Origin of the sequence: Paraglaciecola sp. (assembly GCF_039964565.1) — a bacterium.
Classification (GTDB): domain Bacteria; phylum Pseudomonadota; class Gammaproteobacteria; order Enterobacterales; family Alteromonadaceae; genus Paraglaciecola.
On record NZ_JBDVXF010000005.1, the window covers coordinates 288,356 to 346,026 of the forward strand.

Sequence of the window (57,671 nt, forward strand, 5' to 3'; positions counted from 1 at the left end):
CTGGTCCGATATTTACTCTCTTGAGTGACAGTTTCTGACGAATACAAGATAATAATATCCACTCCAATTTGTAAGCAAAATTTGTTGAGAGTCTGAAGGTCTGGGGTCACAGTAAGTATGGACTCAAGTCCAGCTATAGGGACAATAAGAGTCTCAAGCCCTCCGTTTACAATTTGGATTGGTAGTAATTGGTCAATGTCATTAATGTGACAATTAAATGCTGAAACAATTTCAGTTATGCTAATATTTTTTGAGGAGAACCGAGCGGGTGGTGCAGATATATAAACGCTTTTCTCACTTTTGTAACGGTTTTCAACCATTAAATTGTCAGTCATTGTCGAGATAGACAGTATTGGCTTTTCTTGCATTGTCTTACTATTGGCGACGATGTCGTTTAGGATAGCAATTGTTGCATGCCCGCAGAAGGCGACCTCTCCTTCAGAAGAAAAATATCGAAGGTGGTAATCAGTATCAGTCCCTGGACTGACATAACCAACCTCACTGACAAACCCTTTCAGTTCTTTTGCTAGTTGTAACATTTCCGCACTGGAAAGCTTTTCTGCTGAGTCAAGATATACTACAGCAGCTGGATTCCCTGTTGAATATTGGGAGGCAAAAGCATCTATCTTTTTGAATCTTAATGTATGCATGAATTTCCCTTGCGCTTAACGCTTAGGCTAAGCAGAAAACACGAACGCATTGACGAAGCCAGTGAGTGGTTTTCTGATTGAGCTTTTTGTTAGACATTAGTGTACAAAGGTTCATCATCTTTCCAATAGTGACCAAAGCAAATGTTTGTAACGATACCGTATTCTGATTGAATCTCCAGTTCATGTTCGGGAAAGGAATAACTTTCCATTGATCCATAATCTTCAAATTCATGAGAATACCCAAATACTGAAGCAAGCTTAGAGAGGATATCTATTACTTCCATGCCAATAACTTTCGTATTTTGCAAAAACAGCAATGGATTGGAGCTTTGAATCCAATGTACTCTGTCGTTTTCATCCATCCAAAATGTACACATTAGTTTATTGTATTTGAGTAGAGGAAACTCATCATTATCTAAGTCAATCTTGTCTGGTTCCCCAATCAGCTCTTTTAAGTAATCTTGAGAAACGCCAAAACTAATTCCATCTAATCCTATGCCTAGTTTTATTTCCATGCTAATCCAAAGCGTTAGCGCGTCCAGCCCGAAGGCGGATGCTGACTGTATTTGTTAGCATTAGAAGCCTTGGAACATTAACTGAATTTGATCATCAGTGTTGAATGTATTTAATACCCAGCCATCACTAGGTTTATAAAAGTAGAACTTCCAACGCATCATGTGCTTTTCAAATTTTTGAATGTACATAACCAGCATCAGAGATTCGCCAACTTCCTGTATTTGAGAGAACTCCATGCCTAATGTCTTGCCGAACCGCTGCTCTATTGCTGGGGCCTGCATTCTTAAAGAATTTAGGACGCCTTCAAATTCGTGATCAGGAATAATCAAATATGGCTTGGCTAATTTAAGGCCATCTTCCGTCTTTCCTTTACCTACAAGTTCCATTATTGATAAAGCAAGAGCCATGGCCTCTTCTTTATCTTTCAGCGTATCGGCAGTAGAAACGCTCGAGTAAAATATAGCCAGAAAAATTAGAATACATTTCATTAAATACTCCTTTTTGGATGTGATGCTAACGCTTAACATGACCAGAAAATACGAAACGCTTTGGGCGTAGTCTAGCGAGTAATTTTCTGGTTGATGTTTTTGTTAGCAGCGGCATCGCGTGCTGCTGTTTGAATTGATTGATGAACTAACAAACTGCGACAGCCCTGTTTAAATTTGCGTGATGCATTGTCCGTTGCCTTACCTTTGTCAGTGTTTGATGATTGATATTGCCAGAACTTACTAGCTACGTGAACCTTTTTTACCGACTGTGACGAGCTAAAAAGCTAACCGCTTTGCTCACCACTTTTAGGTAACCCGCGAAGAATAAGCTTTGGCATGCTAACAATATTAATAAGACGCAAAAGCCCGTGCTCTTGCATATATACGTGTTTAAAACTAAAGCGGTGAATAAACACAGCATATAACGAGTAAAAATTATAACGAACTCACCTTTTTTAAACTCATATCTCAGAGTATATTTGTCAACGGCATTACGCCCAAAAAACTATTGGTAGTTACATTCAGTGGGTTTATCGATTTATTTGTTTTCATCAAAAACGACATCCTGCACAAATGGCCGATCATCAAGTGATTCATCTACCTTTTTTGAGGTGGCATTGAGTTACATTATTAAATGTATGTTCCCTTAGGAAAATACCTTTAGATTAAACTATTCACTTGCTCTACCGGCCGTTTGAACTATTTTATATCAAGCTCCATTACAACACCGTGTTCATCGTCTTCTTCGGTCACGACAAAGCCAAACTGTGAATAGAATTTGCGCATCACATGATGACCAGGCATATAGAGTATGGTGATTTTCTTACATTCTGGAATTGCACTCATCTCTTTAATCACCAGCTCCGTAGCAATTTTCCCAATACCTTGCCCCTGATATTTTACATCAACCATGAATTGGGCGATGTAAAATTCATCAGGTAAATCTTCTTCAAGTTCTTGGTAATATTGGATAAAGCCGACAACGTCATCGCCGAGATATATTGCCCTATTAACATAATGAGGATAAAAACATGATTCGGCGATAGACTCTGAATTTAACGCGACGTAATCCTCTTGCTGTTTAGTAATTTCTAAGTGAATGACATCCACCCAATTACCCTTAGTAACATTACGCAAACTAACTTTCACAGAATTTCCTTTCATTTATGGTAAGTAGAAATATGTGTGGGGGAAACGAATAAAAACAATATTAAAACGAAGCTTGCTCACCTTGTGCTTCAGTATTTACGTCATAATCACTTGGTACTTATACCGTCAATATCCCTTGGCAATCACACTAATTCAGTTTGAGTAGCCGTGGCGGTCGCCAGACTGAAAAAGCAGACGGGAGGAAGTCACCGCCTGCAATCAGCATCTATACAATTTAAGATTAAACCCTAACGATTGCGCGTTTAAATGACAACACCAAGCCACTTTGTCGAATCTTATTACCGCGTCATTCGAGGAATTATGTCGTTTCGCAGTAACACCAACCCGTAATACGGATTGGTATAAAGCTATTCAACCCGTAAACTGGCTTGTTGGGCTTTTGCAAGCTCTGGCCTATAAAACCCGTTTTTTTCTACTGAACGTTGATGTAGCTCGACTAACAACCTTCCTCTATGGGCGTAATCAATGGCTTTGGTTCGCCAGTTTGCTTTGAAGTATTCAACCGCGCTCGAATAGTAAAATTCAGCGCGCTCTAAACGCAGCACACTGTTTCTATCTGTTTTTCCGCGATCAGCATTTTCCAATGCGATTTTTAACTGGTCAATGCTGGCTGGCATCAACTCTACTTGTTTAGATTCAACAGTTTGTGACACAGCCATTGCAGAACTGACAATGGTTAATATGATAGCGGCAACAAGAGTTAAAAATTTCACGGTAAAGCTCCTAAGTGCAAAAAATTATAATGAGTTGTCGTAGCTATTGCAGAAACGATACCAATCTAGGAGCAAAATCGTACCACCAGCATTAAATTCCTAGACAGCCCGAATTTACTGGGATAGGCCAAATTTCGAAGTATTGATACGGCTAGTTAATGAGGATGTTTCGTGAAGAAGAATGTTCACAGGTAACTATTTACAGTAATTTTTTCAGAGGCCTTGAGTAAATCCTACACAAGCTAGCATTCAAAAATTCACACCAAGAAAAAAGCTCAACTCTGGAAAAGAAACTCCTAGAAAAGGAGCGCCAGAGCTGAGCCAAAGCTAAGTGAATCTTAACTCGGGTTAATACGGGTTCAGTCACTTATTGCTGCGCTACAAATATTACGCTAGAACAACTTGAGAAACATTGACAGAAATATCGATGCAGGCGGTTTAGGTACCTCAGCAGTGGCACCTTTAATTGCCCCCGCTACAAACATACTGGTGATGCCAGTTGGGGATGAGATAAACGACTCACTTTGGGTTCTGGCTTTTACAAGTTGTCGTTTCGAATACTTATTCGCAAGTTCAGCATTCGTCTTAGCTTGCTGCAATTTCGCTTTGTGTTTATTCAACGGATCAAACATATTATTTTCTCCTAGCTACTCGCTTTTGGAATCAAACAACAGGTCAGCGGATGCGGTCATCTTGACCGAGTTGAGGGCATTACGGAGCATTCGCTGGGTGACAAGCCACGCCACTAAGTTTGTTGCAAGTACGAACAGTAAGCTCCATGACCAATGGAGACCGAACGCCATCAAAGCATAGGCTATACCCGCCAGTAAACTGACCCAAATGACAACCCCGAAAGCAACTAACAATAGGATACAGATCAAAGTGACAACCAGCGCTTTGATAGACAACCTAAAATCCGCCGCTACCACTGATGCGTTAGTTCTCATCCGGGCCTTAACTCCCTGAAATACTTTATCCCAGGCAGATATAACATCACTAACGCTAGCGTCAGCATTAGATGCTGACGCTTGCTCATTGGCTATGTTTTGCTGTGTTGTGGTCATAATAGGTAAACTATTTTCTTCTAAGGAAAGTGGTCAGTAACATACCTGCAGCAAACGCGATACCTGCAGTGGCAACCGGGTTTTCTTTGGTGTATTTACCCACAGCAGATTGATCCCAATACTGCTTCACCTGTTGCTGTTTCTCACCCATGGTTTCAGCCGATGCTGATGCACTGTGACGTAGTTTTTCTTCTGCAGTCGCAGCGTGCTCAGACAAGGTATCAACTGATTGATGCAGTGTTTCAGTGACTTTATCTGCAATAGGGGTACCTGAGTTGGTTGCTGCGGCTTTTGTTTTTGTTGACGTGCTCATAATTCGCTCCTGTTAAATTAAGTGAATCTAGTGCGATGTATTGCGCATTAGTACTTCAGTAGGAGCAACCTCTATGCCAGACATCCACGCACAACATACTTCAATAAAATCAAACACTTAAAAAACAAAATCGAAACCCCGCTATTGATTACCGTTTGAAAAATGTAAATAATTCCTGGTTATCTGAAAAAATTACGTCATCTCAACAACACTCACTACAAAATATTATCGCCTTCTTCGGGATCTCTGGCTTGAGCAGCCTGTTCCCGTATTTCATCATGATCGCTGCTAGTATCATCATTGGTTGACTCGTTCGGCACTTTATTATCCTTTTGTACTGAATGAACTTGGCTTGGTTTCATGTTAGAAACCACGGGATTCGCCAATGTTTCAGGGTTCAAAATAATCCGTTCTCGCGCATCATCAGGCATAGTAATATTTTCGGCCAAATACGTTTCAACCACTCGTTTCATTAATACTGACGATACCTTTAACGGACTATTCACTTCGCTATTAACCCAAAAGTACAAGCGCACGTTACAGGTCGATGCGCCTAACGAGTCCACTAACGCTTGAGGCGCTGGATCATCTAATACTGCTGGATGAGAAAGCATAATATCCATGGCTAAAGATTGAGCCTGATCAAAATCGGCATCGTACCCTACCCCAATATCAATAGTGCTGCGCATAAAGGGATTGGCAGTTAGGTTACGAATCGCATTTTTATATATTGTAGCGTTAGGAAGTTGCACATGGTCACCATTAAAATCAACCAATGTGGTCGCTCTGGACGTCATTTTTTTCACGACACCTAAATAGCCTTCCACCTCTATAATGTCGCCTAATTTAAAAGGACGTTGCACGCTTAACAGTAAACTAGATAAAAAGTTCTCAGCTATGTCTTTAAAGGCAAACCCTATAATTAAACCAAGCACTCCCGTGCCGCTTAGCAGTGCTACAGCAAATTGGGTGAGTCCAACTAAGCGTAACAAAATATACAGCCCCACAAGGATGACTAACATACTCATAATTCTGCGCACCACCATTTGAATCAGTTTACTGGTGGTCGCTTTTGCTAACGGTTTGGTTAATAAATTAGCAATAGGCCTCGATAGCCAAAAACATATGGCGAATATTAAGACCCCTAGAAAAATTGAAGGTAACTTTTCTACAGCGAGTTGGGTAAACTGACTCAAATCATCGAGTACCAATTGGGTTTGCATAGTGTTGACCTTTTAAATGTATAAGCGGTGTGTTTTATTGAATGACTTACTTAAGCCTTATGTTTACAGTAAAAGAAAAGCAAAATTAATGCCGTAAATGGCTCTAAATGACTGCCCGCTTGTCAAAGCTAAGCAGACACATTGGTCGTAGTTAAACTCACAAAGGGTAAAAATATTGGAAGCTTTGATAATAATTCTCACCATAACCATGCTAGGTGTAACATTGCTACCTTTACTGCCATCAAACCACTGGCTTTGCAGAGTATGGGAGTTTCCTAGAGTACAAATAGCCGTTATTACAATTTGTTTATTGGTAGCAAGTTTTTACGTTACTTCACCTATTATCCAAATAGTCTTAGTGATAACAAATGGCTTAATCACTATTTATCAACTTGTTTGGATATTCCCTTACACTCGGCTTTACCCTATACAGGTGCCTAAAGCACAAAAATCGAGTCAGACTCATTCGATTAAGATATTAACCAGTAATGTATTGATGCCAAATCATAGTGCTGAAAAATTAATTACCTTGGTTTCGCTGCATCAACCTGACGTTATTGTCACACTCGAAACAGATGATTGGTGGCAAGGGGCCATGCAACCAATCCACGCCGATTACCCCCACAGAGTTAATCAGCCTTTGGACAACTTGTATGGCATGCACCTATACAGTAAATATGCATTGGAAGACGTTGAGGTAAGAAATCTAATTGAAGATGACGTGCCATCGATTCATTGTTACTTATTATTGAGAAATGAACTTAAGATAAAATGCCATTTCTTGCACCCAGCTCCACCGAGCCCAACTGAAAATACACGTTCGACACCCAGAGATAGAGAATTACTATTGATAGCGCGAGAAGTGGCGGATAAAACCGAGCCCACTATTGTCACTGGAGATTTAAACGATGTCGCTTGGTCACCCACTACCCGAGCTTTTAGGCGCATCAGTGGTTTAAAGGATCCTAGAATAGGCCGAGGCATGTTTAATACTTTCCATGCGGATTATCCTTTTTTACGTTGGCCACTAGATCATATTTTCCATAGTGAGCATTTCACGTTAGAAACAATTCAGAGAATGCCTTCTATTAATTCTGACCATTTTCCGTTGCTGAGTGAGCTCGTCTACGAAGAAAACTAACCTTATGAGTCGACCTCATCCTTGGCCTCAGAAGTATTGCTACGTGCGCTATCAGACTCATCCAAGCCACTAACAGAGTTTTCTACTTTGAGGCTATATGCCTCAATAAATGCATTCCTGAGTATTCCTGAAAGCGCATCAAAGGTAGAGACATCAGGATCATCCAGTGCCCCTTCAATCGGCACGCGTGTTGCGACTAAGTCTTTATCATCATTTGCAAACAATGTAGCTAATGCCCCGCCAATCATCTCAACGATTAATAGGGCGGGATTATCACCGTCTTCAACCACATCTTCGTGCCACGAAAAAACATCGAGTTCATAAATACCAGCCTTTAGGTAGCCGGTGACTTGTCCCTCTACAGACTTTAATTCACTAGCTAAATCAAGCTGCCCAGCTTCAAAATCAAAAGGAGCATAGAATTTAATTAAAGAATCAATATAAGAAACCGGCAGTTTTTCCATCTCAAGATTAATATCAAAAGTGGGTTTGGCGGTGTTGGGGTCGAAACTTGCGTTTACCAAAATCTTGGCGTGATCCTGAATATCTCCCGTTAATTTAGCATTCGCAATAGTTGTAGCGCTTTTAGAATTGGAAATATCGGTAGCAGTCAGTTGGATGTTTTGCACGGTAAATTTTGAGCGTTTCAACTGTGATTGAGCATCCATACTAAATGTACCGTTTTCTACAGTCAGTTTATCAATAGCAAATGGACTCAAATTTCGCGCTAATCCCAACCAAGTTTTTTCATCGGTTACCGCTTCAGATTCAAATACCTTGTCTTGAGGTCTGTCATACAAACTAAATACTGGCCTAATAATGTTTACTTCTACAACCCATTCCCCCTTTAACAAAGCCTGCCACAAAATGGATATATCTATTCTTTCAACAACAAATAAAGGAAGATCTTGGCTATCCCCAGTCTGGCGAATATTGGCTTGAAAAATACTGTATGAACCTGCAATCATGTGCAAATCCACATTCGCTACAGAACCACTCATACCATCAGTTTGTTGGATTGCGCGGTTTGCATACCAAGTGATGATACTCGGCGCTGCAACCCTCAACAGGATCACAGTAAGCAATACACAGACCGTTGTATTGGTCGATACCTTAAAAGACTTCAGCCAACTCATTTCTATCTACCTTTGTTAATAAAAATTAATGGCTACTTTTTAGTGATTACCCAAATAGCGTGAATGATACCTGGCAGGTAACCTAACAAAGTAAGAATAATGTTTAGTAACAAAGTCATAGATAAACCAACCCGCAAAAAGACTCCGATAGGGGGTACCAAAATAGCAATGATAATACGTAGCAGATCCATGATTTTCTCCTTGGGAATAATGTTTATGGATGTAAGTAGTAACAACAAAAAAAGATTGAGTTGTTCATCCTACCTACACAGCTACAGCAGTTCCTGTACCAGTGCGTACAATCTCATTCAAAATCAAAACTAACCATATGATATAAAAGAATTTTGTTATAATTTAACTAGTAGCATTAGCTCTCATCCGAAAAAAATGACAACCTAGAAACCGCTACAAATTTTCAAACATTTTGTAATTTTTACTTAAGATCAATACCGTCTTAATCAAATAATCACAGCCACATTGTGGGTCTTTCCACTGCTTTCAATTCCGCTGCACTTAAGTTCTCAATCACTCGATAACGTCCAAAGTGAAAAACTAACATTTAACACTGTAAATCTTACACATCGGTCAACCCAAGCAACCACTCAAAAAAACCTTTCTCGTTTATTTTCAATAACTTAATTCATTGGCATAGGGTTTGATTGTAGATTACCTGTAAATCAATGATTCACTTAAAACCTGAGTCACCTTTTAATTAATTGTTGATGAATGAACGATTTAAATGAACAGGAGAAGAAAATGAATACAGACACAGTAAAAGGTAAGTGGAAACAAGCTTCAGGCTCTCTTAAAGCAAATTGGGGCAAACTCACAGACGATGACCTACAGGAAATCGACGGCAACTTAGAGAAGTTTCAAGGCAAGATGCAAGAGAAGTATGGAATGGCCAAAGAAGAAGCAGAGAAAGTATTCAACAAGAGTCACGCTTAATCAAAATGCAATACAGTGCTAAGCCTGCTTAGCACTGCCCCCTCAATCAATTATCTGGAAAGTGTTATGGAATTGCTAAAAATCGAAAAGTTTTGGAGTCTAATAAACGACAAATTAGAACGATGGCTCGAAGCGGGTATAAAACACCTTCCTAATTTTGTGGTTGCTATATTAATCGCCATTATTTTTTCGGTTATAGCCAATATCGCCGGCAAGACGTTAAAAAAGGTCTTGTTGAAAACCCTCGAATCGCCGCAAATCGCTGGCTTATTGGCTTCTATTTTTAAGATGTGTGTCTTAATTGCCGGGGTGTTTGTTGCCTTAGACTTCTTAGGCTTAACCGGTACAGTGACATCTTTGTTAGCGGGTGCTGGTATTGTTGGTTTGGCCATAGGTTTTGCTTTCCAAGATATGACTGAAAATCTAATTGCAGGTATCGCGATGGGGATCCGCAAACCCTTCCAAATTGGTGATGTAGTTGCTGCAGACAAAGTATTTGGCACAGTCAAAACCATTAATTTACGTAACACCCTAGTAGAAACATTTTTTGGTCAACTAGAAGTCATTCCCAATAAAATCCTATTTAGAAACATTCTTACCAACTACTCAATTAATGGGGTAAGAAGAATTGAAGTGCCTGTGGGGATTTCCTATGCGGATGATCCTGAACAAGCAGCAGAAGTGATAAGAGAATTTATTAATCAGTATGATTTTGTCATTAGGAAGGAAGAAACCGCAGTATTTGCTAAAGACTTTGGTGACAGTAGCGTCAATTTACTATTGTGGTTTTGGATTGATTATCCTGGTGAAGTTGGTTTTATGCAGGCGCGTCATCAAGCCGTAGTAGGCATTAAGAAGGCACTTGAGAAAGCCGATATCCTAATCCCATTCCCCATCCGCACCTTAGATTTTGGAGCGAAAGGCGGAGTCAATTTAGACACAATGCTTCAATCCGACGTTACTGCTGTGAGCAGTAATAAAAGCAACAATGACAACCCAAGCGTTAGTGACTCGAATTGAATTCAAAGTAATCGTTTTACGACTGCAGCACGTATTCATTAAATAGACTAAGTACAGGGCAGCAAGATTGCCAACACTATGGGTCACAATATCAAATAACGGAGTAAAAGATGGATTACAGCCGCGGTACATGTTCGCCCCTAGTGTTGCTTGTTATATTAAGTTGCTTGGCAGGTTGCGCATCTAAAAACGCACTTGAGCAGGGGTCAGGCCAAAGCCAATTGTTTCAAAGTGGATTAGGCCAACCCCAAGCCTCGGTTGAACGTAACGATATGATTGAGGTTGAAACTTCAAATGGTGTAGTTGCCATTACTCCTACCGTAGTGGGTTATGCTGACTCACAGTTTGATGACCCTTTTGAATCCATTAATCGCCCAGTGTTTGCTGTAAATCATGTGGTTTATACGTGGGTCCTCAATCCGCTAGCCAAAGGTTACACCGCTATCATGCCGGATCCTGTAGAGGCGGCAGTTAGTCAATTTTTCAGTAATTTACGCGAACCCTTAAACGCTGTGAATCACCTGTTACAAGCTAACGGTAGTGATATGAGTAGTAGTTTAGGGCGCTTCTTAATCAACAGCACGATAGGTATATTTGGACTGTTTGATCCGGCCCAAGCTTGGTTTGAAATTGAACCGCGAAAAGCCACCCTAAACGATACGTTAACATCCTGGGATCTAGGTTATGGCGCTTATGTGGTGTTACCTATACTGGGGCAAAGTGATGTAAGAAATGGTTTATCAACGTTAACTGAATCGGCATTTGCTCCCGTCACTTTTGTATCTGAGCCACCGCAAACTCAATACATCCAAGCCTATGATGGTTTTCATGAGTTTGCTCCAAGAGCAAGCAGCTACGAAACCTTATATCAAGAAAGCGACGATCCTTACGTTTTTTTCCGTAATATGTATATGCAAACCCTGTTGAGAGACAAAGAATATCAAGATACCCAAAAGCTAAAACCAGCGACAACAGTTGCGCCAGTTAAGGCCAATACCCATGACTGAACAACGCAACCTTTGGCTTACAAAAAAACCACTGCTAACAGTCGTCGCTGTGTTACTGATAACCTTATGCCTTGGTTGGTTTGTACAATATTTTAAAATAGATGCGTCTGCCGAAACATTGCTCGTAAAAGACAACAGGCTTTATATACAAAGTCAGGTAATGAATGAAAGGTTCTCACCTGACGAATTTATATTATTGGCTTACGAACCTAAAAATCATGACCTATTTAGTGACCAAACCTTTGAAGACATCCAACTCCTGTCTGCGAAGTTAAAAACCTTACCTAGGGTTCAAAGTGTCACTCACATACTCAATGTCCCTTTATTGTCACAAATGAATGAACTTGATCCCAATCTTGTCGCATCAGATTGGACTTGGCTAAGTAAACAGTTTAGCCACCAGACAATGCGTCAGACCTTCGACCAACATCCAATTTTTACCGACTTGTTGGTGAATCAAAAAATGTCGGCTACATCGATTCAAGTAATATTTAAAAAACACCCCGAACTATCTGAAATCGAAAGCGACATAATTAACCTTAATAAAAAACGTTTAACCCAAGAATTTACCCCTGAAGACGAAGAAAAAGTTCAACAGCTAAAGGCGCAAGCCGACCCCATTCGACAAGAGGTCAATATTCAACGAGAGCAAGAAATACAACAAATATATGCCTTTGCCGATACTGTCAAAAACAATGCTAGGGTTTATTTAGGTGGCTCTTACGTTTTGGGTCATCAGTTAATTAACATTATCCGCGCCGACCTAAAATTATTTGGTAGCGCTATTGGTCTCGCCATTTGTATGATGTTGTTCATTTTATTTAGAAGTTGGCGCTGGGTTGTTATTCCAATTGCATGCTGTGCCACCAGCGTGGTTATGACCATGGGCTTGTTTGGCATTTTTGACTTGCGAACGACTGTCATTTCTTCGAATTTTATCGCATTACAACTGATTCTTACTCTGGCGATATGTGTGCATTTAATCGTGCAGTATCGGCAACTTGCTAGTGATGATGCTAAAGCCACCCAAGCACAATTAGTGTCTCAAACCCTAAGACAAAAAATTAAACCCTGTTTTTATGCTGGCATTACCACTTCGGTAGGCTTTGGGTCGCTGATTTTTAGCGGCATTCAGCCCGTAGTGAGTTTTGGTTGGATGATGATCATTGCCATGTTGGTCTCAATTGGCCTTTCATTAATATTTCTGCCCGCGCTACTGTGTTTATTTCCTCGTAGTCAAGCAATGGCACCTAACAAAATCAGTCAACGTTTCGTTCAATGGGTCTCAGTCATCACTTTAAAGCATTCGACTAAGGTGGTGGTGGTGTTTGCTGTGATTACCGCTATTGCTATTTTAGGCGTATTCCGGCTCAGCGTAGAGAACAGCTTTTTGAATTACTTTGCGAAAGACACCAAAGTACGTCAAGAATTAACCTTTATTGACCAACAATTTGGCGGCTCTACACCTTTTGATATTATTATCGATGTGCCAGAAAACATGCAAAAAACAGACTTAGCCTTAAGTGCCAAAAGCATACAACAGTTGCAAATAATCCAAACCATACTTAAACAATATCCTGCTAGTGGTAACACCACCTCAGTAGTTAACTTTACTGAATTGGCCATGAAGTTAAACCAAGGGCGTCCGCTGACTGAATACGAACTCACCGCCATCTACCACTTAGTCGATGAAAATTTACGAGAGTCTTTATTGGGCAGTTATTTTTCAATAGAGAACCAACAATTGCGCCTAAGTAGCAGAGTCAAAGACAGTACTGAAGGTTTTAATCGCAAAGAGTATCTCGAAAACTTGCGTATTGACCTAGAAAAAAACGGTATCGCAGAAGACCAATATCAGTTTACTAATCTTTTTGTGTTGTATCAGGACATATTACAACGCTTATTTAACTCACAAATTTTAACCCTAGGAATAGTCTACATCGCCTTATTATTAGTGATGTGGGTGCTGTTTAAACGATTATCGGTGGCGTTAATTGCACTCATACCCAACGTGATTTGTACCTTAGTAATTTTAGCGGTAATGGGGTATGCAAATATCCCCCTTGATCTGATGACCATTACTATTGCGGCCATAGCCATGGGCATTGCGGTGGACGATACCATACATTTTGTACATCACTATCTGAATGGTGATGCATCACCAACCAAGGCTGTTAAACAGGCGTATTTTAGTGTGGGTTACGCGATGTTATTTACCACCATGATCATTTGCGTGGGTTTTGCGTTACTAGCGTTTTCTGATTTTGTTCCCAGCATGCTGTTTGGCTTACTAACCGCGTTAGCCATGATAGCCGCTCTCATCACCGACCTGACTCTGTTACCTGCTTTGTTGACCCACTACATTTCCCCTGCGACGCAAAAAAGTAGCTAGAGAAGTCATTGTCGACTATGTTGACACTGACTTCTGTAACGAAATATTCAACATTTCTCAAGGCTTTATTGACATACATACCTAGATAAATGTCTTTTGGTCATTGTCGATATCATGGTCTATCCACAAGCTTGATTATATTTTCATTATCAATAGAATGTGTAAAAAAAACACCTAGATAAAAACAACTACACGGAGATGTTTAAGGGATATGTACAGAAAAATTATCATCGCATTATGGTTTCTACTGCCAATCAACTCGTTACACGCTGAATCATTACCAATAGAGTATTTCAACCAGATGCCAATGCTGCAACAACCGATTATTTCGCCAAACGGTGAGCATCTAGCGGGGATTTATAACAGTAATAGCAACACCCAAGTAGTAGTGATGCCTTTTGGTTCGCAAGATCTCAAAGCACTAGTAACTTTGGGTGGTGAAAAATATCGAATCGAGAGTATTGATTGGGCAAATGACAAAAGGTTACTGATTAACGTCAGCCAACCTTATGAATTTAATGGCTTAAAATTAAGAACGACCCATTTATATTCTGCAGATATTGAGGGTAAAAACGTATTTGAAATGCGCCGTTCAACCAACGCCCGAGTTAGCACCAAAACGACCGAATTAGACTTTTATTATAACAGTCCCAATTTACTGAATATTTTGCCTAATGACGCAGATCACATTTTGGTTACCACCAGAGACTCAAGGGATGGCAACTACGCTTCCGTTTACAAAGTGAATGTGAATAATGGAAAGTTTGAGAAGCATATTGCTAATAGCAACAGGATCACCAATTGGATAACCGATAAAAATGGTGAAATATTACTGGCAATTGGCGGTAGTGATAGGGCTCGCAACGAAACAAAGTACGTTTACGTCAGAGAAAATCAAGAGGCTGATTGGAAGCTGATCAAGCAGTATACCCCTTTTGAATCAGAAACCTTCGACCCCATCATGTATGAAAAAGAAACCAATTCTCTGTTGTTATTATCTGATCATCAATTAAATAAAACCGCCTTATGGCGCTTCGATATCGAAAAAAACCAGTTTTCCGATCTGGTAGCACAAGCGCCTGGAAAGTTTGATATTACCAATGTGATTTTTAAACCCAGTCATACTGAAATGAATGTCATTGGTTATAGCTACGTTGATAATTTTGTGCGACGAGTTTATTGGGATTCGGAACAAAAAAACATCGGTGACCAGTTAGCACAATTACTGTCTAAAAGTGGCCTGCAAAGTAACATTTATGATTATAGCCTGGACGAAAACCGCTACATCATTTCTGCCCTAAGTGACACAAGTCCTGTTAAATATTACTTGTTTGATAAGACAAAAAAGAGTCTGGGTCTTTGGTTTAGTCAGTTCCCTTACCTTGAAGGTAAATCGCTGGCCAATGTGACTCCCATCACTTTCAATGCTAGAGATGGTATGGAAATTTATGGGTACATCACTTTACCCGTTGGTGTCGAAAAGCCCCCTGTTATTGTGTTTCCTCACGGAGGGCCATATGCCAGAGATTATCAATATTTTGACCCCTATGTACAAATGATGGCAAATGAAGGGTATGCAGTGTTGCAAGTTAACTTCCGCGGCTCAACTGGTTACGGTAATAAATACATGACAAGTGGCTACCATCAATGGGGCAAAGCCATGCAAACTGACCTATTAGATGCTTACGACTGGTTATTAGCAACGGAATTAGTACATAAAGATAAAGCCTGTATAGCCGGTGCCAGTTATGGTGGCTACGCGGCTTTAGTGGCCGGTTACCAAACTCCGGAATTGTTTGACTGTATTGTGAGTATTGCAGGTGTTTCAGACTTAAATAATCAAATGACCATGTGGCGAAGATTAGGCTATTTTGATTATATTGATAATGCGGTAAGTGATGATGACACCGATATTAAGGCGGTTTCACCTTACTACCACGCTGATAAATTTAAGAAACCTGTACTACTTATACATGGCAAAAAGGACACTCGGGTTAGTTACCGTCAGTCTAGTTCGATGTACGACCAGTTAAAATCAGAGGACGTAGACGTTACCTATAGAGAATTTGAATACGGTACTCATTACTTGGACGATGCCACAAATCGTGTCAATGCGATGAAATTGATGAAGGATTTTTTTGAAGAACACTTAAAATAATCCAGTGCAACAGGATGGAGCAGATTGAAGAGTCTGTTTCATCTTTTTCTATTTAATGTTTGTAGGCAATAAGACTACTTTAGCAACAGCTAGCAATCGATCACCGCTCTGCGTGCCACACAAAAGCGTCGTGTTTTCTAAAATAACGTCTATTTTGAGACTGAATAAATCGAAGCCACTCTCTTATTAATTGTCTTTAAATCATCTTCAGCTAACGACAGTTTATTTTGTTGCTCTTCAATCATCTTAGTTTGGCTAAAAACGAAATGTTTGTGTTCGTCATTTTGGGCTTCCATTATCAAATTATGCAACGAATCAAGTAGCCTAATAGTCACAGCAACATCACGATTCGCCTGTTGCCTTATTTGTTCAAATGCAGCGCTGGCAATATCTCGAAACGTTAGCACCTTGCAGCTTAATCGCAGCATACCGGCTTGGTCAAAGTCCTGGGGCGAAGGAAAGTTTCTTTTTGTGAGTCCACACAGCACCGCATTTAATTTATCGATACAAGTGATGGCTGTATAGGGGTCATTTATACCGGGTGAAAGCGCACGTAACGCAATTTCTACCAGTTGATGTATAGCAAATTCTGGATCTTGTACTGGGGTTCTACGCGCACCTAATATTATCTTACCTGCGGCGTCATTGATTAAGGTTTTAGGCACTGCCATGTTCGAATGAACAACAGCTATCACGGCGTCTTTAACAATGAAGTCCCCAGGTCGCAAACAACACTCAATCAACACATTATGTTTAGTGGCGAGAGTGACTAGGGCTTGTTGATCTATGGTTTGAACATAACCACTGCACTTTGCTGCTACCTTGAGTTGCGTATGTCGCTGTGAAACATCAGGCTCTATGAGCGCACTATTTTCCGCAAAATTTTGTTGTTTTGAATTGGTAGGAAACAGGTTTTGGATGGCGTTTTGAAGTTCTTCATAAACATCATCAATAACCACATCTGCCTGAATGGATTTAGCCACATGGTGAATAAAGTAAATCAACACCCCAACGCTAATGCAGGTCATGAGCACGGCGATTACAACAGTTAAACCGGGCTTAAATGTGTAAGGGGCTTCAAAGCTAATAGCGCAAAAAACTAAAATACAATATAGAAAATTCGAGATAAATGCCCCCAGTACCACTTGCGTACCTGGGTCCATCATGAAATTTCGTAATAGGCGAGGCCCAAATTGTGAAGAGGCTAACGTTAACGCAACAATAGTGATGGAAAACGCGATGCTCGTTACCGTAATCATAGCGCCAGCAATCGTCCCTAACAACGACCTAATAGCGTCAACATCAATAGCATAAATAAGGGGAATCTTAAGCTTAGAATTATTTATATAAGACGCATCAAAATACACCGAAGCGACGGCTAAAATGATAGAAGAAAACACCATAACGCTGGGCACAAACCAAAAACTGGTGCGCGCTTTTTCTATTATGGGTGCATATTTGACAACATTAAATAACATCACGTTTCCTTGTTTTTCTTCGCCTAGTCATAAAAGGGTTATGGACTTTTTTAAGTGTAGAACTAGTCCTTACGCTAAAACATTTAAAGAGCTAGGTTGCACCCTTAGTAAAAGTTCAGCAGCTTGGCGATTTTCACCATCTATCATGTACTTTAGATCTGCACTACTTGATATTCGAACTTGGCTACATTGCGTAAATTGAATATCAGGGTTTGCCACTTCCCCTGCTAAACCACTAAAAGCCAAATCAGCCAAATTAAACACTTGTTCAGATACAGTATTGTCGGCGGGCAACCAAGTTATATCCAATAAACCGTCTGTCACTTTAGGTCCCCCTCCTCCTTGAGCAAGTACCGTAGAAAATGGTGCAGCATTGGCAACCACCAAACTTGTGGTTTCGATCGTCATTTTGGGATTATCGTCAATCTTTAGTTCTAGCTGGTAGCTTTGCTGAAGTTGAACTGCCTCCCACAACCCTTTGAGGTACGCAAATTGCCCCCCTAGATCTTTCTCTTTGCGATCTGCCGATTCAATCATCTTCTGCCCAAAACCAATACTAGCCATTAGTAATACCAGTTCATCGTTACATAAAGCCGTATCTATGATTCGAGACTGGCCAGCAATGATTAGGTCACAACATAAATCTATCGGGTACACTTTTGAGCCAGTACCATGTAAAACATGGCTAAACGCGTTAGTGGTGCCCATAGGCATCATCCCTAAAATACACTCAGTATTCACAACAACCGAGGCGACTTCTGAAATAGTGCCGTCACCGCCACAGGCCACTATGACCTTAAATCCGTTTTCCACGGCTTTTTTAGCGAGACTTTGGGCTGTTAGATCGACTTTAGTTTCAAAAACTGACAACGAATATTTAAGGGACAAACGTTGTATAATCTCATCCTTATTATTTTGCCACTTGCCGCCACCAGAGACAGGATTAGCAATAATTGCCAAAGGTTGTTTTTTTGTGAGGATCCCAGAGGTCTGAATTTTTCTGAGCGCTTTTAGCTGTTTTCGATTCAAACCCGCAGTGCTGCGCACACCTTGAATAGTTTCCAGTGCGGTACCAACATCCCAATCTGGATTTTTGCTGAGTAAATACGCAGCCATCACAAACACCGATCTGCCTCGACCTAGGGCGCAGTGAATCACCACTGAATGCTCACGAGTCTGCATGTCTATCCAGTTAACTGCATGTATTAATTGCTCATTAGTAGGATTTTGATGATCGAGAACAGGAAGATTTAAATAATGGAGATTCGCCTCTGTTGCGGACCAATCTAGGCCATCAAATTCAGCCGTCACATCGAGAATAGCCCGAATATCATTGTGTTTAAGTTCATCTATATCTGAAGGAAATAACCTGCACGCTAAGAACAAATTATCAGCGATTTTTTGAATCGCTGGTACTGAATCATTGTTACGTGCCCAAGCGTTGTATAGTTGCGCGCCAAGAAGAAAAGGGATAAACAACCACCTGATATAAAAAGGTATCGAGCCGTCGTGTTTTTTCCTGAAGATTTCAGGTCGCTCAAAAATGTAGGCAACAGAAACGGCGCAGAGTGATCCCCCAATCCAAAACCATACAACACTGAAATAGACGCTTGGCGAGTGGACACCCGCCCAAATTGCTAAACATGCCGCTACTATGTAGTAATAGGTGATTGCCATTTTTGCTCTCTCTGTTTTTTAATCTACTTAACGTTTTGATTTAGTTTTCTTGGCAAACATCATTAATCCACCTACGGCAATCACGGTTAACAGTCCGAATGCCACTAAGAACGTCGTGATAAATCCACCATTACCTAAGCTTGTTGCGCTGAGTAAAAAACCTGTAGTAATAATCACAGCAATAGCCAATACTTTTAATAACATCTTGCTACCCTCCTAATTCCTATTTGATTGATTGTTTCTCTGTTTAACTTCAGCCATAAAAAAAGGGCCAAAAAGCCCTTTCTTATGCAAAGTGTTGCTGATTAACAGTTGTCGTTTTCAGCCTTTGCCGCTTCTTTTAGGTCTTCACAAGCATCTTCAACTGCATTGCCCGCGTCTGTTGCAATTTCGTCTAGTTTTTCACCTGCATCTTCTGCTTCACCATCACAAGCAGATAAAGCAAATACCGCAGTTAAAGCAAGTAAAGTCGTAGTAAAATATTTTAAATTTTTCATGGTTCTCTCCGTTTCAATTAATATAGTAAAATTAGTGGTTAAAATTTACGCCCCTAAACTTTCGGGGATTTTCCTCTTAGTGCGTTTGATATAAGTGATAACACCAGCAGCACGATAAAAATAAAGAATATGATTTTAGCAATACCTGTTGCAGCGCCTGCTATACCACCAAAACCAAAAACTGCAGCTACGATGGCGATAATAAAAAATGTTAATGCCCAGCCCAACATAATAATTTTCTCCCGTTTGTTATGTTTTATGATTTGACACTTTAGAATATGCGACATCTATGCCAAGCATTAAATAAACATTAAGCAGTTGTTTTATATGAATTTTATTCACAAGCGAGATATTATCTTTTAAACTTCTATAATCTAATTGTGAAAAATTTACACACTCACTAAGAACAAGTTTCATTATTTACATATCTTTAAATTAAAGAGACCATCAGCAACTCAGAACAGAGCCTCTTACAAGGATGCCTTGTTAACACCAAACCAATTAAAGTTAGGATCAATTACTTAAAACTGTTAATTTTTATTTGAGATAGTGACTCAGGATGACAATTTGCATTTTTTGCAGGCGTTACGGGAATAAATGCTCCCCTTTTTAGATATCAGTCATTAGCAACCGATAGTACAATGCAAAGTGATATACGTACTCGGGATTACCCTTGGAGATTTACCCAATGTTCAAATCGATAAAACTAGCTATCTTTGTCCTGACGATGAGTTTTAACGCTTTAGGAAAGCCGTCAGAAGACCCCTATATTTTTGTTAAAGATGTAGCGACGGCAACTTTCGCGAAAATGAAACAAGATCAAACGCTAATTGAGAGCAATCCTGACACGTTGAAAAAAATTGTAGAGCAACAGTTGTTGCCACATGTAGATCACGTATATGCGGCTTTAAGTGTGTTAGGTACGCAGGCAAAAGATATACCTCGTGAAAAGCTGATTGTATATTTTGAGGAATTTAGGGTGTATTTGTTATCTACCTATTCTAATGCGTTAAGCAGCTATAAAAATCAAAATGTAGAGTTCGAGCCTTCTCGACCTACCGAAAACAAAAAGACAGTGCCAGTTAAAGCCATCATTAAGGAATCTGGAAAACCAGATATTAGCATCACCTTTCAAGTGCGCCGCAACAAAGAAGGCGAGTGGAAAGCCTACGATCTTATAGCCGAAGGAATAAGTCTGGTGCAATCCAAACGAGCAGAGTTCGCCCCTATTGTTCGCCAGCAGGGTATTGATGCGGTGATCGATTTTATGCGGGTGAAAAGTACTCACCCCCCAAAATCTGATAAGTAAACTAGACAACTAAATGTCCAATACTCACCCAAAAACTCAGGCTATGTTGTGGGCAATCAATAATATTGGTAAGCCCCACTCGCCCCTACCCACAACCGTTGAACAAACCACTGATGATCCCTCTTCTTTAGGGTTTGATTGGTTTCATATTCAATCTGATACTAAAGATTCGAAACAATGTTTACAGGGTTTGGGGTTACCAAACGAAATAATAGATGCACTTTGCACTGCTGAAACTCGCCCTAAAGCGATACAGCTAGGTGACGGAATGCTGCTGTACTTACGAGGAATTAACCACAATCCTGATGCTGATCCTGAAGATATGGTGTCGTTGCGTTTATGGATTGGCGAAAACATATTAATTTCTGCTAGGCGTAAAGACCGGCAATTATTATCAGTACAAGATGCGAAAGAAGAACTTGAAAAAGGCCAGATTCCTGAGGCGCCATTGGACTTAGCACTAAGAATTATTACCAAAATTGCCGACAGGATCAGCGAGACAGTGGATGTTTTAGATGAAGATCTCACCGAATTCGAGGCATTAGATAAATCTGACAAACGAGATAGAATAAAATTGTCGATGATCCGCCGCCAAGCCGCAGCTATTCGCCGTTATTTAGCACCGCAACGAGATGCTCTTGATGCCATGTATCGCTTCAACAAATCCTTGAATCAACAACAGGCGTTTGAATTGCGAGAGCAAACTGACCGAATGACTCGCTACGTTGAAGACCTAGATCTGGCTAAGGAGCGGGCCATGGTATTACAAGATGAGTTACGTAACCGGATTGCCGAACAACAAGGGATGCGCATGTACGTGTTATCTTTGGTCACCGCAATATTTCTACCTTTATCCTTTCTAACTGGTATATTTGGAATGAATGTAGCGGGTTTACCCGGCACCGAAGAGCCTAATGCCTTTGTATATTTAACCGCTACCATGGTTATTTTAGCGGTGATATTGTTGATTGGCATGTTGTGGAAAAAGTGGTTTTAGATATTTTATTAGGAGCAAACTGGTGATTAAACCCCTTGTTATAGTTCTGAGTCTGTGGGCTCTTGGAAACACACCAGCCTATTCCCAAGTAGAAAAATCCTTTGAAATTGTAAAGGCTAAAACAATTAACCGGAATTTGGCACGGCAATTTCCCATTGAAAAGTCCTTCCAAGGGATCGAAGCAAGCTTTTCTGATGCGCAAATTCTCATAGATACCTTAGATCAAACGGTTAAATTACAAATGTTAGTATCTGCCAGTAAGGATAAACAAGAGTATTCCGCAAAATTAGTATTTGTTGGCAAAATGGAGTTTGACCAGTTTTTAGAGTCGTATTTATTTGAAGATTTGCGGTTAGATAGCTATCGAGTTGAACAAGATTCTTATGTTGACTCGCAACCCACTGAAAAAGCCATCAAACAAAGCCTCATCAACGACTTCGAAGATATAAAGTTATTTAACCTCACAAAATTGAACGCATTTGTTCCTAAACGTAAAGCTGACAAAATTGAAATTTCCACGGGACAACTGCGATTTATATGGCATTAGAATAGCCGTTTACACAAGCTAATCTGTCACTGAATATTGGTATTCAATAGTTAAAGTATGGCTTAGCATTTTCTGCTAAGTTAGGAGTGTTAACGTATTTGGTTTATTTTATTTAGACAACTACAAGAGTTGAGCAGTATGACGACTAGAAAATTTGGCCGTGTATTTCTAAAGACGATAAACAATTCATTTTGTTTTACCTTTATTGCCGTAATCCTATTCGATCCGGTTGTTATGGCAAAAACCCTTTACATTACAGACCAATTTAATAAACCAATCGAAAATGTAGTGGTAAGTTTTGCTACAACTAAGCCAACTCAAGCTGATAATGTTAAGCTTTTGGTAATGGATCAAATCGATAAACAATTTTCACCTCGACTATTAGTAGTCCAAAAAAATCAACGCGTTTCTTTTCCAAATAGCGACAACATTCGCCACCATCTCTATAGTTTCTCAAAGCCTAAACCTTTTGAATTTAGAATGTTCAAAGGAGGGGATACAAAAGAGTTGGTATTTGATCAAGCAGGCATTGTGGTTCTTGGCTGTAATATACACGATCAGATGGTAGGCTACATTTATGTCGCCGATAATGAGCAAACCGTTGTGTCTAATAAACATGGCTTAGCTGAAGTACCCGAAAACGGATTGATGTTGAAGTTATGGCACCCCAATTTGTCTACTAACAAGATACTCAGAAAGAACTTTCAACTGCCTGAAACATCGCTTGAGGCCCCCTTTCCAATTGTTTTGAATTTACTTGAAGATACAGTCATCCCAACTCAACGTACCTTTAAATCGAAGAAGTTTGACAGAGGAAATAACTAATTGACCCAAACTCCACTTAATCAGAGTATCTTCAGGCTAGTTGCAGGCTTAGTAATACTCACGGCACTCACAACCTTTATCAATGTTTGGATAGCCACCGATGAACAAACTCGAGAAAAGTTAGAACGAGACTTATCGATTGCAGAAAACGTATTACAACGAGTACTACAAAGTCGCGAAGATCTACTTTATATTTCAGCCTCGGTGCTCACCGCTGACTTTGGTTTTAAACAGGCCGTTGCATCCTTAGACAAAGGCACTATCGATAGCGCCTTATTTAATCACGGACAACGCATTAACGCCGATTTAATGGCCCTTGTATCCTTGACGGGAAGTTCAATCACCAGTGTGCCAGCAGCACTAAAAATGGATCAAGAATTTCCCTACCCACAAGCCATAGAGAGTGTGATTAGCAAAGGTGGTTACACTTCGCTGATGATGTTGAACAAACAACTCTACCAAGTCATCATGTTAACCGTTGACGCGCCGACCCCCATTGCCATTGCGTTAGTTGGGTTCAAGCTAGGCGACCCTATTTTAGCTCAGTTAAAAGATATAACTAAACTCGAAACAACCTTACAGGTATACAGCCAGCAAAACGAAATATTTAAAATTAGTACCTTACCGGCACCTTTGGTAGAACAAGCCTTAGCGCAAATCAATGAGCGCCCATCTTGGTTGTCTATTACCATAACTCAGGATACACCCTACGTTTCTCAACAATTTACTTTAAGCGATGCCCTCGAACACCAAACAATCATTACCTTATCTGAGGACGCACAGTTGCTTTTTGCAGACTTCAATTCACTGCAATTTAGTATTACTGCATTAGGTATAATCGTTATTTTGCTAGCGACGTTTTTAGCGGCGTTATTTTCACGAAGAATATCCAAACCATTAGTAGTTCTGGCCGATATAGCCAAACGAATAGCGGTGGGCGATTACACTAAAGATGCAGTAGTCGAGACTAAAACCACAGAAGTCAGCTTATTGTCTAAAGCCTTTAGCAAGATGCAAAGTAACGTGCAAACCCGTGAAGAAGAAATAATATTCCAGGCAAGACACGATGTTTTAACTTCGCTATATAACCGGCAGCATGTCGAAACCTTGCTAGAACAAAAGTTTAGTGACAACGACAATTTTGTGGCCATTGGCATTAACATTTTTGGCTTTCGTGGCATTAACGATGTATTTGGTTACCACAATGGCGATCATTGTCTTGAGGAACTAGCACAACGCCTCTCAAAATTTGATGGTATTGCTGCAAGACTAACGGGTGGAGAACTATTGTGGATACCCTCACAACAGCCATCTCAAGAATCGATTGAATCAATAAAATCAACATTGGAAGCACCAATCAATGCCATCGATGTCATTATCAATATAAAAGTCGCTCTAGGCTTAATATATTGTCCTAAAGATGCCAACAATGCAGAACAGGTATTTAAACGGCTCAATATAGTTTTGGATGAAGCACAAATCACTCGCCAATTTGTACTGGCCTTTGATTCTCCACTAGAAGCACGCTACTCGCGGCGCTTGTCTATTATTACCGAATTAAAAAACACCCTAGATCACCGCCAAGAAGAGTTAAGTCTCAACTATCAACCTAAACTCGACTTACAAGAGGGCAAAGTCACTCACGTTGAAGCCTTGATACGCTGGACAAATACCAGCTTGGGTTTTGTTTCGCCAGAAGACTTTATCGCTGTGGCAGAACAAGCAGGATTTATTGAAGGCATTACCAACTGGGTCATCAATCGCGCAATCAAGGATGCAGCGATATTCCGAGATGCCGAAGTAGATGTGTCGATAGCAATTAACCTTTCAGCAAAAGATATTATGAATCCCGCGCTATTACCTAACGTACTGGATTTACTTCAAGCAAATAACCTAAACACCCAATGTTTATCGTTTGAAATAACCGAGGGTGACTTAGTGAAAGACCACAACAAAGCCATCACCCACCTACAAGCGTTTCGAGATAATGGATTTGAAATAGCCATTGATGACTTTGGTACTGGATACTCATCCATGGCGTACTTACAAAATTTACCTGTCAACACTTTGAAAGTAGACAAGAGCTTTGTGCTTAATTTACATGAAAACCAAGGTGACCAAAAAATTGTTAAGACTGTTATCAGCCTTGCTCATAGTTTTGATATGAATGTAGTGGCAGAAGGCATAGAAAACATTCAAGCCTTAACACTTCTAGCGCAATGGGGCTGCGAGTTAGCCCAAGGTTATTATATTTGTAAGCCAACATCTGCAGATAAATTCATCTCATGGTATCAGGATAATCTAACCACCAAATGGCTATAATAAAAACAAACAATGGGCGCTTATATTGGTGCCAATCCTTAGTCATTTTTCTAGGTTTGGTTTCGCTTATCGCCAAGGCAAGTGACGGTAAACTAATAGGCACAGCGGGTCTAAATCAACTTGAAGGTAGCGGTGGCGGTGGCATCGTAACTTGGGCCACATTGGCAGGTTATGATTCTAGAGAGCAAATATCGGTGAACGCTTTTGGCACCCAAGTTTACCTAGATGACTACCGTTTAAACGTATTGGGTGTCAGTGCTTCTTTTTACGATAGAGTCGAAATAAGTATTGCCCAACAGCGTTTTGATTTGAAAACCCTAGGGGGTGATATTGAACAAAATATCTACGGTGTTAAATATCGAATTTATGGTGATGTGGTGTATTCAACTTGGCCACAACTTAGTGTGGGCATACAACACAAAACATTAGATGACGCCAGCATTGCGAATGCAGTAGGAGCAACAGATGACTCAAATGGAACGGATCTATATCTAGCGGCTACCAAAGTACATTTAGGGGCTATTGCTGGCTTTAACGCACTGTGGAGTGTAACGGCTAGAGCAACCAAGGCTAACCAGCTAGGATTGCTTGGTTTTGGTGGAATTAAAAATGATAGCTACCAAATTATGGCAGAAGCTTCGGCTGCTGTGTTATTGAGTCGACATCTCGCTGTTGGTGCAGAATATCGCCAAAAACCTGATAATTTAGGGCTAGGTGAAGAAGATTGGTTTGACCTATTTATTAGTTATATTCCCAGCAAAAATCTAAGCTTTACTCTGGCTTGGGCTGAGCTCGGCAGTATTGCCGGTGCAAACAACCAAAAAGGTCTATATCTGTCACTAAACGGGCAACTTTGGTAACCCTATGAAAACGCTAATTTTACTAGTTACTTTGTATTTACTGTTAAGTAGCTGCGCCACGCAAAACGGCAACACATATCAACAATTAGGCGGACAAGCCAAAATCGAAGAAATAGTCGATAATTTTATTTATGAAATTGAATTTGACTCGGTATTGTTCGAGTTTTTCAAAGATTCCGATATCAATCGTTTTAGAGAAAAACTTATCGAACACCTCTGTTTACTCACCGGTGGGCCATGCCAGTATACCGGTGATACTATGGAACAAGTGCATGCTGGCATGAATATCAGCGAATCAACTTTTAACCATGGCGTAGATCTATTTATCAATGCTATGACCCAGGCAGAAATCCCACACACGGTTCAGAACAAGGTTTTAGCTACGATGATACAGACCCGAAATCAGATGATTTACCAATGATTAAATTTTATTAAACATCACGATCCGCAGAGCTTTATGTACGAGGAAAAAATGCCCTATAGCAATGAAATAGTAAAAAGGAACAATGTAACGATCACCGGGTCAGGCGAAAAAACCCTGCTATTGGCCCATGGTTTCGGCTGCGATCAAAATATGTGGCGCCTAATGTTACCGGCGTTAATTCCACATTATAGAATCGTATTGTTTGATTATGTTGGATCAGGCAACTCCGACGTTTCTTATTATGATCAAGATCGATACAGTTCACTAGAAGGTTATGCTCAAGATATTCTAGACATTTGCCAAGCGTTGGATTTAGAGGATGTTGTATTGGTTGGCCATTCAGTTAGTAGCATGATAGGACTTATAGCTTCGATTCAACAGCCAAGTATCTTTAGTCGCTTAATAATGGTTTGCCCTTCTCCTTGCTTCTTAAATTTTAAGCCAGATTACTATGGAGGGTTTGAACAATCAGATTTAGAAGAACTACTAGATTTGATGGACAAAAATTATATTGGATGGGCAAACTATCTAGCCCCTCTTGTTATTGGGTCAGGCAGCTCCGAGGATTTTGTTGCTGAATTATCTGGAAGCTTTTGCTCGACGGACCCAGTAATAGCAAAAACATTTGCCAAAGCCACTTTTTTCTCTGATTATCGCAATTTATTGAGGAAAGCTAAACACCCTGTCTTAATTTTTCAAAGTAGCCAAGATTCATTAGCCTCCACTATCATTGGTGATTTTATGATGGAACAATTGCCAGAAGCGGAATTAAAATTAGTAGAAGCGAAGGGGCATTGTTTGCACATGACCCATCCTGACATCGTTAACCAATGTTTGAGGGAATACATTGCCTAAAAAAACAGAGCGAGAACTTTTGACGCCGGATGCATTTCAATTTGGCGCGTTAGTTACAAATGAAAAACGTATTATTACATACGCTAATGCGTATTTCTCTGATGAACTAAATTGGCAAATAGAATCGTTAATAGGTAAAAATGCTGATGAATTATTTACCCATTCTTCAAGAATATTTTGCGAGAGTTATTTAATGCCATTGTTGTTGCACGAAAAAAAGTGTGAGGAAATGCAACTAGCCTTGTTGGATGGTAAAGCACAACGCGTGCCTATTATAGTTAATGCCAGAATGGATGAAAAAGGACATATTTATTGGAGTTTTTTCAACGCGACCAAACGAGGCAGACTTTACGAAGAATTGATAGAAACCCGTAATATGCTAGAGAAACAAGCAAAAGTACTACATTCTAAGTCATCTACTGATGAATTAACTGGGCTTATGAATCGCCGGGAAATGAATCTACGGGCACCTGAGCTTATTAAACAAGCAAAACGATATGACCATACAATCGCCTTATTAATGATTGATATCGACCACTTTAAGAGAATAAATGATTCGTTTGGTCATTTAGAAGGCGATCGAATTTTACAAGAGTTAGGTCGTGCGTTGCAAACGTTTGGTAGAGAGACGGACTTAATTGCGCGCTTTGGAGGCGAGGAGTTTATTATGCTTCTGCCTGACACAGGAGTTAATGACGCTAATTTATTTGCTGAGCGTTTACACAGGTTAACATCAAAAATAGAAGTCGATGATTTTTCTATCACGGTGAGCATAGGAATCACTATGAGTGACGGGAGCCAGAGCCTACACGACTTAACTATGCAAGCTGATAGCGCACTGTATCAGGCGAAAGAAAAAGGTCGAAATAGAACCGAATTTTTTGAAGCCGAGATCCCTAGGCTTTCTACAACCAATTTGTTAACTTGAATCCAATACCTAACCTTTGGGAATGCTGGTTGTAATAAATTAGGCTTTCTCCATAACCATTAAAATATTCAACGTATCCTTGAAGGCGGCCATTAATCGGGAACGACCAGCCTAATTGGATCGCACCTCTATTATTATCTGTCCTTAGGTTATTGCGAAACATAAATTCTAGTGAATTATTTTCTGAAATCCGCCACAATCCTCCTAATTCACCGTACCCCATATATTTTTCAATATCGGGGTTGTCGTCACCTGATGGGTCGAGAGGGTCGATTTTTTCATCTTCTGGTAACCGGTACCAAGTTCGAAATCCCCAAAGCACATTGTCTGTTGGCGCGAAGGCAAAGGATAAAATCACCCTATTCCAACTTCTCGACAATAGCCCAGTTTGTCCGTTAGACTGGTGGTTAAATGACAATGAAGTTTGCTCTATTGGTAAGCCCAATAACGACCAAGAGTGATGATAATTGAATATTAACTCTGGTTCGTAATTTGTTTCTCGAAAAGGTGCTGAAATATCACTATTGTAGGCTTGCCACCAACTAGTGGTAGTGAAAGCAACCGCTAAATCAAGATCTTTAAATACCAAGTCTTGTACAGCTAAATACTTCAAAGAAACCTGAAACTTAACTTCAACGTCATCCAATTGAGAATCGACAGGGGTATCAATATAAGGTTCTTGATTGATATTAGTTATGCTCGCGGGTAGCACAAAATTGGGCTTGTGAGGCACTATCGCAAAACGATTTTTCGACGCTTGCTTTTCTAACTCAACGCGGTATTTGAGTAATGTAGGCGCTGTTTCTTCACAACTTTTCCTTAACTCAGCCACGGTTTGTTCAGGCTTTGCTTGTTTAAGGGCAACTAATAAACATTCGTCAAAAGCGTTGTGCTCAACAGACTCAGCTGCTGTAACCACATTAATAGTCGTTACACCCATACCTGCCAATAAAATCAATACAGCAATTTTCATCACTAAACCATTCCCAAAAACTTATAGCAACCTCTAACATCGCGTATTCTGACAGCACAGATGACGAATGCAAACAATCTCCCGTATTTCTATTATCTTTGTAGCCTTTTTAGTTTGTGATTACCTCTATTCAAACCAATGTTGAGTTTTATTAACAAAATACACCAATGACAACATCACTGGTACTTCTACTAATACACCCACTACAGTGGCTAAGGCGGCACCTGAATGTAACCCAAACAGTGATATTGCTACGGCTACCGCTAATTCAAAAAAGTTAGAGGTACCAATCATACTGGCAGGCCCTGCAACATTGTGGGGAAGTTTAAGGCGCTTAGCGATGAAGTAAGCGATAGCAAAAATACCATAGGTTTGAATAATTAGTGGTATGGCAATCAACAAAATCGCTTGTGGTTTATCTAGAATAGTTTGCGCTTGAAAACCAAACAGCAACACAACTGTTCCTAATAAGCCCACTATCGACCAAGGTTTAAGTTTTGCAACAAAACTATCAATGTTTTCTTGCTCATGATGTCCATCAACCTTTTTATCTAACATTGAACGAGTCAACGCCCCAGCCACTAAAGGTAACAAAACGTAAAGCACCACAGATATCAGCAAGGTATTCCAAGGCACTTGAATATCGCTAACGCCCAATAACAAAGCGGTGATAGGAGCAAAAGCAAAAATCATAATAATGTCGTTAATCGACACCTGAACCAAGGTATAATTGGCGTCGCCTTTGGTCATTTGGCTCCATACAAAAACCATAGCGGTACAAGGCGCTACACCCAATAAAATCATACCGGCTATATATTCGTTTGCCGATTGTGGATCGACCCAATCAGCAAAAAAACCTTTAAAAAACAACCAACCTAACGCAGCCATAGTAAAAGGTTTTATCAACCAATTAATTGCCAGTGTTAATGCTAAACCTTTGGGTTTCTTACCCACATCTTTAATGGATGAAAAGTCTATTTGGATCATCATGGGGTAAACCATTAACCAAATGAGTACTGCCACCACTATATTTACGTGGGCGTATTCTAGGCCCGCGACCAAAGCAAAAGTGTCTGGAATAAGTATTCCTAAGATTACGCCGGCTATAATGCTGATGCCGACCCAAACAGATAAATAACGTTCAAATAATCCCATGTCATAACCCCTTTAGATTGAACGCTGATTAACGCGCTCGGAGACTTGCTCTGCCGACTCGACGCGTTCTGAATAACGGTCAACTAAGTAGTCACTATTGTCTCGCGTCAACAATGTGAACTTCATCAACTCCTCTAAAACATCCACTATACGGTTGTAATAAGGCGAAGGTTTCATGCGATCATTATCATCAAATTCCATAAATGCTTTGGCAACTGATGATTGATTAGGAATAGTCAACATTCGCATCCAACGACCTAACACTCGCATTTGATTCACAGCATTAAACGACTGAGAGCCCCCCGAAACCTGCATTACGGCTAAGGTTTTACCTTGAGTGGGACGGACTGCACCAATGCTAAGTGGTACCCAGTCGATTTGACTTTTAAGTATACCAGTCATGGCGCCATGACGCTCCGGAGAGCACCAGACTTGACCTTCTGACCACATCATTAACTCTCGCAATTCCACCACTTTGACGTGGCTAGCGTCATCGCCATCTGGCATGGGTAATCCCGTAGGATCAAAAATTCGGGTTTCTGCTCCCATGGCATTTAATAAACGAGCCGATTCTTCAACAACTAAACGACTAAAAGAACGCGCTCGGAGTGAACCATAAAGTAACAGTATTTTAGGTTTATGATCTGAGCTTGTCTTAACAAAACTTTGGTTATTAGGCACATTAAATTGTGTCACATCGAGATTAGGCATAGTTGCATCAAGTTTAGGCATTAGGCCGCTCCTAATTCTGCAAGCGCCGCTTTAAATGCGACCTTGTCTTTAACATCAACATCAAGCTCAACTAACTGAAACACTCTGTTTTTTATCTGCTCAATCGTGGACCTAAAGGCTTCGGCAAGTTGTTCTTCGGTTCCTTGCAACTTAGATGGATCTGCCAAACCCCAGTGTACTTTTAGACTTTTACCAAACCATAAGGGGCAACTTTCGCCAGCTGCGGAATCACACACAGTCACCACTAAGTCCGCGTCGAATGCTTCAAAATCATCCCAAGACTGACTGTGCAATCCATCGGTTGCAATACCCGCTTCTTGTAAATATTTAATCGACAAGGGATGCACCTCACCAGCAGGTTGGCTGCCAGCACTTTTTGCTACGATTTTGCCGTCAGAAAAATGATTAGTAATAGCTTCCGACAAAATACTGCGGCAACGATTATGGGTACAAATGTATAAAACTTTCATGCAGACACTTTCCATTTCATTAATACGGTTAACAACAGCTAACTTGTTGGTTAGCTAAATCTAGGTTTTTTAAACTTTCATCTAAATAGGCTGGGTTGTTTTTTGTGGTCACTTTAAGCACCTCTAGTGCCCACTGAGGTAAAGCGTGATTAAGTTGATAAAACACCCATTTCCCGCGCCGGTTATCAGCCAAAATCTCACATTTACGTAACTCAGCTAAATGCCGTGATACTTTAGGCTGGCTTAGCTTTAATGCACTAATCAAATCACACACGCACATCTCACCTTTAAGGGTGATCAATAATAAACACTTCAGCCGAGTGTCATCTGATAGACATTTATAAAAAGAAACCGGATTCATCAAAGTTTAGGCTACGTCCAACTCATAACATATGAAATATCATATATATGAAATTTCATATGTCAATGAGATATGAAGCGGATTTGTTGCAGTAAATTTGGGATTTGCTAGACGAGGTAAGCGACTTCCCAGCAAAACTGTTAGTATAGGGAGGTGTTTTTTAAGGTGCGTTATATGCCACAAGATTTACCCTACTTGGCCCACTACCCCGTTCATTTGCAGAATGAGATCAGTCGTTTAATTGAAAATAATAAACTAGGGAATTGGTTACGTAGCCGTTACCCAAACATTCACAAAGTAGCCAACGATAATGATCTACGAGATTATGCGTTAGCCTTAAAAAACCAATATATGAAAAAGACCCAACCACTCAGCAAGGTGATTTACGACGGTAAAATTCATATAGTCAATCATGCCTTGGGTTTACACAGTTATGTGGCGAGAGTGCAAGGCGGTAAGTTAAAAAGTAAAAATGAACTACGTATCAGCACATTGTTTAAACACACCCCTGATGCGTTTTTAAACATGATAGTGGTACATGAACTCGCCCACCTAAAAGAAAAACAACACAACAAAGCCTTTTATCAGTTATGCCAACATATGCTACCTGACTATCATCAAATTGAATTTGATGTGCGAGTGTATTTAACCGAGTTAGAACGCTCTGGTTGGGTATTTAAAGAGCCAAAGTAGCAATTCAGCATGATTATTTAGGGGAGTTATGCTCAAGGCACGATTTAAATAACCTATAATATCCAGCTAGTATTTAATAAGTGGTGACAGCAAATGGACTACCAATTTTCCCGTGATTTTTTAGGCAGCCCCGTCGCAACATGTGAACTCGAATGTGAAGCGTTTGGTGATTGGTTAAGCCAAGATATCGCCCAAGACACCTCACAAATAAACCTGTTGCTTAACATTGTCGAAAAATTACAAAACAAACAACTCATTGATTACCAACATAACGGTAAAGAGTTCCACTTGTTATTTGATAATGACGAAGTTGAACTGGTGCAAAATAACAACCTTATTCAGGAAATGTCGGCGACCGATGATGATGAAAGCCAAGAGTTATCCGATTTACATATTCAATCGGGTTGCGGTTTAGCGGACTTTAAAACGCTTCTGAGTGCCTGGCGAGATTTTATTGACCATTCAGTCTAGTGCACTATTTTGGTGACTTTTGTTTTTTTTCTCACGTTATACGTGCAGTCTCGATAATATACCCACACACAAAAACTCTAAATCATTGTTTTAATTCAATAAATAATTATGGCCTGATAACTGCTTTATACGGCCAATGAGGGATCTGTCTTCGAGAGGTAGGGACTAACCAAAGTGTACAGACAACACATTGGTTGCCGAAAATAACAGCTAATAGTTATAAAGGCAGAAGACAGCTCCACTCAAAAAACAGAAGCGCCGAACCGTAGTAATATGAGTCGGCGCTTTTTGTTAATTAACCAAAGCTCGGTTTTTTAGAGCTCGCTGAGTTTCATCACTATCCAGCCATTTATATAAATATTCCTTGGCCTAACTGCCGCATAAATGGCATCGGATTCGAATAGTTCTGAGATCTGCGTTAGGGTCAATTCCAATGTTTCTTTGCGATAATAGTTCGGATGCATCGCTCTATCAGACTTCACATGTTTTGTGGGCGACAACTTTTTACTTTGTCCGACATTACCAACTTTAAATACTAACGAATTTTCTTTCACTTCCATCACTCGCATCGGGATATAGCGATACTTTGCATCAGAGTTGTCATTGATAGCAAAATAATCGACAAAGAAAAAATCGTTACGCTGTGGTTGCTCTACAACCATTTTAGTGACTCGGTTGTCATGCCAAGACGACAGCATCAATCCCACCAATAATACGACCACAAGAACCCACTCGAAATTTTCACCATTCCATTCAACAAAGCGCTTAATCTGACTGAAGCTAGGAGGGCTTAGATAACCTCTTTGAACACTTAACAACATACATAATCCTTTTAAGTAGCTGAATATTCATATTCACATAGCATCTGGTAAGTAGCAATTTTTTCCTGAAAACTGTAAATATGAGCTTATAAAGAATACGCTTCGCGTTTGCGTTCCATTTACCCTGGGAATAGAGCATATAAAAGTACAGAATTAAAATACTCACAACACTATAACCTTGTAAGTTAGTTGGTTATTGAGTATTTATTTAATTTGGGTGACTAGATAAAGCCGTTTGAGCCAAAAGTCTCTCCTTGACACTGTACCCCTCATGATTCACTGTTTTATCACTATGACTCTGAGGAACAATTGCCCCCACATATGAATTTTGACCCTCTATACCTCTTACTATTTTTGCCAATAATTGTCGCGCTCATCTATTTGAGACTCCGCTACAAATTTTGGCGAGGCAAAAAATTAACGGAATTCGCCAGAAGTAAAGGATTCTCTATTCTCAATATCGAAAATATAAAGATTAATATCGACGATCCCCTACGTGATACTGAATTAAAGCGACAACAACAACTTTATGATTTTATTGGCCCAGCAAGTAGTGAAGCGTGGTTAACTAATAGTGGCTACTTTGCAAGTGTCCATGTGGAATCGGTAATCAAAAAAAACAAAGTAAACTATAGGCTCATTATTCTTGAAGTTGCAGCAATAATCGATCATAACGTTGAACGGCCAAGTGTGCGGCCACAGGATAGACGAGATGATTGGGATGGCAATATTGTAATCTTTCAAATTCCTGGCAAAAATTTTGAAAGCAAAGTGGTTATTAATGGCAACTGGAGATTGTTTTATGCTGAAGATCGTATCATTGCTTTTCGTTACGACTGGTTAAAACTAAAAGCCTTGTGGTCAGTCAGCAAACTCGACATCATATTAAACCAAGTGACCTCACTCGTAGAAAGTGATCTAACTTAGCTCAACCTATTTTTTACACGGATATGATTGCTCTAACGCTCTCATCGCAATAGCTCCTTTCATCAAACCTCTATTTAACGGCTTCGACAGGATATAGCTATTGATTGCTGTCGCAACTTCAGTTGGATTAACCATTTTGGGCAAGCAGAAACCTTTATCTATTTGATAAAAAAGGCTGTAGTAGGTTTTAGTGGAGATGATACCTTGAATAAACTCTTGGCAGGCCATCGCATTTAATGCATTTTTACTCGCATCGTCGCCAGCCTTTAAATATTCAGCGCAGTCTAATTGCAATTGCCCTGCGTCATTCTTACGCTCTTTTGCTCCCACCTGACTCGTTAACAGCAAAAATAAGATAACTAGAAAATATTTCATCGATTAGTTCATGTTAGACATCACAGCAACAAATAAGCTAACACAGGGTTGAACTAAAATTCAACGAGTCAATTCTCAAGGGTTGCCTTGTTCGAAAAGTAATTAATTAGACATCGGCTTGCTGTGAGAACCATTAGAAGATGTACCTCATAGCAATCAAATGCATAGTGTTAGGCAGTAATCGAATCATAGAGGAAGTTGAAGTTTTAACGGGCAGAAGACTCTCAAAAAAAATTCGTAGCTGACCAGTATGTTGGTGGAAATCAAAAAACGAGATTTGCATTGGAGTGACCTCTAATATACTTTCGTCTGTGCTTAGGCATGTTCGTGTAAACTAATGTTTCGCCCACCTAAATAACCAAACACACCGCACAACAAAATAGCGAGAGCGCACATCCACAACACAGGCGCCCAACTGTTGAAGTTCGAATGTAATCCACCAGCCAGCATTGGCCCTATAGCTGCCAGTAAATACCCTATGCATTGTGCCATTCCTGATAACGAAGCTGCTTGTCTTGGATCATGAGTACGTAAACTGATGAAAGACAAACCTAAGATAAAAATGGCCCCAGAGCAAAAGCCTAGAGTGCTTGACCATATAAAAGCAAAGTGAGGCAAATACAACAGACCTAAAGCACTGAGAAACCCCAAAATGGCTAACAATAACGCCAGAATTTTTTGATCTTTTAGTTTGGATAAAAGGGGTATTAGCATAATTCCAGGCACCGCAGCGGCAATTTGAAAGGCGCCATGAAACACGCCTGCTTGTTGCGCATCATATCCACTTTCCATCACGATATTAGGTAACCAAGCAATAATGACATAAGTAAAAAATGAGTTAAGACCAAGAAATAAAGTCACATGCCATGCTACGCCATGATGCCAAATTTTACCTTTAGTGTAAGACTGAGTCAGATCTTTGGTGGGTTTAGTATGTAATTTTAACTGCGGCAGCCAAACAATCAGGCTGAAAAGCGTGATTAAACCATAACTCGCTAGCGCAATATTCCAACCGATATCCTGATAAGCAGCCAATGGAATAATTAAAGCAGAATAACTTCCGCCAAACACCCCCATAGCTAATACATATGCGGACGTCATTACTGCAACTTTATGTGGGAAGTCTCGCTTAATTAAACTCGGCAATAAAACGTTACCTATTGCAATACCCACACCGATGATCGCAGTACTCAGGTAAAGGGTAATCACTGAATCGAGCATACGGGTACCCAGCCCCAAGCCAATCAACACCAGAGCGATAAACAACGATATTTCAAGGCCTTGTTTTTTCGCTAGGCTTGTTGCCAAAGGCGAGGCGAGAGCAAATGCAAGTAAAGGTAATGTAGTTAACATACCCGCCTGAGAAGCCGTTAGTTGGAAATTGGCAATGACGTGTTCTAGTACTGGACCTATACCGGTGATAGGGCCTCGTAGATTGGCTGCTATCAATAAAGTGCCTAAAATCAAAATGAAAGAGGAAAAAAGGGATCGTGTAGGCAAATTTGAACTCATTACAATAAACAACAATTAAAAAGAAGGGCGGATAATAACAGACTTCAATAAGCATAGTGCTGTTAGAGAGGGCTAAGTTACCAACATAAATATGCTCATGCTCCCATAACAAAAAGGCCGTAACTGGCATCCTAGTTACGGCCTTTTTTACTCTTAAAACGATTTAAGCGTTATAAGTAGACGATGAAGTATTACCACCACGCCCTGTCCAATTGGTATGGAAGAACTCGCCTCTAGGCTTATCTGTGCGCTCATAAGTATGGGCACCAAAATAATCACGCTGGGCTTGTAACAAGTTAGCCGGTAAACGTGCTGTGCGATAACCATCAAAGTAGTTAAGGGCTGCTGTCAAACAAGGAGCTGGTACACCAGTCGTAATGGCATTCACCGCTACACGTCTCCAACCTTCCTGAGCAGCAACCACGGTATCTTTGAAATAATCATCTAACAACAAGTTGTTTAACTCTGGATTTTTATCAAAGGCTTCTTTGATTTTACCTAAGAAAGCAGAACGGATGATACAACCACCACGCCACATTAAAGCAATGCCGCCATAGTTGAGGTTCCAGTTAAATTCTTTGGCTGCTTCACGCATCAAGGTGTACCCCTGTGCGTAAGACACAATTTTAGCGGCCAAAACTGCCTGACGTAAATCTTCGATAAACGCGGCTTTGTCACCGTCGAACGTTTTAGCTGGCCCTGTAATCACTTTAGAAGCTTCAACACGCTCTTCTTTTAGGGCTGAAATGCAACGGGCAAATACAGACTCAGCAATAAGCGTTAATGGCACACCTAGGTCTAGGGCTACAACACCTGTCCACTTACCTGTACCTTTTTGACCAGCAGTATCTAAAATATTCTCAACAAGCGGGCTGCCGTCTTCATCTTTATAAGCCAAGATATCGCGGGTAATTTCAACTAAATAACTATCTAACTCTGTGGTATTCCACTCTTTAAATACTCCATGCATTTCGTCAGCCGACATGCCCAGTACTTCTTTCATTATTTGGTAGGCTTCACACAATAATTGCATATCGCCATATTCAATACCGTTGTGCACCATTTTCACAAAATGACCGGCGCCATTTTCACCAACATAGTCACAACAAGGTGAACCGTCTTCTACCTTAGCTGAGATATCTTGGAAAATAGGTTTCACCGCTTGCCATGCTTCAGCCGAACCACCAGGCATAATTGATGGGCCTTTTAATGCGCCTTCTTCACCGCCAGATACACCTGCCCCCACAAAATTAATGCCTTTTTCTGCGCAGTATTTTTCACGACGAATAGTATCTGGGAAATGCGTATTGCCACCATCGATGATGATGTCGCCTTTATCTAACAAAGGTAATAGTTGTTCAATAGTGGCATCTACCGGTGCACCTGACTTCACCATAATCATAATTTTGCGGGGCGTGGCTAGGGATTGAACCAACTCTTCTACTGAATAAGCGCCACGAATACTCTCACCTTTTGCGCGACCATTAATAAAGTTTTCAACTTTATCGGTAGAGCGATTATATGCAGTGACGGTATAGCCTTTACTTGCCATGTTTAAAATAAGGTTTTCACCCATTACAGCAAGGCCGATCAAGCCAATATCAGATAGTGTTTTCATAAAATTCCAATGTTTATTTTAATTAATAATGCTTGCTTAACCATTCCACATTATATGTCAAACGATGATACATAGTCCAAAGTTGCAGAGCTAATCGAACCAAGCAAAACATGATGTTAGGACGCGCAGTCCCTCTATACTAACCACTAAACAGAAACTTAACACTTCATAAATGCATAAATAAATAACGCATTAGTATAAGAAATAATTGGTATGACCAATTATTTCTTATAGATCTTTTTACAAAAGGCTCTACTAATCTCTACAAACTATTTGTTAATCACTGCCTCGGAGCGAATTAACCGCCGGTTGATTAATGAATCTTCGTAAAGGCCAATAACAGGCGAACAGCGACAAAACCAAAATAGGTGTGACGGTCAATACAAATGCGAGCATTACATTTTCGTTTAGATAGATATTTAACTCTTGGTTAAAACCTAAATACAACGCCAGCAATACCAATACGCCGCTCAACATTCCCAGCAAGATCATCGAGGTATTATCTCTGATAATCAGTTTGAGTATATCGCTACGTTTGGCACCTATCGCTAACCTTGTGCCTATTTCGAAGCGGCGTATTTGAGTGCTGTAACTTAATATTCCGTAGAGTCCTATACCCGCTAATAAAAATGTCAAAACGGCTAAGGCTCCGCACGTAATAGCAGTAGTGTATTGTGCAAACAAACGCTCAACGCGACGAGATTCTAAAGAAGACAAGCTGAAAAGCTTCAACTCTTTTGACACTTGCGATAACACCTGCACTACCTGCTCGCGAGTCACGCTTTGGCCTTCTTGGGTATTAATTAAAAACATGTTTCTGGTGGGCGAAGCGGGGAAATAAAAGCGTGGTTCGATTGTTGTTTCCCCCGGTATGAGTATACCTTTAACCACCCCTACTATTTTTGCACCATTATCAAAAGTCAAACCCAATACCTTGCCGTTTGGCGCTAATTTTTTAGCAAACACATCATTGACTATCACCACGTTATTTCTATCTTTGATATCTGCTTCACTGAAATAACTCCCTGCAAGCAAGGGTTGTTCTATCAATTGAAAATAGCTGTGGTCCACATCTTTAGCTCGCATTGAATAGCGCTCATCACCACCTAGTCGGCTCAGCGCCCGAGTAAAAAATGGCATAGGAGCCATAGACTGACTGACGCTCTCTACCTGAGGTAGCGCTGCTAATTTATCTCGAACTTCAGCCATATTAGCCACTAAACCGCTGCGTTGCGATTCATCAACCCTAGGTAACGAAAGCACTAAGAAGGAAATATTCTTAGTAGCGAAACCTGAAGGACGATTGATTGTTGTCATGGCCTCACTGAACAATACAATATTAATAAAAACCAATAGTGTCACTATGGCAATTTGCGCAAACACTAACCCCTGGCGAACTCTTGTTGGTACTTGTTTGCCGATACCTTTACCACCACTTTGCATAGATTGATTTAGGTGTCGATAATCAATCATTCTCATGCTGATATAAGCAAAAAACCATGCAAACCCCACAACCAATACCAATGCGTATACAAGGGTACTGAGATGCAATGACAATTCATCAACTCTCGGTAAATACTGGTTTAAAAATAACTGCATGCCTTTAAATCCTAAGGAGGCAATATACAGGGCGATAAAGGTCGCTGCTCCTACTAATAACGTAGCTTCTGCCAGCACCATTTTAAATAGCTGACGACGGGAAGCGCCAATAGCAGCACGAATCGCAATTTGACGACTACGCTCGGCAGTGCGCGACATGAACAGGTTAGCAATATTAGTCGTGGCAATCATCACTAGTCCAAAAACGCCAGCGATCAGTAAATATACAGTTTGTTGGCTATTAGCTAAAATGACTGATTCTAAGGAATGCAGTTTAATACCAATGCTCCAACCGTTGAAGAATTGATGCCCAGCCACCTGCTGTTGCCAGTTATCGCTCACCAAATTTGTGAGTAGTTGTTCTGTTTGCGTTGCTGAATTGCCTGGTTTTAATCGGCCTAACGCCATCAAACCACTGTCATCATTACCCCACTTTTTACGTTCGCTGGAACTGATTGAATTATAGTCCCAAGGCAGAAACACTTGGGACTGGTAACCCACACCGTAAACTTGAGGTTCAACAAATGTTTCATCTAGCACCCCAATTATTCGATAACTGACCTCACCAAATTGTACCTTCTTGGACAAAATATCTGGATCCAGTGAAAAGTTATTTTTCCAAGTTTGGTAGCTCAGTATGGCGACCGGATTGTAGCTATTAAGCACTTCTGTCGCGTCAAAACTTCGACCAAGGACTGTTTCTGCACCCAATAATGAAAACCACTCGGGTGTAACAAAAGAAATAGACAATGTCGGATGCGAAGGCTGCGAGACCAGTACATCGGCATCGTAATACATCAAAGCTAAATCACTAAAGACTGTTTGCTTAGTGTACAGCTGCATTAGGTTAGGATAGGTAAACGCAGTACCGTCTATTCCAGCATTGTTATCAATCAGGTTATGCTCAACTGTGTATAGATTATCACTTTCGGGGTAAGAAAGAGGCGACACCAATAATAAATACGCTAAGGTCAACACACACAATAATGCTCCAAAAGTAACGCTAATAGTCGTCACGACCGCCACTACAAACCCTGGGGTAGTCTTAAGACTAGCCCAGGCTTGTTTCAGTAGATATAAAGATTGCCTCATCACTATGCCCCTAATCACTGCCACGTAACGAACGTATAGCGGGATGATTAATGTACTGGCGAAGTGGCCAATAACAAGCAAATAGCGACAAGACAGAGATAGATAACACGGTAGACACAAACATAGGTATCAAATCCGCACTCATATAAGCTGACAGCACCTCTTTGTAACCTACATACACTCCCAGAAGTATCACAACACTGAAGGCCACTCCCAACACAATTACCCAGGCATTATCTTTAACAATAAGACTCACTAAATCTTTGCGTTTGGCCCCAATTGCCATACGAGTGCCCAGCTCAAACCTACGCATTTGAGTGCCGTAACTTAGAATACCGTACAAACCTACACTAGCTAAAAATAACGTAATGATGGCAAGTACTGAAGTGGTTATGGCTGTGGTGTACTGCGTAAATAAGCGCCTTCTTTTTTCTCCTTCTAGTGTGTCCAAACTAAAGAGAGCATACAAACTACTTACCTCACTAATTACACTTGCCACTTGCTCTCGGCTTACGATTTGTCCTTCTTTTAATTTTAAGGTGATTTGTGAGGTTCCTGAATTGGACGGCGTGTAAACACGCATTGGCATCTCAGTTTGAGCGGGCATAATCACTCCTTTAACTACACCAACAATAGTGAAAATATTGTCCGGTCCACCGCCTGATATTTGCATTCCCAAGACGCTGCCAGTTGGATTAAGGCGTTTTGCGAACACATCATTCACTATCATAGCTAAATTGCCATCTTTAATATCAGCTTCACTGAAATAGTCTCCCTCAAGTAACTCTTGGCCAAATAAAGTAAAATAGTTGTGACTCACTACTTTGCTCTCAGGCGTAAAATTTTCCCCTGAAGCTATGGCTGTTAATGCCCATAAACCAAAACCGTTCAAAACCGAGCTTGATTGCGAAATACTCTCTACCTCGGGCATCTGTAACAATTTTTGTTTAAGCTCAGTCATCACTGCCGCGACCTCCTCTTCCGGTGGAAATTCTGGAGCGGAAACCGAGAGACTCATTTGTTGCATGTTGTCTACGCTATACCCTGGCTCTTGGTTAATGGAGTCCATAGCTTCTTTGAACAAAGTGATATTCGCAAAAACCAACAAAGTTGCGATGGCGACCTGACTAACAATCAACCCTTGTCTGAAACGCTTAGAAACCTGCACTCCTGTGCCTTTACCACTAGATTGAAGCATAGAATTTAATGCACGGTAATTGATCATATTGCTACTTAGAAAAGCGAACAATAAGGCGAAAAAAACGGCTAAAAGTACTGAAGCGAACAACGTAACGTGACTGACGCCCAGTTCACTAATACGTGGCAATTGAGACGCTAGATTCGATTGTAATAACGAAAAACCTAAGGATGCGACAACTAAAGCCAATAACAGTGACAGCCCCATCAACAAACCTGATTCTGCTAAAAGCCCGCGAAATAGATGCGACTTTTTGGCACCAAGCGCGGCGTAAATTGCCAGATGACGTTGCTGCTCTGCGGTACGCGACATAAACAAATTTGCGATGTTGGCAAAAGCAATTAAGACTAAACCAATCACGCCGGCTAACAATTTATACACAGTATTTTGGCTGTCGCCCACAATAGCGGTTTGGAAAGACTCTAGCTCGACACGAATTGACCAACCATTAAAAAACGGAATTGATGCGACATTTTCTACCCAAGTATCGCTTACTAATGGCGTAAGGGTTTGCTCTGCCTGTGAAGCCGTTATTGTATCTTTTAACTTACCCACAAAAGTCAACGCGCCGCTAATGTTACCCCAACGCTCTTTCATGCGAACATCAAGGTTGTAGTCCCATGGAAACCACATGCCTACATCACGACCCGCACCTTTAATTTGCGGCTCAATAAAATCTTCACCCAAAACGCCAATCACTCGAAAGCTGACACCACTAAAGGAAACTTTTTTATCTAACATATCAGGTGCAGAGGCAAATTCTTGTTGCCAAGTTTTATAACTAATAACTGCAACAGGGCTAAAAGTATCTAACCCTTCTGAAGTGTCAAACGTGCGGCCCATCTGCATGTTAACTCCTAAAAGCTCGAACCATTCTGGAGTCGCGTAAGCAGTATTTAAGGTGGGCTGTGTAGGTAATGAAGTAAGTACATCTTGCCCGTATTGAATTAATGCTACCTTTTCAAACACATCTTGATTCTTGTACAAATGGATAATGCCAGGGTAGGTAAACGATTGTGCATTTGTCTCACCTGTCTTATCCCCAATGGCGTGTATGACGTTATAGAGTTTGTCTTGATCAGGATAGGGCAAAGGCTCAATAATTAATAAATACCCTAATGTTAAAACACAAAGCAATGCGCCTAAAGTTGTCCCCATGGTCGTCACAACTGTAGCGACAAAGCCTGCTTTTTTCTTGAGGCTCACCCATGCCTGTTTAAATTGATAGATGAACTGGCTCATACTGCCTCCTGCAACTCGGGCGTAGTCAATATTGAACCGTCTAATAGTTTAAGTTGAATGTTAGCCATGTCTGCATATCGCGGGTCATGGGTCACCATACAAATAGTGGTGCCACAATCGTTGAGTTTTTCCAGTACATCCATGACTTGATCGCCACTTTTAGAGTCTAAGTTACCCGTTGGCTCATCTACCAATAAAATTGCCGGCTCTGCGACAAGAGCACGGGCAATAGCGATACGCTGTTGCTGACCACCAGAGAGTTGATTAGGCTTGTGACTTGTGCGGTGGCTCATGCCCACTAACTCAAGACATTCATGTACTCTATCTGCAATATCTTTATCACTAGGCACCTGACTTTTATAACGTAGTGGCAAAGCGACGTTATCGAACACTGACAACTCATCTATCAAGTTAAATGATTGAAAAATAAACCCTATCTTGCTATTTCTAATTTCTGCAGCTTGGTCAAGTGACAGGTCGGTAACGTTAGTACCTTCAATGTAATACTCGCCGCCTGATGGCATGTCTAACAAACCTAAGATGGACAATAATGTCGACTTACCACAACCCGAAGGGCCTGAAATCGATACATAATCACCCGAATTAATAGTGATATCGATGTTTTTTAAAGCGTGAGTTTCAAGTTCATCTGTTTCAAAAATTTTAGAAATGCCTTTCATTTGAATTTTAATATCGCTCATAGCTACTATCCTTTCATTGTCTGTAAGTTGTTAGTTATCGATGTTTCTTAATTAATGCTAATGGTTTGACTGGTCCCTTGAAGGTACGACAAGTCAGAAATAATGAATTGTTCACCAACCGATGCGCCCGATAAGATCTGCATAAATTGCCCGGCCTGTACCCCAAAACGTATATCTTGTGATGAAGCGCTGTCTTGATTATTGAGTCGGTATAAAGAAGTCTTACTGTCTGATTTCGCAGCAGCAGGACGTTTGATGTAAACCACATTTTGCAAAGTGTCGGCAATAATGACTCCATCGACACTAAGTTGTGGTCTGGCGCTGGCAGGTAAGCTAGATGGCAGTGCGATTTCAATTTCAACAGTATTGTTATCAACAATAGGGTCGATACGGCTTACCACACCTTCAATTTTGTCACGGCGCGTATCTATGACAGCGGCTTTGCCCACAGTAATTAACTGTGCTTGGCTTTGCGGCACGCGTATAAGAGCAATCAAATCTGTGACGCTACCAATTAAAGCAACTTCTTGTCCCGCAGCTAAGCTTTGCCCAAGCTCCACCGATAAACGTTGTAATACTCCATCAAAACCCGCTCTTACCGTTAGTTTATCTAATCGAGATTGAGCAATGTTTAAACGCCCTTGTTGCTGCTTGACACGCTCAAGTTGAATATTGACCGATTCATCATGCACAAGTTTCAGCTGTTCTATACGTTGCTTTAGAATAGCAATACGTTGTTCAAGTTGTTTTTCATCCAAAGCAGACTGCTGAAAAGTCAGTTGTGACACTATGCCTTGTTTTACCAATTTTTCTTCGGCAACTCTTTTTAGCGATGCGGTATCAAAGCGCGCAGTAATTTCCGCTAAGTTGGCTGATTCGTTGAGAATTTCTCGTTGATTATTGAGTTTCAATTGACGCAAGTTGGCTCGCACCTGAATTAACTCCTGCGCCGCATTTTCAACTTCTAACGCAAGTTCAGGGTTTTCCAAACGCACTATTACACTGTTGGCACTGACTTGAGCGCCGGGCTTCAAGACTATTTCTTTCACTGTGGCGGCTGAAAAGGAAGTAATCAGTTGTTGCTTGTCAGATGTCAACGTGCCGTAGCCTTCAATGATCACCTCTAAGTCACCTTGCACAACAGACTCAATGATTAGATTTTCTCTATCCACAGACATTGAGGAGTGATTGGCAACCGCAAAATATACCAACACGCCAATCACTACTATCAGCCCCAACAACAACTTACCTTTAGTGGCTTTAAAAGCAGCGTTTTTTTTGGTTTTCACTACGTCCATTTTATTCGTACTCAATATTTTTGACTTTGATACCACTTCAATAACAAGAGTTGTGCCAACTAAATAAAATCATATTTTTCAATTGGTTATAATTAAAGACAGTTATAAAGCTAATAAACGAGTCCGATATCGGACCGAACTGGTCCGGAATTGAAAATACAAAAGAACGGTAAAGGGAACAAAACTTCGGATAACAAAATTGCTGCTACAAGCACTCTTTTGCTTCTGCTTTAGAAAAGGAAACCACAATTAGCAACCTTAGAGCTTGGGTTGTAGTGCACGAGATAGTATTAACGACTACAAAAATTAGCGTCAACTAATTAACCCGAACTCGGGATAAGCCATACCGTCCAGCACCGCTATTATAGCGCCTATCTTCGTTGAACTTGCTCTCAATAGCTGGCTATTGCTTCACAAGCTCGCCTTGATAAACACAATAATATCAGCACTGGATGCATTAAATTGGCGGCTAGATAAATAGTGAGATTATAACCTATTGTTTTTATTGGATTTACTTCATAGGACGCGGCACGTCTTAACCCGAGCTCAGGTTAAATAAGTCAGGTGTACCCGTATCAAAAATACAAAACTCAAGATACGGGATAGCAATACATTGTTGTGAACCAAATAAATGACTGGCTGGCATTCATTTCTGAACAAAGACTTTTCCACCTTTCATGACAAAATCGACATCCAGTAATTGTTCAATATTCTCCAGAGGTGAACCGTCAGTGGCAATGATATCGGCTTGTTTACCTACCTCTAAGGAACCTATTTTTTCGCCCATACCTAATAAATCTGCACTATTCACAGTGGCTGATTTAATTACGTCCATATTGCTCATGCCCGCATTAACCATCAGAACCGCTTCATATGCATTAGTGCCATGTTTTGATACGCCGCTATCGGTACCAAAAGCAATTTTGACCCCCGCCTTGTAAGCACGCTCCACATTACCTTGCATTTCTTTGCCAACAGTTCGCGCTTTATCTTTTATAGCGTCACTCATAAAATCTGAGTTTTCAGCCATTTCTAACACTGTATGTCCTGCTAACAAAGTGGGGACTAAGTAGGCACCGGTTTTCTTAAATAGTTTAATTGCGGCTTTACCCGCATAACTTCCGTGTTCGATACTGTCGACTCCCGCTTCAAGCGCAGCAATAATGCCGTCTTCTTGGTGCGCGTGGCTGGCCACTTTGCGACCCATACGTTTAGCAGCCAGTACGACTTCTTTTAGTTCGTCCATTTCCATTTGCTGCCCTGTACCTGTCGCGCGATCAGTTAACACGCCACCTGTTGAGGTGATCTTAATTAAATCAGCGCCATACTTAATCGCATCACGAGTGGCACGGCGACAATCAAAGGGTCCATCACAGATATTCGAGCCAGTGTAAAATTCCATTAAAGCTGGCTTAACTCCGCTAATATCAGCGTGGCCACCCGTTATGCCAACTCCACCCGCGGCAATGATACGTGGTCCGTCTATCCAGCCATTATTAACGGCGTCACGTAGGGCGTACATTTCTTGAGGCAAAGAGCCCACATCTCTAACGGTGGTAAAACCCGCGTTTAAGGTTCGCATCGCAAACATGATTGAACGCATCTGTACCAATTGATCAGACACCTTCAGCGTTTCACTGTCGTTCTTTGGACCCAACTCGAATTGCAAATGAACATGCATATCCATTAGCCCTGGCATCACAAAATAATTTTTAAGATCAATCATCTCGGTATCTGGACCATAGATTGCGGGGTCTTGATAGCCATCCACAATATGGGTTATCAGATCATCTTTTAATACTAAAGTTTGCTCAGTTTTAGCCGCTTGACCCGGCTGTGCCAGTAAGTTTCCAATATGCAATACTTTGGTGTTCGCAAATAACGAAAAATTCGTGAATAAGGTAATTAACAAGGCCCCACAGGCGAATGGGTTGGTTTTAATACAACGAGAAAATGTTTTCATGGTCTGTCCTTGATTGTAGAGTAGGAGTTATCAAAGTAACGCTTGATATCACTAAAACTTAACTACTGTACCTACCCTTCAATAAATGTCTATTTTTTGTTCAACACATTAATACCAATCCATCCTAACAATAGAATAACTATTGCTTCATTCGAGCGCCTTGATTAGGTGATTTTAAATCTCGCTGAGCGATCAATTGTTAGGATGGATTGGTATAATCTAGCGGACACTCAAATTAACAACCACTAAACGCAACTGAATGAGTCATGTTTCTGACATAGCGCCTTAAATTAACTTAGTTAAGCCTTCGCTGAATCTATAGTGGTTTACTTTGGCTTGACCTCAACTGGCAAGCTAATACTGACAGTCATACCTTTTTGAGATGAGGGGTTATTTTTGATTTCTATGCTGCCACCATGTTGTTCAAGAATATTACGACAAAAAGTTAGGCCGATACCCTGCCCTTGTTGTTTGGTGGTAAACAAAGGAACAAATAGGTTGTCTGTGTTAGCCAAGCCATGACCGTTATCAATAATTTTAATAACAGAGTATTGCTTTTTTTCGGTAATTTTAATTGTGACCTTTGTTGCTTCAGCTTCAAATGCGTTTTTTATCAGGTTAATAAAAACCTGCTCTATAAAAGTAGGATCGGCCCATAACCACTGTGGCTTAGCGACAAAAGTCACATCGTATTGCGAAAAAAGTCCTTGTAAACGCTCAGAAAAGGTAGCCAGGTGAATGGCTTGTAAGTCCAGATTGAGGCTTTGTGATAAGGAGGAGTAACGACTCACAAAGTCTTGCAAGTGGTGGCAACGCTCAGCAATAACATCCAGAGCCTGTTTTTCTCTCGGCGAATTGGATTTACTGCCTAGACTTTCGGCTAAGGACGATACTGGCGTAAGAGAGTTACGAATTTCGTGCCCCATCACTCGAATAATTTGCTGCCAAGCATTCAATTGGCTGGCGCGAATTGCTGAGTCGATATTACTGAACACCAGTAATTGATGACGTTCACCGCTATCAATAAACTCACTTTGACTGACATGCCATTGCTGTTCTTTGCCCGCCAAACACCAACCTTTGTCGGTGTAGGTTAAGCCTAATAATTTAGGAGATGCAAGTCGAAACATTTGCCATGGCTGCCCGAATAAGGTCGAAAACGCAGCATTAGCATAGGAAAGTTTTTGCTTTTGATTAAACACCAACATAGGGGTATCGAGTTGATCAATCAGTTGATACAAAAGCAAGGCATGTTGGTCATATTGCGATTTATGGGTCTGCATTTGTTCGCTAAGCAACGTTAGTTCATCATGAAAAAACGCCGTGACGCCCTCTTTGAACTCTGACTTAGCATACTGATTATAGTCTTCCACCTTAACCGCTTCGATATGCAACAAGGCACGTTCAAAGGATGACATCACTCTATTCTTAAAGCGCGTAACCGCAATTAGCAAAAACAAACAGGCGACAACTAAGGTCAAACCGATATTCCACGCCTGCCAATCTGCTGCCACTAGGATCCAAGCAAGAGCCAATACAAACAACAATGAAAAACCGCACGAAACCCATAAAATATAGGCACTTAAACTTTTACTTTTGAAGATCGGCATATTTTTCTAATCTTCGATACAGTGACGATTTGGTTAAGCCCAACAACTTAGCCGCCTTAGGAACATGTTGATCTTCAAGGTTTAGTGCTTGGGTAATAAGTTGTTTTTCGGCATCTTCTAAGGTCATCATGGGTAAATGACAATCCGCTGATGCCGCACCTTGACTTGGTCTAAGATTGAGATCTGCTACAGACAACTGCTCATTGCGACACAACAACACCGCACGTTCCATTAAGTGACTTAGCTCTCGAATATTTCCCGGCCAGTGATAATCTTGAAGCGCAGCCTTGGCATCATCGCTAAGAGAAATATTGGGTTTAGCGTATTTTTTACAGTAAAGATTAATAAAATATTCAGACAAAGGCGCAATATCTAAGGTGCGTTCTTTAAGTGACGGCACCCTAAATTCAATAGTATTGATTCGATAAAATAGGTCTTCACGAAATAACTCATTATCTATTAGCTCCTTAAAATTGCCGTTGGTTGCACTAATTAAACGAATTGAAGTGAACTGCGTTTGGCTGGCACCTAACACTTCATATTCACCGGTCTCCAATACCCTGAGTAACTTTGATTGTTGGGTTAAAGGAATATTGGCAATTTCATCTAAAAATAATGTGCCATTTCTGGCTAACTCGAAACGACCAATGCGGTTAGATTTAGCGTCAGTAAATGCGCCTTTGGTGTGTCCGAACATTTCACTTTCAAATAACGTCTCTGAGATCGCGCCCATGTTTACTGCAATAAACGGCCCACTACTCACCTGAGATTGTTGATGAATATAACTGGCCAATTGGCTTTTACCCGTTCCATTGTCACCGGTAAGCAATATCGCCACGTTAGCACTCGCGACACTGCTAATTTGCTGCATCAACTCATGCATACAGGGTGAGCGCCATTGGTAATCACCCTTTTCTATTTCTGTATTATCGAGTCGTTGCTGCAGTTTTTGATTTTGTTTTTTAAGGCCACTTACTTTGATTTGTTGTGCGACCACTTGTAGCAGCCTTTGATTTTTCCATGGCTTTTCGAGAAAGTCTCCCGCCCCTAATTGCATCGCTTTGACAGCAAGCTCAACATTAGACCAAGCGGTCATCGCAACAGCGGGAATGCCTAATTCTGCCTTATTTAGCCATGCTAGTAATTCCAATCCTTCGTCACCCGACGTGGTATCACGAGAGTAATTCATATCCAGTAGCACTAAGTCAATCTGCTGTTGTTTGATTAACTCTTTTGCCATAGCAGGACTTTCCGCTTCTGTGACTTGATAATGGTTGTCCTCAAGTACAAAGCGCGCACTGATGCGCACGTCAACTCTGTCATCAACCACCAATACATTGAGTTTATTGGAACTTGGTGTAGGCATTTGTCGCCCTTTAAATTTAAGCGTTATAGTATTTTCAACAAATCATACAAGATGTGCTTCCATAAATATAAGGCTAAGTGTTTTTAGATTATTCTACTAGTTGGCTTTAAAAAACAACCCTAACCAAGTGTTATGGCTTTTGCTTCTTAAACTCAGTACTAAGACGGTTAATAACAAAGCTAGAAATTCTGTACTCGCAGCGGCATACCAGATCCCCCATTCAGCAAAGAAAAACGGCAGTATAAAAATCAACGGCAAAGAAAACGCGTAAGTTTTCATAATACCTAAAATACCCGCTCGCTTAGCGTCACCAATTGCTTGAAAAAACATACCCACCATCATCTGCGGGCCCACTACAAAAAGCGCCAATGTGATAAAAGGTAAAATGCGCACGACTTCGTTGATGACCATTTGATCGCTCACAAATAATGCGCCTAATTCTTCCTTAAATACAAAGGCAATAAACTGAAAAGTAATGCAGTATAAAAACGAACTAGCCAAGGCAATTTTAATACTTCCATTGACGCGTTCCAATTCATTTGCCCCAAAGTTGTTACCCACAATAGCCTGAAAGGCCATACTTAATCCCAACAAAGGCAAAAAGATAAAAGTCATTAAACGCGTGACAATGCCATACGCGCCAACGGTGGTATTGTAATTTGCGACATCCCACGCTTGTAAATTATACAAGATAGCACCTGACGACAAAGCAAGACCGATATAATTCAAACTCGAGGGTGCCCCCAACGACAAAAACGTTAGCCAGTGTTTCCGCGATTTAGTAAAGCGTATTACTTGAAGCCCAAGATCACTGTTGTTGTATTTACGGTAAATAAAAATGATCAACAACGAGGTGCCTTGCGCCAGCACGGTGCCATACGCCGACCCCTGGACTCCCCAATTTAAATTGACTATCAGCAGGTAGTTAAAAATCCCGTTTAAAACTACCGAAATAAGGGAAATAAAAGCCATGAAAGACACTTTGCCTTCACAGCGTAGGCTGTCGCTATTTATTGCCAAAATAAAAACCAAAGGTGAAAAGAACACTAAAATAGAAATATAGCTGTAGCTCATTTGCGCAATCAGACTTGAACCATTACTGACAGACGCGACTAATGCGTTTCCCCCCAGCACAAACATCACAATTAAGAGTGCACACACCACCAACGACAAAGTTATTGCCTGCGAAAAGGTTTGCACTGATTCACTGCGATCACCCGCCCCTAATTGCCTAGCCATCAAACTTGCGAAGCCGTTTGACACTAAAGTAGACATAGCAACGATCATAATAAAAGCAGGAAACATCGAGGTGACAGCGGTTAATGCATCTGCTCCTACAAATACCCCAAGAAAATACGCGTCCACCAGCGAAAATGAACCGTTGACCAACATGATCAGAATAATTGGCGCCGCCGTTTTCAAAAAAACCATAGGCAAGGGAGCGCTCAAATATGCATTGTTTACTGAGGCGGTTGTCATGAGGAAGTTACACCACTATGTAAATCTGATATTTCCATAAATTTCCCCATAACCAAGTCTTTAATGTCAGCGGGCCAAGATTCAATTGCCGCCTCAAAACTCACTTTACTATTGCGATATAGCGCCCTACTGGCTTCTTCAAAACCTGGGGCATCCCCTAGAAAAGCCAGCATGAATTTATCTAACTGTTGCTGTTTGACACATATTAAGTCCTCAGTTGATGGGTTCTTTTGAGCTTCATCAACTAAGCGCCGTAGCGCTGCAGAAGCCCCTCCTTTTTGAGTCGATAACCATTCCCAATGACGGGGTAATAATGTCACTTCTTTTGCCTTAACCCCTAGTTTTGGGCGACCACGTTTCTGACTAGAAGTATTGTCAGCAGTCGCATTGTTTAGCACTGTTTGTGCGTCACCGTTCCAACTGAAGTCAATTCGTCTGCAGCTATTTTCCTCAAACACCATAGGTTCGAGATTGCTATCACGTGCTTTGACCTGATGAATAATCTCTTCAAGCTTACCGCGAGCAATAACCGTTCTATTGTAAATGGCTAAATATTGATTGTTCATAACATTTTCCTATGTCCTAACTAAATACCAACAATATTACCCGGGCAATAATAAAATAACAATAAAACCATGGTAAAAATATTTAATGTGTATCAAATTATCTTTTATGAAGTTCGACAAAAATAGGTTAAGGTGAACTTAAGTTGCGTAAATCGAGTTTTTAACTTATTAAGGGAAATGCAATGGATCACCTCAGCGGCTTAGATGCAGCCTTTTTACATTTAGAATCACCTGAAACCCCTATGCACGTTGGGGGCCTTAGCATTATGGAGTTACCTCCAGAGTATACTGGTGATTTTATGGATGACGTACGTAATCACATTCAAAACCGAATGCATATGGCCCCTATTTTTCAGCGAAAACTAGTGAATATGCCATTTGATATTGCCAACCCGATTTGGGTAACGGATGAGTCAATTGATATTGATTATCACATTCGTCATGTCATCGTTCCGCCTCCAGCAACACGGGTCAACGTAGATAAACTAGTGGCACGACTGCACTCTAGCTTACTAGATCGGAGTCGGCCTTTATGGGAGATGCATATTCTCGATGGTTTACCTGTTCCTGACGAATTACCCGAAGGCACTCGTTATGTAGGACTTTATTCCAAAATGCACCATGCCGCGCTCGATGGTATGGGAGGACAAGTATTAATGGAGGCCATAATGGATGTTTCCGCCGTGCCTCGCGCCGCGAATAAACGTAAACGTCGCAGAGAGTCCATTAGCGGTGACCACTACGGCATTGCAGAGCTTACTGCCTCAGGAGTCATGCACAATGTTAGTCAATCTATAAAATTGACAAAAAATCTGCCTAAATTAACACTGAAAGCCTTTGATATGTTGAAACCTGCAAAAGCCCCAGATGGCGATAGCAGTGAACGTTTAAACTGGCTTGCTCCAAAAACCCCACTTAACGCAACTATTACCAACCAACGTAGTTTTGCACGTTTTTCGATTCCTTACTCCGACACAAAAAAAATCGCTAAACTCAACGGTGTTAGTCTTAACGATGTAGTAATGGCGATCTCAGGAGACGGCATGTTACGTTATTTTGCAGACGAGGGGTTTGCTCCGATTGAACCTTTATTAGCTGCGATTCCGGTCAGTGTTAGACCTGAAGGTAACACTGAGTTGAGTAATCAAGTTTCAATTGCACGCATGAGCCTAGCTACTAATATTGAAGATCCTCTTGAGAGACTTCAGGCAATCAAAGCCTCATCAACACACACCAAGTCACTGATGTCTGATGTAAAAGCGATCATGCCAACGGATTTTCCTTCAATTGGTGCGCCTTGGTTAATGAGCAGTCTCGCTTCAACACTCACCAGAACCAGAGTGGTCAACGCTGTACCACCTTTTGCTAACGTTCTTATATCCAACGTTCCTGGACCGAACATGACACTTTATTTTGCGGGAGCTAAACAAATTAGTACCTTCCCTGTGTCGATTCCTTACCACGGTATGGGACTGAACATAACTTTGCAGAGTTATAACGGCTGGCTCGACTTTGGTTTAATTTCTTGCCAAAAATTAATGCCAGATATTCACGAACTGGCGCAACATATGAAAGATGCACACCAAGAATTACTCATGCTTAGCGAAAATAAATCTGCCGCTGCCCTTTCAGAAACAGTGGCCGAAACCACCACTTAAGGAAGAAGCGGTCCCATAGTGGTCAGTAATGCGTCAATATTGACGGGTTTGCCGCTATGGGCGTTCATTCCAACAGCTAAGTAACTGGCGACCTCTTTTTCAAGTACGTTAGCTGATAGTGCAATGATCGGAAGCTGTGAAATTTTGGGATTTTCATGAGCACGTATGATTTTGGTTGCCTGTATTCCGTCCATTTCTGGCATATGAATATCCATTAATATAATGTCGAAATCATTGGGTTGATTCAGTAAATCAACGGCTTCTCTACCATGGTGTGCGATAGTCACCTTCGCCCCTTTATCCACCAATAAATGACTAATTACCACTTGATTGATTTCATTATCTTCAACCACTAAGACGTGCACTTTAGTTAAGTCTACACCTTGATCGCTGGGCGGATCCAAACTATCTATTTGATTGATGCATTGCTCGATAGTGTTAAATAATTTGTCAGAAGGACAGGGTTTGCTCAACACATAGTCTACGTTTAGTTGTACTTTTGTATTTTCAATTATCGAAGTTTCGTAAGCTGAAATGATAATGATTTTGGGAGGAGATATTAACTCAAGTTGTTTTACTGCTTTTAGAAAACTAGCGCCGTCCATGATTGGCATAGTCCAATCAGTCACCAATACTTTTATGTCATAATTTTTGTTTTGTAAGGCTAATAACCCTTCTTCGGCGGTGAGCACTGCTATAGGCCTCACTCCAATTTTAATGAAAAAATCAGATAGCACTTCCAGGGCAATAGGATTGTCATCAACAACAAGAATATCAACATTACCTGGAATATAATCGTGCTTTCCTATAGAAACAAGTACGTTTTTATTGAGGCGTAAATTTATGCTAGCCTTGAAAATACTTCCTTTATTTTTACGGCTGGTCACTTTGATGTCGCCGCCCATGGAATGGCAAAGTTTTTGACTGATAGCCAAACCTAACCCAGTACCACCATATTTTCGTGTTGTAGAGGTATCTGCTTGGCTAAATTTGGTGAATAAACTGTTAATATCGGTGTCGTCAATGCCCACTCCAGTATCAACAACTTCAAATTGTACCTCAACTTCGCGATCTGAATTCGCCGCCGTATTCATTGAAATATTGACATTAACACTGCCAGTTTCTGTAAACTTGAATGCATTACCGCACAGGTTAATCAATATTTGGTTGATTCGAAAAACATCTCCGATTAAGTCTGGGTAGAATTCACCTACTATTTGAATATTGAAGCTAATACCTTTAGCTTTGGCTTGTTCGTCAAATGACACTTTAAGGTTATCTATCACACTATAAATAGAAAATGCCTTTTGCTCTAAGGTAATATTGCCCGAATCAATCTTGGAAAAATCTAGAATATCATTGATTACTGTTAAAAGATGTTTACCTGAAAAGGTAAGTTTTCCTAAATATTCCCGCTGCTGATTGTCCAATTCGGTTTGTTTTAATAAATCAGTTAAACCAATGACGCCATTTAACGGGGTTCTTATCTCATGACTCATATTAGCCAAAAATTCAGTTTTGGCATTCTCAGATACTTTCGCTTCCTCTACTGCTACGGCCAATTGTTGATTCTTGCTAATCAACTGGTTTTTTTGTTTAACTAGCTCAAATGTTTTGCGTGCCACTTCTTTTGTTAAGTTGCTATGAATTGACAATAGTGAATACGTTATAAATGTCAGCGCTAGCGTTAATAAGATCCCAGCAATAAAAAGCGCAAATAACAAGCGATTAGGGCTATCTAAGTTTTGGTCTATCGGAGAAATGATCAACTCAAAGTGATTATTTACAAGCTGTATTGGAAAAGTAAAACTGATTTTAGGAAGATTTATATCCTGAGCATTTAACAATTTTTTCTGAGGGTAGTGGAAAACATTGTTGCTCTTATCTTTGAGTAGAAAACTAAAACTTACTGCTTCTGAATCATTCGTGTTTTGTTTAAATAAACTAGATATGTATTGGCTAGATACAATAAGACCAGAGGTATCTACAGTTGCTAGGTTATTCGTTTCTTTAGGTAAAATGGGGTGTACATAAAGAATAAATGGCTCTGTGGTTATACCTTCAATGGGTTTAGAAAAGTCAGAAATGAGCGGTTTTTGATTTTCGATTACAGGAAAAATCAACGGGCCGATGGGCGAACTACGCAGGATATTTCTGCCGATAAAGGAGTTATCACTAATTTGTGGGAAGGTGTAACTTAACACCACATAATGCCCATCTACTTCTGTAGCCGGAAAAACCTGTTTCTTATTGGTATAGTCAAAAATAGTAAAGTCCCTATATTGAGGGGTGGGATCTTCTCTAAATTGACTTATAACTTCATTGAGTTGTTCTGCAGGGATTCGAATTATATTAGAGATACGCCTACCTTCTGGAAATTCTCGAAAAACCCGAGTAACAAAGGCTGTAAATTCTGCGTAACTAACCCAATTCGAAGAAGCAAATAAATTTGCCACAGAGGAAATCTGAAAATATGAACGACTGAATTCCGCTTCAATATCTTTAGCGTATATTTTTGCTCGGTTTTGATATTTATTTAAAGTTGATTCTTTTTGTTTAGTTAAAGCCGACTGATACATAAACGCAGAAAATACAGTACCAATTAATAGCACTATCCAAGGGTAATAATGGGTTTTGCTAAATATCAAACTTTTAATTTTATTTTTCATATACCCATTAAAACCTAATCTTCCCAGTTACACCATAAGACCTAGACTCACCTTGGGCACACAACCGAATAAATTCAGGTGAGGTGCCTGGAGCGATAGACCTTTCGCTACAATATTGTTCATTAGTTAGGTTCTTAGCCCAGAGTGCAATTTGATATTCTCTAGCACTGCCAAATGACCATAATGAGTTGACGGTTAACAAAGCTGTAGAGTTTTCCGAAAAATTATAAACCCATGCTTCACTATTGTTGCCTTCCAACTGATGAGTATGTTTACCAAAATAGGATAAATGCAAGCTTAGCTCTATATCGCTATTCGTGAGTTGGTAACTTTTTACCGCTAAAACATTATAATTCCACTTCGGAGTATTGGTTAAAACATTGCCATTTACGACTTGGTTTTGAAAGCCCGCTATGTTTTCTTCAGGGATACCTGTGGTATCTAAGTTACCATCCGTAATTTGG

Annotated in this window: 55 protein-coding genes (2 of these 55 running past the window's edge); 19 read left to right on the forward strand and 36 right to left on the reverse strand. The window is 40.5% G+C overall.

Annotation, left to right across the window (positions count from 1 at the left end; genetic code table 11):
- The 9 genes from ABJK37_RS02620 to ABJK37_RS02660 all read right to left on the reverse strand — a co-directional run.
- Positions 1-650, reverse strand: partial view of a PhzF family phenazine biosynthesis protein gene (locus ABJK37_RS02620; protein WP_348349808.1) — the 5' portion only. The gene continues 247 nt to the left of window position 1, outside the view; only the first 650 of its 897 coding nucleotides appear in the window; it begins with the start codon at positions 648-650; its stop codon lies off the left edge, out of view.
- 89 nt (positions 651-739) lie between these two features.
- A complete protein-coding gene (locus ABJK37_RS02625; protein ID WP_348349810.1) occupies positions 740-1,165 on the reverse strand; it encodes a hypothetical protein in 426 nt (141 codons plus the stop codon).
- Positions 1,166-1,225: 60 nt separating this feature from the next.
- The gene (locus tag ABJK37_RS02630) at positions 1,226-1,654 is read right to left on the reverse strand and encodes a hypothetical protein (protein WP_348349812.1); all 429 of its coding nucleotides are present in this window, start codon (positions 1,652-1,654) and stop codon (positions 1,226-1,228) included.
- A 699-nt stretch (positions 1,655-2,353) separates the two neighbouring features.
- Complete coding sequence (locus tag ABJK37_RS02635; RefSeq protein WP_348349814.1) at positions 2,354-2,803, reverse strand: GNAT family N-acetyltransferase; 450 nt, start codon at positions 2,801-2,803, stop codon at positions 2,354-2,356.
- A 368-nt stretch (positions 2,804-3,171) separates the two neighbouring features.
- The gene (locus ABJK37_RS02640; RefSeq protein WP_348349816.1) at positions 3,172-3,537 is read right to left on the reverse strand and encodes a hypothetical protein; all 366 of its coding nucleotides are present in this window, start codon (positions 3,535-3,537) and stop codon (positions 3,172-3,174) included.
- Positions 3,538-3,929: 392 nt separating this feature from the next.
- A complete protein-coding gene (locus ABJK37_RS02645) occupies positions 3,930-4,169 on the reverse strand; it encodes a hypothetical protein (RefSeq protein ID WP_348349818.1) in 240 nt (79 codons plus the stop codon).
- A 15-nt stretch (positions 4,170-4,184) separates the two neighbouring features.
- The gene (locus ABJK37_RS02650; RefSeq protein WP_348349820.1) at positions 4,185-4,601 is read right to left on the reverse strand and encodes a hypothetical protein; all 417 of its coding nucleotides are present in this window, start codon (positions 4,599-4,601) and stop codon (positions 4,185-4,187) included.
- 10 nt (positions 4,602-4,611) lie between these two features.
- The gene (locus ABJK37_RS02655) at positions 4,612-4,914 is read right to left on the reverse strand and encodes a DUF883 domain-containing protein (RefSeq protein ID WP_348349822.1); all 303 of its coding nucleotides are present in this window, start codon (positions 4,912-4,914) and stop codon (positions 4,612-4,614) included.
- Between the two features lie 215 nt (positions 4,915-5,129).
- The gene (locus ABJK37_RS02660; RefSeq protein ID WP_348349824.1) at positions 5,130-6,137 is read right to left on the reverse strand and encodes a mechanosensitive ion channel family protein; all 1,008 of its coding nucleotides are present in this window, start codon (positions 6,135-6,137) and stop codon (positions 5,130-5,132) included.
- 175 nt (positions 6,138-6,312) lie between these two features.
- On the opposite strand from ABJK37_RS02660, the gene ABJK37_RS02665 reads away from it, so the two are divergent.
- A complete protein-coding gene (locus tag ABJK37_RS02665) occupies positions 6,313-7,278 on the forward strand; it encodes an endonuclease/exonuclease/phosphatase family protein (protein ID WP_348349826.1) in 966 nt (321 codons plus the stop codon).
- Positions 7,279-7,280: 2 nt separating this feature from the next.
- Here ABJK37_RS02665 and ABJK37_RS02670 read toward each other — a convergent pair whose 3' ends face one another.
- Both ABJK37_RS02670 and ABJK37_RS02675 read right to left on the reverse strand, forming a co-directional pair.
- Positions 7,281-8,414: a DUF748 domain-containing protein gene (locus tag ABJK37_RS02670; protein WP_348349828.1), complete on the reverse strand. Its 1,134-nt coding sequence runs from the start codon at positions 8,412-8,414 to the stop codon at positions 7,281-7,283.
- 32 nt (positions 8,415-8,446) lie between these two features.
- The gene (locus tag ABJK37_RS02675; protein ID WP_348349830.1) at positions 8,447-8,605 is read right to left on the reverse strand and encodes a YqaE/Pmp3 family membrane protein; all 159 of its coding nucleotides are present in this window, start codon (positions 8,603-8,605) and stop codon (positions 8,447-8,449) included.
- Positions 8,606-9,170: 565 nt separating this feature from the next.
- Between ABJK37_RS02675 and ABJK37_RS02680 the strand changes: the two genes are divergently transcribed.
- From ABJK37_RS02680 to ABJK37_RS02700, 5 genes are all read left to right on the forward strand, one after another.
- Positions 9,171-9,362 (forward strand): CsbD family protein, encoded by a 192-nt coding sequence (locus ABJK37_RS02680; RefSeq protein WP_348349832.1) that lies wholly within the window; start codon positions 9,171-9,173, stop codon positions 9,360-9,362.
- 66 nt (positions 9,363-9,428) lie between these two features.
- Complete coding sequence (locus ABJK37_RS02685) at positions 9,429-10,382, forward strand: mechanosensitive ion channel family protein (RefSeq protein ID WP_348349834.1); 954 nt, start codon at positions 9,429-9,431, stop codon at positions 10,380-10,382.
- 110 nt (positions 10,383-10,492) lie between these two features.
- Entirely contained in the window at positions 10,493-11,389 is an 897-nt protein-coding gene (locus ABJK37_RS02690; protein WP_348349836.1) for a VacJ family lipoprotein, read from the forward strand.
- On the forward strand, positions 11,382-13,781 hold the full coding sequence (locus tag ABJK37_RS02695; RefSeq protein ID WP_348349838.1) for an MMPL family transporter: 2,400 nt from the start codon (positions 11,382-11,384) through the stop codon (positions 13,779-13,781). Before ABJK37_RS02690 ends, ABJK37_RS02695 begins: the two co-directional genes overlap by 8 nt.
- Positions 13,782-13,992: 211 nt before the next feature.
- Positions 13,993-15,939, forward strand: a complete 1,947-nt coding sequence (locus ABJK37_RS02700) for an alpha/beta fold hydrolase (protein ID WP_348349840.1) — start codon at positions 13,993-13,995, stop codon at positions 15,937-15,939.
- A 149-nt stretch (positions 15,940-16,088) separates the two neighbouring features.
- Here the strand turns inward: ABJK37_RS02700 and ABJK37_RS02705 are convergent, their stop codons facing one another.
- The 5 genes from ABJK37_RS02705 to ABJK37_RS02725 form a co-directional block, all read right to left on the reverse strand.
- Positions 16,089-17,417, reverse strand: coding sequence for a DUF2254 domain-containing protein (locus ABJK37_RS02705; RefSeq protein WP_348349842.1), 1,329 nt, complete (start codon positions 17,415-17,417; stop codon positions 16,089-16,091).
- A gap of 69 nt (positions 17,418-17,486) precedes the next feature.
- A complete protein-coding gene (locus tag ABJK37_RS02710; protein WP_348349844.1) occupies positions 17,487-19,094 on the reverse strand; it encodes a diacylglycerol kinase family protein in 1,608 nt (535 codons plus the stop codon).
- 27 nt (positions 19,095-19,121) lie between these two features.
- Complete coding sequence (locus ABJK37_RS02715) at positions 19,122-19,298, reverse strand: hypothetical protein (RefSeq protein ID WP_348349846.1); 177 nt, start codon at positions 19,296-19,298, stop codon at positions 19,122-19,124.
- Positions 19,299-19,399: 101 nt separating this feature from the next.
- A complete protein-coding gene (locus ABJK37_RS02720) occupies positions 19,400-19,591 on the reverse strand; it encodes a hypothetical protein (RefSeq protein WP_348349848.1) in 192 nt (63 codons plus the stop codon).
- A 53-nt stretch (positions 19,592-19,644) separates the two neighbouring features.
- Complete coding sequence (locus ABJK37_RS02725; RefSeq protein ID WP_348349850.1) at positions 19,645-19,821, reverse strand: DUF1328 domain-containing protein; 177 nt, start codon at positions 19,819-19,821, stop codon at positions 19,645-19,647.
- Between the two features lie 458 nt (positions 19,822-20,279).
- Between ABJK37_RS02725 and ABJK37_RS02730 the strand changes: the two genes are divergently transcribed.
- The 9 genes from ABJK37_RS02730 to ABJK37_RS02770 all read left to right on the forward strand — a co-directional run bounded on the left by ABJK37_RS02730 (position 20,280) and on the right by ABJK37_RS02770 (position 28,658).
- Positions 20,280-20,900 (forward strand): ABC transporter substrate-binding protein, encoded by a 621-nt coding sequence (locus ABJK37_RS02730; RefSeq protein ID WP_348349852.1) that lies wholly within the window; start codon positions 20,280-20,282, stop codon positions 20,898-20,900.
- Between the two features lie 13 nt (positions 20,901-20,913).
- Complete coding sequence (locus ABJK37_RS02735; RefSeq protein WP_348349854.1) at positions 20,914-21,897, forward strand: zinc transporter ZntB; 984 nt, start codon at positions 20,914-20,916, stop codon at positions 21,895-21,897.
- A gap of 22 nt (positions 21,898-21,919) precedes the next feature.
- Positions 21,920-22,444: a hypothetical protein gene (locus tag ABJK37_RS02740; RefSeq protein ID WP_348349856.1), complete on the forward strand. Its 525-nt coding sequence runs from the start codon at positions 21,920-21,922 to the stop codon at positions 22,442-22,444.
- A gap of 138 nt (positions 22,445-22,582) precedes the next feature.
- The gene (locus ABJK37_RS02745) at positions 22,583-23,269 is read left to right on the forward strand and encodes a methylamine utilization protein (protein WP_348349858.1); all 687 of its coding nucleotides are present in this window, start codon (positions 22,583-22,585) and stop codon (positions 23,267-23,269) included.
- Positions 23,270-25,591, forward strand: a complete 2,322-nt coding sequence (locus ABJK37_RS02750; protein WP_348349860.1) for an EAL domain-containing protein — start codon at positions 23,270-23,272, stop codon at positions 25,589-25,591.
- Positions 25,582-26,451, forward strand: a complete 870-nt coding sequence (locus tag ABJK37_RS02755) for a DUF3034 family protein (RefSeq protein ID WP_348349862.1) — start codon at positions 25,582-25,584, stop codon at positions 26,449-26,451. The genes ABJK37_RS02750 and ABJK37_RS02755 overlap by 10 nt, the downstream gene beginning before the upstream one ends.
- A 4-nt stretch (positions 26,452-26,455) precedes the next feature.
- Positions 26,456-26,872, forward strand: coding sequence for a group 1 truncated hemoglobin (locus tag ABJK37_RS02760; protein WP_348349864.1), 417 nt, complete (start codon positions 26,456-26,458; stop codon positions 26,870-26,872).
- 51 nt (positions 26,873-26,923) lie between these two features.
- Complete coding sequence (locus ABJK37_RS02765; RefSeq protein WP_348349960.1) at positions 26,924-27,730, forward strand: alpha/beta hydrolase; 807 nt, start codon at positions 26,924-26,926, stop codon at positions 27,728-27,730.
- Positions 27,723-28,658, forward strand: coding sequence for a diguanylate cyclase (locus ABJK37_RS02770; RefSeq protein ID WP_348349866.1), 936 nt, complete (start codon positions 27,723-27,725; stop codon positions 28,656-28,658). The genes ABJK37_RS02765 and ABJK37_RS02770 overlap by 8 nt, the downstream gene beginning before the upstream one ends.
- Here the strand turns inward: ABJK37_RS02770 and ABJK37_RS02775 are convergent.
- The 5 genes from ABJK37_RS02775 to ABJK37_RS02795 form a co-directional block, all read right to left on the reverse strand.
- Positions 28,636-29,631, reverse strand: coding sequence for a phospholipase A (locus ABJK37_RS02775; protein WP_348349868.1), 996 nt, complete (start codon positions 29,629-29,631; stop codon positions 28,636-28,638). The genes ABJK37_RS02770 and ABJK37_RS02775 overlap by 23 nt on opposite strands.
- Positions 29,632-29,757: 126 nt before the next feature.
- Positions 29,758-30,786 (reverse strand): ACR3 family arsenite efflux transporter, encoded by a 1,029-nt coding sequence (arsB, locus tag ABJK37_RS02780; protein WP_348349870.1) that lies wholly within the window; start codon positions 30,784-30,786, stop codon positions 29,758-29,760.
- 12 nt (positions 30,787-30,798) lie between these two features.
- Positions 30,799-31,497 carry an arsenical resistance protein ArsH gene (arsH, locus tag ABJK37_RS02785; protein WP_348349963.1) on the reverse strand — a complete coding sequence of 233 codons (699 nt, stop codon included), beginning with the start codon at positions 31,495-31,497 and terminating at the stop codon, positions 30,799-30,801.
- Positions 31,498-31,517: 20 nt separating this feature from the next.
- Positions 31,518-31,988: an arsenate reductase ArsC gene (locus tag ABJK37_RS02790; protein WP_348349872.1), complete on the reverse strand. Its 471-nt coding sequence runs from the start codon at positions 31,986-31,988 to the stop codon at positions 31,518-31,520.
- A gap of 28 nt (positions 31,989-32,016) precedes the next feature.
- Complete coding sequence (locus tag ABJK37_RS02795; protein ID WP_348349874.1) at positions 32,017-32,349, reverse strand: metalloregulator ArsR/SmtB family transcription factor; 333 nt, start codon at positions 32,347-32,349, stop codon at positions 32,017-32,019.
- A gap of 174 nt (positions 32,350-32,523) precedes the next feature.
- On the opposite strand from ABJK37_RS02795, the gene ABJK37_RS02800 reads away from it, so the two are divergent.
- Both ABJK37_RS02800 and ABJK37_RS02805 read left to right on the forward strand, forming a co-directional pair.
- Entirely contained in the window at positions 32,524-33,042 is a 519-nt protein-coding gene (locus tag ABJK37_RS02800) for a M48 family metallopeptidase (protein WP_348349876.1), read from the forward strand.
- A gap of 93 nt (positions 33,043-33,135) precedes the next feature.
- On the forward strand, positions 33,136-33,513 hold the full coding sequence (locus ABJK37_RS02805) for a YacL family protein (RefSeq protein ID WP_348349878.1): 378 nt from the start codon (positions 33,136-33,138) through the stop codon (positions 33,511-33,513).
- Positions 33,514-33,827: 314 nt separating this feature from the next.
- Here ABJK37_RS02805 and ABJK37_RS02810 read toward each other — a convergent pair whose 3' ends face one another.
- A complete protein-coding gene (locus ABJK37_RS02810; RefSeq protein ID WP_348349880.1) occupies positions 33,828-34,334 on the reverse strand; it encodes a hypothetical protein in 507 nt (168 codons plus the stop codon).
- A 321-nt stretch (positions 34,335-34,655) separates the two neighbouring features.
- On the opposite strand from ABJK37_RS02810, the gene ABJK37_RS02815 reads away from it, so the two are divergent.
- Positions 34,656-35,261 (forward strand): hypothetical protein, encoded by a 606-nt coding sequence (locus ABJK37_RS02815; protein WP_348349882.1) that lies wholly within the window; start codon positions 34,656-34,658, stop codon positions 35,259-35,261.
- A gap of 6 nt (positions 35,262-35,267) precedes the next feature.
- Here ABJK37_RS02815 and ABJK37_RS02820 read toward each other — a convergent pair whose 3' ends face one another.
- The 12 genes from ABJK37_RS02820 to ABJK37_RS02875 all read right to left on the reverse strand — a co-directional run bounded on the left by ABJK37_RS02820 (position 35,268) and on the right by ABJK37_RS02875 (position 52,880).
- The gene (locus ABJK37_RS02820) at positions 35,268-35,636 is read right to left on the reverse strand and encodes a Rap1a/Tai family immunity protein (protein ID WP_348349884.1); all 369 of its coding nucleotides are present in this window, start codon (positions 35,634-35,636) and stop codon (positions 35,268-35,270) included.
- Positions 35,637-35,951: 315 nt separating this feature from the next.
- Positions 35,952-37,148: an MFS transporter gene (locus ABJK37_RS02825; protein ID WP_348349886.1), complete on the reverse strand. Its 1,197-nt coding sequence runs from the start codon at positions 37,146-37,148 to the stop codon at positions 35,952-35,954.
- Positions 37,149-37,311: 163 nt separating this feature from the next.
- A complete protein-coding gene (gene gnd / locus ABJK37_RS02830) occupies positions 37,312-38,766 on the reverse strand; it encodes a decarboxylating NADP(+)-dependent phosphogluconate dehydrogenase (protein ID WP_348349888.1) in 1,455 nt (484 codons plus the stop codon).
- A 276-nt stretch (positions 38,767-39,042) separates the two neighbouring features.
- Entirely contained in the window at positions 39,043-41,457 is a 2,415-nt protein-coding gene (locus ABJK37_RS02835) for an ABC transporter permease (protein WP_348349890.1), read from the reverse strand.
- A gap of 10 nt (positions 41,458-41,467) precedes the next feature.
- Complete coding sequence (locus ABJK37_RS02840; protein ID WP_348349892.1) at positions 41,468-43,897, reverse strand: ABC transporter permease; 2,430 nt, start codon at positions 43,895-43,897, stop codon at positions 41,468-41,470.
- Complete coding sequence (locus tag ABJK37_RS02845; protein ID WP_348349894.1) at positions 43,894-44,598, reverse strand: ABC transporter ATP-binding protein; 705 nt, start codon at positions 44,596-44,598, stop codon at positions 43,894-43,896. Before ABJK37_RS02845 ends, ABJK37_RS02840 begins: the two co-directional genes overlap by 4 nt.
- 47 nt (positions 44,599-44,645) lie before the next feature.
- Positions 44,646-45,911: an HlyD family efflux transporter periplasmic adaptor subunit gene (locus ABJK37_RS02850; RefSeq protein WP_348349896.1), complete on the reverse strand. Its 1,266-nt coding sequence runs from the start codon at positions 45,909-45,911 to the stop codon at positions 44,646-44,648.
- A gap of 631 nt (positions 45,912-46,542) precedes the next feature.
- The gene (locus ABJK37_RS02855) at positions 46,543-47,859 is read right to left on the reverse strand and encodes an amidohydrolase family protein (protein ID WP_348349898.1); all 1,317 of its coding nucleotides are present in this window, start codon (positions 47,857-47,859) and stop codon (positions 46,543-46,545) included.
- A gap of 326 nt (positions 47,860-48,185) precedes the next feature.
- On the reverse strand, positions 48,186-49,469 hold the full coding sequence (locus ABJK37_RS02860) for an ATP-binding protein (RefSeq protein ID WP_348349900.1): 1,284 nt from the start codon (positions 49,467-49,469) through the stop codon (positions 48,186-48,188).
- Positions 49,450-50,835 (reverse strand): sigma-54 dependent transcriptional regulator, encoded by a 1,386-nt coding sequence (locus tag ABJK37_RS02865; RefSeq protein ID WP_348349902.1) that lies wholly within the window; start codon positions 50,833-50,835, stop codon positions 49,450-49,452. Before ABJK37_RS02865 ends, ABJK37_RS02860 begins: the two co-directional genes overlap by 20 nt.
- 96 nt (positions 50,836-50,931) lie before the next feature.
- Positions 50,932-52,314, reverse strand: a complete 1,383-nt coding sequence (locus ABJK37_RS02870) for an MATE family efflux transporter (RefSeq protein ID WP_348349904.1) — start codon at positions 52,312-52,314, stop codon at positions 50,932-50,934.
- Positions 52,311-52,880 carry a DUF2239 family protein gene (locus tag ABJK37_RS02875; protein WP_348349906.1) on the reverse strand — a complete coding sequence of 190 codons (570 nt, stop codon included), beginning with the start codon at positions 52,878-52,880 and terminating at the stop codon, positions 52,311-52,313. The genes ABJK37_RS02870 and ABJK37_RS02875 overlap by 4 nt, the downstream gene beginning before the upstream one ends.
- Before the next feature lie 182 nt (positions 52,881-53,062).
- Here ABJK37_RS02875 and ABJK37_RS02880 point away from each other — a divergent pair, with 182 nt between their 5' ends.
- Complete coding sequence (locus tag ABJK37_RS02880; protein ID WP_348349908.1) at positions 53,063-54,538, forward strand: wax ester/triacylglycerol synthase family O-acyltransferase; 1,476 nt, start codon at positions 53,063-53,065, stop codon at positions 54,536-54,538.
- Here the strand turns inward: ABJK37_RS02880 and ABJK37_RS02885 are convergent.
- Positions 54,535-57,207, reverse strand: coding sequence for a response regulator (locus ABJK37_RS02885; RefSeq protein ID WP_348349910.1), 2,673 nt, complete (start codon positions 57,205-57,207; stop codon positions 54,535-54,537). The two genes, ABJK37_RS02880 and ABJK37_RS02885, sit on opposite strands and share 4 nt — an antisense overlap.
- A gap of 7 nt (positions 57,208-57,214) precedes the next feature.
- On the reverse strand, positions 57,215-57,671 hold the final stretch of the coding sequence (locus ABJK37_RS02890; protein ID WP_348349912.1) for a TonB-dependent receptor. It continues 1,934 nt past the right edge of the window; the window shows 457 of its 2,391 coding nt (coding positions 1,935-2,391); the start codon falls outside the window, past its right edge — the gene reads right to left on this strand; the stop codon is at positions 57,215-57,217.

Bases quoted from the DNA above. Each gene is read 5' to 3' on its own strand.
- ABJK37_RS02625 (WP_348349810.1), bottom strand. From the start codon at position 1,165: ATGGAAATAAAACTAGGCATAGGATTAGATGGAATTAGTTTTGGCGTT.
- ABJK37_RS02630 (WP_348349812.1), bottom strand. From the start codon at position 1,654: ATGAAATGTATTCTAATTTTTCTGGCTATATTTTACTCGAGCGTTTCT.
- ABJK37_RS02645 (WP_348349818.1), bottom strand. From the start codon at position 4,169: ATGTTTGATCCGTTGAATAAACACAAAGCGAAATTGCAGCAAGCTAAG.
- ABJK37_RS02650 (WP_348349820.1), bottom strand. From the start codon at position 4,601: ATGACCACAACACAGCAAAACATAGCCAATGAGCAAGCGTCAGCATCT.
- ABJK37_RS02655 (WP_348349822.1), bottom strand. From the start codon at position 4,914: ATGAGCACGTCAACAAAAACAAAAGCCGCAGCAACCAACTCAGGTACC.
- ABJK37_RS02660 (WP_348349824.1), bottom strand. From the start codon at position 6,137: ATGCAAACCCAATTGGTACTCGATGATTTGAGTCAGTTTACCCAACTC.
- ABJK37_RS02670 (WP_348349828.1), bottom strand. From the start codon at position 8,414: ATGAGTTGGCTGAAGTCTTTTAAGGTATCGACCAATACAACGGTCTGT.
- ABJK37_RS02675 (WP_348349830.1), bottom strand. From the start codon at position 8,605: ATGGATCTGCTACGTATTATCATTGCTATTTTGGTACCCCCTATCGGA.
- ABJK37_RS02680 (WP_348349832.1), top strand. From the start codon at position 9,171: ATGAATACAGACACAGTAAAAGGTAAGTGGAAACAAGCTTCAGGCTCT.
- ABJK37_RS02685 (WP_348349834.1), top strand. From the start codon at position 9,429: ATGGAATTGCTAAAAATCGAAAAGTTTTGGAGTCTAATAAACGACAAA.
- ABJK37_RS02690 (WP_348349836.1), top strand. From the start codon at position 10,493: ATGGATTACAGCCGCGGTACATGTTCGCCCCTAGTGTTGCTTGTTATA.
- ABJK37_RS02695 (WP_348349838.1), top strand. From the start codon at position 11,382: ATGACTGAACAACGCAACCTTTGGCTTACAAAAAAACCACTGCTAACA.
- ABJK37_RS02700 (WP_348349840.1), top strand. From the start codon at position 13,993: ATGTACAGAAAAATTATCATCGCATTATGGTTTCTACTGCCAATCAAC.
- ABJK37_RS02705 (WP_348349842.1), bottom strand. From the start codon at position 17,417: ATGTTATTTAATGTTGTCAAATATGCACCCATAATAGAAAAAGCGCGC.
- ABJK37_RS02710 (WP_348349844.1), bottom strand. From the start codon at position 19,094: ATGGCAATCACCTATTACTACATAGTAGCGGCATGTTTAGCAATTTGG.
- ABJK37_RS02715 (WP_348349846.1), bottom strand. From the start codon at position 19,298: ATGTTATTAAAAGTATTGGCTATTGCTGTGATTATTACTACAGGTTTT.
- ABJK37_RS02720 (WP_348349848.1), bottom strand. From the start codon at position 19,591: ATGAAAAATTTAAAATATTTTACTACGACTTTACTTGCTTTAACTGCG.
- ABJK37_RS02725 (WP_348349850.1), bottom strand. From the start codon at position 19,821: ATGTTGGGCTGGGCATTAACATTTTTTATTATCGCCATCGTAGCTGCA.
- ABJK37_RS02730 (WP_348349852.1), top strand. From the start codon at position 20,280: ATGTTCAAATCGATAAAACTAGCTATCTTTGTCCTGACGATGAGTTTT.
- ABJK37_RS02735 (WP_348349854.1), top strand. From the start codon at position 20,914: ATGTCCAATACTCACCCAAAAACTCAGGCTATGTTGTGGGCAATCAAT.
- ABJK37_RS02745 (WP_348349858.1), top strand. From the start codon at position 22,583: ATGACGACTAGAAAATTTGGCCGTGTATTTCTAAAGACGATAAACAAT.
- ABJK37_RS02755 (WP_348349862.1), top strand. From the start codon at position 25,582: ATGGCTATAATAAAAACAAACAATGGGCGCTTATATTGGTGCCAATCC.
- ABJK37_RS02760 (WP_348349864.1), top strand. From the start codon at position 26,456: ATGAAAACGCTAATTTTACTAGTTACTTTGTATTTACTGTTAAGTAGC.
- ABJK37_RS02765 (WP_348349960.1), top strand. From the start codon at position 26,924: ATGCCCTATAGCAATGAAATAGTAAAAAGGAACAATGTAACGATCACC.
- ABJK37_RS02775 (WP_348349868.1), bottom strand. From the start codon at position 29,631: ATGAAAATTGCTGTATTGATTTTATTGGCAGGTATGGGTGTAACGACT.
- arsB (WP_348349870.1), bottom strand. From the start codon at position 30,786: ATGGGATTATTTGAACGTTATTTATCTGTTTGGGTCGGCATCAGCATT.
- arsH (WP_348349963.1), bottom strand. From the start codon at position 31,497: ATGCCTAATCTCGATGTGACACAATTTAATGTGCCTAATAACCAAAGT.
- ABJK37_RS02790 (WP_348349872.1), bottom strand. From the start codon at position 31,988: ATGAAAGTTTTATACATTTGTACCCATAATCGTTGCCGCAGTATTTTG.
- ABJK37_RS02795 (WP_348349874.1), bottom strand. From the start codon at position 32,349: ATGAATCCGGTTTCTTTTTATAAATGTCTATCAGATGACACTCGGCTG.
- ABJK37_RS02800 (WP_348349876.1), top strand. From the start codon at position 32,524: ATGCCACAAGATTTACCCTACTTGGCCCACTACCCCGTTCATTTGCAG.
- ABJK37_RS02805 (WP_348349878.1), top strand. From the start codon at position 33,136: ATGGACTACCAATTTTCCCGTGATTTTTTAGGCAGCCCCGTCGCAACA.
- ABJK37_RS02810 (WP_348349880.1), bottom strand. From the start codon at position 34,334: ATGTTGTTAAGTGTTCAAAGAGGTTATCTAAGCCCTCCTAGCTTCAGT.
- ABJK37_RS02815 (WP_348349882.1), top strand. From the start codon at position 34,656: ATGAATTTTGACCCTCTATACCTCTTACTATTTTTGCCAATAATTGTC.
- ABJK37_RS02820 (WP_348349884.1), bottom strand. From the start codon at position 35,636: ATGAAATATTTTCTAGTTATCTTATTTTTGCTGTTAACGAGTCAGGTG.
- ABJK37_RS02825 (WP_348349886.1), bottom strand. From the start codon at position 37,148: ATGAGTTCAAATTTGCCTACACGATCCCTTTTTTCCTCTTTCATTTTG.
- gnd (WP_348349888.1), bottom strand. From the start codon at position 38,766: ATGAAAACACTATCTGATATTGGCTTGATCGGCCTTGCTGTAATGGGT.
- ABJK37_RS02835 (WP_348349890.1), bottom strand. From the start codon at position 41,457: ATGAGGCAATCTTTATATCTACTGAAACAAGCCTGGGCTAGTCTTAAG.
- ABJK37_RS02840 (WP_348349892.1), bottom strand. From the start codon at position 43,897: ATGAGCCAGTTCATCTATCAATTTAAACAGGCATGGGTGAGCCTCAAG.
- ABJK37_RS02845 (WP_348349894.1), bottom strand. From the start codon at position 44,598: ATGAGCGATATTAAAATTCAAATGAAAGGCATTTCTAAAATTTTTGAA.
- ABJK37_RS02855 (WP_348349898.1), bottom strand. From the start codon at position 47,859: ATGAAAACATTTTCTCGTTGTATTAAAACCAACCCATTCGCCTGTGGG.
- ABJK37_RS02860 (WP_348349900.1), bottom strand. From the start codon at position 49,469: ATGCCGATCTTCAAAAGTAAAAGTTTAAGTGCCTATATTTTATGGGTT.
- ABJK37_RS02865 (WP_348349902.1), bottom strand. From the start codon at position 50,835: ATGCCTACACCAAGTTCCAATAAACTCAATGTATTGGTGGTTGATGAC.
- ABJK37_RS02870 (WP_348349904.1), bottom strand. From the start codon at position 52,314: ATGACAACCGCCTCAGTAAACAATGCATATTTGAGCGCTCCCTTGCCT.
- ABJK37_RS02875 (WP_348349906.1), bottom strand. From the start codon at position 52,880: ATGAACAATCAATATTTAGCCATTTACAATAGAACGGTTATTGCTCGC.
- ABJK37_RS02880 (WP_348349908.1), top strand. From the start codon at position 53,063: ATGGATCACCTCAGCGGCTTAGATGCAGCCTTTTTACATTTAGAATCA.
- ABJK37_RS02885 (WP_348349910.1), bottom strand. From the start codon at position 57,207: ATGAAAAATAAAATTAAAAGTTTGATATTTAGCAAAACCCATTATTAC.